Source organism: Microbacterium maritypicum, from assembly GCF_008868125.1.
Classification (GTDB): domain Bacteria; phylum Actinomycetota; class Actinomycetes; order Actinomycetales; family Microbacteriaceae; genus Microbacterium; species Microbacterium maritypicum.
The window spans coordinates 2,153,971-2,210,548 of record NZ_WAAQ01000001.1; the positions used below are offsets into that span (position 1 = coordinate 2,153,971).

Annotated in this window: 51 protein-coding genes and 1 tRNA gene (1 of these 52 cut by a window edge); 22 read left to right on the forward strand and 30 right to left on the reverse strand. The window is 68.1% G+C overall.

Features of this window, described 5'->3' with window-relative positions; translation table 11 throughout:
* Window positions 1-38: 38 nt before the first annotated feature.
* Entirely contained in the window at window positions 39-3,446 is a 3,408-nt protein-coding gene (locus F6W70_RS10440) for a pyruvate carboxylase (protein WP_055867301.1), read from the reverse strand.
* A gap of 93 nt (window positions 3,447-3,539) precedes the next feature.
* On the opposite strand from F6W70_RS10440, the gene F6W70_RS10445 reads away from it, so the two are divergent.
* Window positions 3,540-4,352 (forward strand): ParA family protein, encoded by an 813-nt coding sequence (locus F6W70_RS10445; RefSeq protein WP_028501500.1) that lies wholly within the window; start codon window positions 3,540-3,542, stop codon window positions 4,350-4,352.
* 70 nt (window positions 4,353-4,422) lie between these two features.
* On the opposite strand, the gene F6W70_RS10450 is transcribed toward F6W70_RS10445, so the two are convergent.
* The 3 genes from F6W70_RS10450 to F6W70_RS10460 form a co-directional block, all read right to left on the reverse strand.
* A complete protein-coding gene (locus tag F6W70_RS10450) occupies window positions 4,423-4,968 on the reverse strand; it encodes a MerR family transcriptional regulator (protein ID WP_055867298.1) in 546 nt (181 codons plus the stop codon).
* A gap of 100 nt (window positions 4,969-5,068) precedes the next feature.
* Window positions 5,069-5,755 (reverse strand): transcriptional regulator FtsR, encoded by a 687-nt coding sequence (ftsR, locus tag F6W70_RS10455; RefSeq protein WP_055867295.1) that lies wholly within the window; start codon window positions 5,753-5,755, stop codon window positions 5,069-5,071.
* Entirely contained in the window at window positions 5,755-6,240 is a 486-nt protein-coding gene (locus F6W70_RS10460; RefSeq protein WP_017830205.1) for an FHA domain-containing protein, read from the reverse strand. The genes ftsR and F6W70_RS10460 overlap by 1 nt, the downstream gene beginning before the upstream one ends.
* Window positions 6,241-6,340: 100 nt before the next feature.
* On the opposite strand from F6W70_RS10460, the gene F6W70_RS10465 reads away from it, so the two are divergent.
* The gene (locus F6W70_RS10465; RefSeq protein ID WP_151486556.1) at window positions 6,341-6,988 is read left to right on the forward strand and encodes a copper resistance CopC family protein; all 648 of its coding nucleotides are present in this window, start codon (window positions 6,341-6,343) and stop codon (window positions 6,986-6,988) included.
* A 9-nt stretch (window positions 6,989-6,997) separates the two neighbouring features.
* Complete coding sequence (gene lpdA / locus F6W70_RS10470) at window positions 6,998-8,395, forward strand: dihydrolipoyl dehydrogenase (RefSeq protein ID WP_017830203.1); 1,398 nt, start codon at window positions 6,998-7,000, stop codon at window positions 8,393-8,395.
* Window positions 8,396-8,461: 66 nt separating this feature from the next.
* On the opposite strand, the gene F6W70_RS10475 is transcribed toward lpdA, so the two are convergent.
* The 6 genes from F6W70_RS10475 to F6W70_RS10500 all read right to left on the reverse strand — a co-directional run bounded on the left by F6W70_RS10475 (window position 8,462) and on the right by F6W70_RS10500 (window position 12,854).
* The gene (locus F6W70_RS10475) at window positions 8,462-9,583 is read right to left on the reverse strand and encodes an FAD-dependent oxidoreductase (protein ID WP_151486557.1); all 1,122 of its coding nucleotides are present in this window, start codon (window positions 9,581-9,583) and stop codon (window positions 8,462-8,464) included.
* Window positions 9,570-10,250 carry a methyltransferase domain-containing protein gene (locus F6W70_RS10480; RefSeq protein WP_318278858.1) on the reverse strand — a complete coding sequence of 227 codons (681 nt, stop codon included), beginning with the start codon at window positions 10,248-10,250 and terminating at the stop codon, window positions 9,570-9,572. Before F6W70_RS10480 ends, F6W70_RS10475 begins: the two co-directional genes overlap by 14 nt.
* Window positions 10,251-10,291: 41 nt before the next feature.
* The gene (locus tag F6W70_RS10485) at window positions 10,292-11,452 is read right to left on the reverse strand and encodes a type III polyketide synthase (protein ID WP_235563061.1); all 1,161 of its coding nucleotides are present in this window, start codon (window positions 11,450-11,452) and stop codon (window positions 10,292-10,294) included.
* Between the two features lie 62 nt (window positions 11,453-11,514).
* A complete protein-coding gene (locus F6W70_RS10490) occupies window positions 11,515-12,129 on the reverse strand; it encodes a CYTH domain-containing protein (protein ID WP_055872318.1) in 615 nt (204 codons plus the stop codon).
* Window positions 12,122-12,334 (reverse strand): hypothetical protein, encoded by a 213-nt coding sequence (locus tag F6W70_RS10495; RefSeq protein WP_017830198.1) that lies wholly within the window; start codon window positions 12,332-12,334, stop codon window positions 12,122-12,124. The genes F6W70_RS10490 and F6W70_RS10495 overlap by 8 nt, the downstream gene beginning before the upstream one ends.
* Window positions 12,335-12,383: 49 nt before the next feature.
* Complete coding sequence (locus F6W70_RS10500) at window positions 12,384-12,854, reverse strand: prepilin peptidase (RefSeq protein WP_151486559.1); 471 nt, start codon at window positions 12,852-12,854, stop codon at window positions 12,384-12,386.
* A gap of 126 nt (window positions 12,855-12,980) precedes the next feature.
* Here F6W70_RS10500 and imuA' point away from each other — a divergent pair, with 126 nt between their 5' ends.
* Genes imuA' through F6W70_RS10515 form a run of 3 tightly spaced genes read left to right on the forward strand, consistent with a single transcriptional unit; the run spans window position 12,981 to window position 18,771 of the window.
* The gene (gene imuA', locus F6W70_RS10505) at window positions 12,981-13,769 is read left to right on the forward strand and encodes a DnaE2-dependent mutagenesis accessory factor ImuA' (protein WP_151486560.1); all 789 of its coding nucleotides are present in this window, start codon (window positions 12,981-12,983) and stop codon (window positions 13,767-13,769) included.
* Window positions 13,766-15,304, forward strand: coding sequence for a DNA polymerase Y family protein (locus F6W70_RS10510; protein ID WP_055867266.1), 1,539 nt, complete (start codon window positions 13,766-13,768; stop codon window positions 15,302-15,304). The genes imuA' and F6W70_RS10510 overlap by 4 nt, the downstream gene beginning before the upstream one ends.
* The gene (locus F6W70_RS10515) at window positions 15,304-18,771 is read left to right on the forward strand and encodes an error-prone DNA polymerase (RefSeq protein WP_151486561.1); all 3,468 of its coding nucleotides are present in this window, start codon (window positions 15,304-15,306) and stop codon (window positions 18,769-18,771) included. The genes F6W70_RS10510 and F6W70_RS10515 overlap by 1 nt, the downstream gene beginning before the upstream one ends.
* Before the next feature lie 14 nt (window positions 18,772-18,785).
* Here F6W70_RS10515 and F6W70_RS10520 read toward each other — a convergent pair whose 3' ends face one another.
* The 3 genes from F6W70_RS10520 to F6W70_RS17800 all read right to left on the reverse strand — a co-directional run bounded on the left by F6W70_RS10520 (window position 18,786) and on the right by F6W70_RS17800 (window position 20,555).
* A complete protein-coding gene (locus tag F6W70_RS10520) occupies window positions 18,786-19,169 on the reverse strand; it encodes a hypothetical protein (RefSeq protein WP_055867259.1) in 384 nt (127 codons plus the stop codon).
* Window positions 19,170-19,502: 333 nt separating this feature from the next.
* Entirely contained in the window at window positions 19,503-19,877 is a 375-nt protein-coding gene (locus F6W70_RS10525; protein ID WP_055867256.1) for a DUF2255 family protein, read from the reverse strand.
* Window positions 19,878-19,910: 33 nt separating this feature from the next.
* Window positions 19,911-20,555: a TetR/AcrR family transcriptional regulator C-terminal domain-containing protein gene (locus F6W70_RS17800; RefSeq protein WP_170287878.1), complete on the reverse strand. Its 645-nt coding sequence runs from the start codon at window positions 20,553-20,555 to the stop codon at window positions 19,911-19,913.
* A 186-nt stretch (window positions 20,556-20,741) separates the two neighbouring features.
* Here F6W70_RS17800 and F6W70_RS10535 point away from each other — a divergent pair, with 186 nt between their 5' ends.
* Window positions 20,742-21,977: an MFS transporter gene (locus F6W70_RS10535; protein WP_170287879.1), complete on the forward strand. Its 1,236-nt coding sequence runs from the start codon at window positions 20,742-20,744 to the stop codon at window positions 21,975-21,977.
* Window positions 21,974-23,563 (forward strand): amidohydrolase, encoded by a 1,590-nt coding sequence (locus F6W70_RS10540; protein WP_151486564.1) that lies wholly within the window; start codon window positions 21,974-21,976, stop codon window positions 23,561-23,563. The genes F6W70_RS10535 and F6W70_RS10540 overlap by 4 nt, the downstream gene beginning before the upstream one ends.
* A 32-nt stretch (window positions 23,564-23,595) precedes the next feature.
* On the opposite strand, the gene F6W70_RS10545 is transcribed toward F6W70_RS10540, so the two are convergent.
* Window positions 23,596-24,264, reverse strand: coding sequence for a FadR/GntR family transcriptional regulator (locus F6W70_RS10545; protein WP_151486565.1), 669 nt, complete (start codon window positions 24,262-24,264; stop codon window positions 23,596-23,598).
* Window positions 24,265-24,467: 203 nt separating this feature from the next.
* Here F6W70_RS10545 and F6W70_RS10550 point away from each other — a divergent pair, with 203 nt between their 5' ends.
* A complete protein-coding gene (locus tag F6W70_RS10550) occupies window positions 24,468-26,252 on the forward strand; it encodes a 2-isopropylmalate synthase (RefSeq protein ID WP_151486566.1) in 1,785 nt (594 codons plus the stop codon).
* A 15-nt stretch (window positions 26,253-26,267) separates the two neighbouring features.
* Here the strand turns inward: F6W70_RS10550 and F6W70_RS10555 are convergent, their stop codons facing one another.
* Window positions 26,268-26,768, reverse strand: a complete 501-nt coding sequence (locus F6W70_RS10555) for a hypothetical protein (RefSeq protein ID WP_055867236.1) — start codon at window positions 26,766-26,768, stop codon at window positions 26,268-26,270.
* Between the two features lie 91 nt (window positions 26,769-26,859).
* Window positions 26,860-27,951: an ATP-binding protein gene (locus tag F6W70_RS10560; protein WP_055867232.1), complete on the reverse strand. Its 1,092-nt coding sequence runs from the start codon at window positions 27,949-27,951 to the stop codon at window positions 26,860-26,862.
* A gap of 218 nt (window positions 27,952-28,169) precedes the next feature.
* Between F6W70_RS10560 and F6W70_RS10565 the strand changes: the two genes are divergently transcribed.
* From F6W70_RS10565 to F6W70_RS10585, 5 genes are all read left to right on the forward strand, one after another.
* Window positions 28,170-28,811, forward strand: coding sequence for a response regulator (locus tag F6W70_RS10565; RefSeq protein ID WP_031205981.1), 642 nt, complete (start codon window positions 28,170-28,172; stop codon window positions 28,809-28,811).
* The gene (locus tag F6W70_RS10570; protein ID WP_151486567.1) at window positions 28,808-30,550 is read left to right on the forward strand and encodes a hypothetical protein; all 1,743 of its coding nucleotides are present in this window, start codon (window positions 28,808-28,810) and stop codon (window positions 30,548-30,550) included. The genes F6W70_RS10565 and F6W70_RS10570 overlap by 4 nt, the downstream gene beginning before the upstream one ends.
* A 50-nt stretch (window positions 30,551-30,600) precedes the next feature.
* Window positions 30,601-31,275 carry a GAP family protein gene (locus F6W70_RS10575; RefSeq protein WP_151486568.1) on the forward strand — a complete coding sequence of 225 codons (675 nt, stop codon included), beginning with the start codon at window positions 30,601-30,603 and terminating at the stop codon, window positions 31,273-31,275.
* A 27-nt stretch (window positions 31,276-31,302) separates the two neighbouring features.
* Window positions 31,303-32,892, forward strand: coding sequence for a carboxylesterase/lipase family protein (locus tag F6W70_RS10580; protein WP_151486569.1), 1,590 nt, complete (start codon window positions 31,303-31,305; stop codon window positions 32,890-32,892).
* 387 nt (window positions 32,893-33,279) lie between these two features.
* Complete coding sequence (locus tag F6W70_RS10585) at window positions 33,280-36,012, forward strand: CLIPPER-2 domain-containing protein (RefSeq protein WP_151486570.1); 2,733 nt, start codon at window positions 33,280-33,282, stop codon at window positions 36,010-36,012.
* A 218-nt stretch (window positions 36,013-36,230) separates the two neighbouring features.
* Here the strand turns inward: F6W70_RS10585 and F6W70_RS10590 are convergent, their stop codons facing one another.
* The 8 genes from F6W70_RS10590 to F6W70_RS10625 form a co-directional block, all read right to left on the reverse strand.
* Window positions 36,231-37,004, reverse strand: a complete 774-nt coding sequence (locus tag F6W70_RS10590) for an anti-sigma factor (protein WP_151486571.1) — start codon at window positions 37,002-37,004, stop codon at window positions 36,231-36,233.
* Window positions 36,991-37,548 carry an RNA polymerase sigma factor gene (locus F6W70_RS10595; RefSeq protein ID WP_017830174.1) on the reverse strand — a complete coding sequence of 186 codons (558 nt, stop codon included), beginning with the start codon at window positions 37,546-37,548 and terminating at the stop codon, window positions 36,991-36,993. The genes F6W70_RS10590 and F6W70_RS10595 overlap by 14 nt, the downstream gene beginning before the upstream one ends.
* Window positions 37,549-37,581: 33 nt before the next feature.
* Window positions 37,582-38,061, reverse strand: coding sequence for a class F sortase (locus tag F6W70_RS10600; RefSeq protein WP_241244652.1), 480 nt, complete (start codon window positions 38,059-38,061; stop codon window positions 37,582-37,584).
* A gap of 185 nt (window positions 38,062-38,246) precedes the next feature.
* The gene (locus tag F6W70_RS10605) at window positions 38,247-39,074 is read right to left on the reverse strand and encodes a DUF4397 domain-containing protein (protein WP_151486572.1); all 828 of its coding nucleotides are present in this window, start codon (window positions 39,072-39,074) and stop codon (window positions 38,247-38,249) included.
* A gap of 148 nt (window positions 39,075-39,222) precedes the next feature.
* Window positions 39,223-40,785 carry an SLC13 family permease gene (locus F6W70_RS10610; RefSeq protein WP_151486573.1) on the reverse strand — a complete coding sequence of 521 codons (1,563 nt, stop codon included), beginning with the start codon at window positions 40,783-40,785 and terminating at the stop codon, window positions 39,223-39,225.
* A 26-nt stretch (window positions 40,786-40,811) separates the two neighbouring features.
* Entirely contained in the window at window positions 40,812-42,326 is a 1,515-nt protein-coding gene (locus F6W70_RS10615; protein ID WP_151486574.1) for a leucyl aminopeptidase, read from the reverse strand.
* On the reverse strand, window positions 42,323-44,074 hold the full coding sequence (locus F6W70_RS10620) for an MFS transporter (RefSeq protein ID WP_318278860.1): 1,752 nt from the start codon (window positions 44,072-44,074) through the stop codon (window positions 42,323-42,325). Before F6W70_RS10620 ends, F6W70_RS10615 begins: the two co-directional genes overlap by 4 nt.
* 21 nt (window positions 44,075-44,095) lie before the next feature.
* Window positions 44,096-44,539: an SHOCT domain-containing protein gene (locus F6W70_RS10625; RefSeq protein ID WP_318278861.1), complete on the reverse strand. Its 444-nt coding sequence runs from the start codon at window positions 44,537-44,539 to the stop codon at window positions 44,096-44,098.
* Window positions 44,540-44,735: 196 nt separating this feature from the next.
* On the opposite strand from F6W70_RS10625, the gene F6W70_RS10630 reads away from it, so the two are divergent.
* From F6W70_RS10630 to F6W70_RS10640, 3 genes are read left to right on the forward strand one after another with little or no spacing between them, the layout of a single operon-like run.
* Window positions 44,736-45,791, forward strand: a complete 1,056-nt coding sequence (locus F6W70_RS10630) for an AI-2E family transporter (protein WP_318278862.1) — start codon at window positions 44,736-44,738, stop codon at window positions 45,789-45,791.
* Window positions 45,788-47,233, forward strand: coding sequence for a cardiolipin synthase (cls, locus tag F6W70_RS10635; protein WP_151486577.1), 1,446 nt, complete (start codon window positions 45,788-45,790; stop codon window positions 47,231-47,233). Before F6W70_RS10630 ends, cls begins: the two co-directional genes overlap by 4 nt.
* 10 nt (window positions 47,234-47,243) lie before the next feature.
* Entirely contained in the window at window positions 47,244-47,930 is a 687-nt protein-coding gene (locus tag F6W70_RS10640; RefSeq protein WP_151486578.1) for a GAP family protein, read from the forward strand.
* Between the two features lie 124 nt (window positions 47,931-48,054).
* Here F6W70_RS10640 and F6W70_RS10645 read toward each other — a convergent pair.
* Window positions 48,055-48,131 (reverse strand) — tRNA-Pro (locus F6W70_RS10645).
* Between the two features lie 106 nt (window positions 48,132-48,237).
* On the opposite strand from F6W70_RS10645, the gene F6W70_RS17805 reads away from it, so the two are divergent.
* From F6W70_RS17805 to F6W70_RS10665, 5 genes are all read left to right on the forward strand, one after another.
* Window positions 48,238-48,411: a hypothetical protein gene (locus F6W70_RS17805; RefSeq protein WP_170287880.1), complete on the forward strand. Its 174-nt coding sequence runs from the start codon at window positions 48,238-48,240 to the stop codon at window positions 48,409-48,411.
* 33 nt (window positions 48,412-48,444) lie between these two features.
* Complete coding sequence (locus F6W70_RS10650; RefSeq protein ID WP_055867160.1) at window positions 48,445-48,900, forward strand: hypothetical protein; 456 nt, start codon at window positions 48,445-48,447, stop codon at window positions 48,898-48,900.
* A 50-nt stretch (window positions 48,901-48,950) separates the two neighbouring features.
* On the forward strand, window positions 48,951-49,619 hold the full coding sequence (locus tag F6W70_RS10655; RefSeq protein ID WP_151486579.1) for a lysoplasmalogenase family protein: 669 nt from the start codon (window positions 48,951-48,953) through the stop codon (window positions 49,617-49,619).
* Window positions 49,619-49,990 carry an RNA-binding S4 domain-containing protein gene (locus F6W70_RS10660; protein ID WP_200935119.1) on the forward strand — a complete coding sequence of 124 codons (372 nt, stop codon included), beginning with the start codon at window positions 49,619-49,621 and terminating at the stop codon, window positions 49,988-49,990. Before F6W70_RS10655 ends, F6W70_RS10660 begins: the two co-directional genes overlap by 1 nt.
* 63 nt (window positions 49,991-50,053) lie before the next feature.
* Window positions 50,054-51,472, forward strand: coding sequence for an HNH endonuclease signature motif containing protein (locus F6W70_RS10665; protein ID WP_151486580.1), 1,419 nt, complete (start codon window positions 50,054-50,056; stop codon window positions 51,470-51,472).
* 29 nt (window positions 51,473-51,501) lie between these two features.
* Here the strand turns inward: F6W70_RS10665 and F6W70_RS10670 are convergent, their stop codons facing one another.
* The 5 genes from F6W70_RS10670 to F6W70_RS10690 form a co-directional block, all read right to left on the reverse strand.
* Complete coding sequence (locus F6W70_RS10670) at window positions 51,502-52,407, reverse strand: NUDIX hydrolase (RefSeq protein ID WP_151486581.1); 906 nt, start codon at window positions 52,405-52,407, stop codon at window positions 51,502-51,504.
* Window positions 52,408-52,468: 61 nt separating this feature from the next.
* Window positions 52,469-53,941: a ribosome biogenesis GTPase Der gene (der, locus tag F6W70_RS10675; protein ID WP_229779055.1), complete on the reverse strand. Its 1,473-nt coding sequence runs from the start codon at window positions 53,939-53,941 to the stop codon at window positions 52,469-52,471.
* Between the two features lie 40 nt (window positions 53,942-53,981).
* The gene (gene cmk, locus F6W70_RS10680; protein ID WP_151486582.1) at window positions 53,982-54,701 is read right to left on the reverse strand and encodes a (d)CMP kinase; all 720 of its coding nucleotides are present in this window, start codon (window positions 54,699-54,701) and stop codon (window positions 53,982-53,984) included.
* Window positions 54,694-55,830 carry a prephenate dehydrogenase gene (locus tag F6W70_RS10685; RefSeq protein ID WP_151486583.1) on the reverse strand — a complete coding sequence of 379 codons (1,137 nt, stop codon included), beginning with the start codon at window positions 55,828-55,830 and terminating at the stop codon, window positions 54,694-54,696. Before F6W70_RS10685 ends, cmk begins: the two co-directional genes overlap by 8 nt.
* Window positions 55,827-56,578, reverse strand: the 3' portion of a protein-coding gene (locus F6W70_RS10690; protein WP_151486584.1) for a pseudouridine synthase. 55 nt of this gene lie beyond the right edge of the window; 752 of the gene's 807 nt are visible here — the last part of the coding sequence; the start codon falls outside the window, past its right edge; the stop codon is at window positions 55,827-55,829. Before F6W70_RS10690 ends, F6W70_RS10685 begins: the two co-directional genes overlap by 4 nt.

Sequence of the window (56,578 nt, forward strand, 5' to 3'; positions counted from 1 at the left end):
CGGGTGCACACGAATGCGCGGCCCTCGCCCGCACAAGATTAGTGCGCCGGGCGGATCACGACCAAAAGATCTCCTGCATCCACCTGCTGGGTCTCGGCGATCGCGTGCCGCTCGATGACGCCGTCGACGGGGGCGGTGATGGCCGCCTCCATCTTCATCGCCTCGATGGATGCGACGGGTTCACCGGCCCGGACAGTGGCCCCGACCTCGGCCTTCAGAGTGACGACACCGGAGAACGGAGCGGCCACCTGACCCGGAACGGAGGTGTCGGCCTTCTCGACCTCGAGAGCGTCGACCTTGATCGAGCGGTCGCGGACGAACACCGGACGCAGCTGCCCGTTCAGAGTCGTCATGACGGTGCGCATGCCCTTGTCGTCGGCATCGCCGATGGCTTCGAGCCCGACGTACAGGCGCACACCGCGATCGATCTCGATCTGGTGCTCCTGTCCCGCGACGAGACCGTAGAGGTAGTCACTGGTGTCGAGCACCGAGAGGTCGCCGAACAGTTCCCGACGCTCGGCGAACTCCGCGGTGGGCGCGGGGAACAGCAGCGTGTTGAGGCGTGTCCGCCGCTCGGCGCTGGTTCCGGCGAGTGCTGCTTCGTCGTCTGCCGTGATCGCGGTGAGGCCGGTGCGCACGGAGCGCCCGGCGAGGACCTTGGTGCGGAAAGGCTCCGGCCATCCCCCGGGCAGGTCGCCGAGCTCGCCCGCCATGAAGCCGACGACGGAGTCCGGAACGTCGTACTTCTCGGGGTTCGCCTCGAAGTCGGCAGGGTCGGCCTTCACTGCCGCGAGGTGGAGGGCGAGATCGCCGACGACCTTCGAAGACGGCGTCACCTTGGGCACGCGACCGAGGATGCGGTCGGCCGCGGCGTACATGTCCTCGATGAGTTCGAAGTCGTCGGCGAGGCCGAGCGCCTTCGCCTGCTGCCGCAGGTTCGACAGCTGGCCGCCGGGGATCTCGTGGTGGTAGACGCGCCCGGTGGGGCCGGGAAGACCCGACTCGAACGGCGCGTACTGGCGACGGACCGCCTCCCAGTAGGGCTCGAGATCCGAGACGGCGTCGAGCGAGATCCCGCTGTCGCGCTCGGTGTGCGCGAGCGCGGCGACGAGAGACGACAGCGACGGCTGGCTCGTGGTTCCCGAGAGCGGCGCAGACGCGGCGTCCACGGCATCGACGCCGGCGGCACTGGCTGCGAGGAGCGTCGCGAGCTGACCGCCGGGGGTGTCATGCGTGTGCAGATGGACAGGAAGGTCGAATCGCTCGCGCAGTGCCGTGACCAGCTTGGCGGCGGCGGCGGGACGCAGCAGACCCGCCATGTCCTTGATCGCGATGATGTGCGCGCCCGCGTCGACGATCTGGTCCGCGAGGCCCAGGTAGTAGTCGAGGGTGTAGAGGTCTTCCGCCGGATCCAGCAGATCGCCGGTGTAGCAGAGCGCCACTTCGGCGACGGCGGTCCCCGTGTTGCGGACCGCCTCGATCGCCGGACGCATCTGCTCCACGTCGTTGAGCGCGTCGAAGATGCGGAAGATGTCGACGCCACTGGCAGCGGCCTCCGCGACGAATGCCTCGGTCACAGCCGTGGGGTACGGCGTGTAGCCGACCGTGTTGCGACCGCGCAGCAGCATCTGGATCGCCACGTTGGGCAGCGCCGCACGGAGTTTGTCGAGGCGCTCCCAGGGGTCCTCGCCGAGGAAGCGCAGCGCGACGTCGTAGGTGGCACCGCCCCATGCCTCGACCGAGAGCAGACCGGGAGTGAGCCTCGCCAGGTACGGCGCCGCGGCGACCAGGTCCTTCGTGCGCACACGCGTGGCCAGGAGCGACTGGTGCGCGTCGCGGAACGTGGTGTCGGTCACCGCCAGGGCCGTCTGCGCACGGAGGCTGCGGGCGAAGCCCTCAGGTCCCAGTTCGAGCAGGCGCTGGCGCGAACCCGGCGCCGGCTCGGAAGTCAGGTCGACGGCAGGCAGCTTGGTGACCGCGTCGACGACGCCGGGGTGGACGCCATGCGGCTTGTTCACCGTGACGTCGACCAGCCAGTTGAGGAGCTTCGTCCCGCGGTCCTTGGAGACACGGCCGCGCAGCAGCTCGGGGCGTTCGTCGATGAACGACGTGCTGACATCGCCCGCGATGAAGGCCTCATCTTCCAGGAGCGCCTGCAGGAACGGGATGTTGGTCGAGACGCCGCGGATGCGGAACTCCGCGAGAGCACGACGTGCGCGGGCGACCGCGGCCGGGAAGTCGCGCCCACGGCAGGTGAGCTTGGCCAGCATGGAGTCGAAGTGGGGACTGATCTGGGCCCCCTGGTGGACCGTGCCGCCGTCGAGGCGGATGCCGGCACCGCCGGGGGAACGGTACGTGGTGATCTTGCCGGTGTCGGGGCGGAATCCCTGCGTCGGGTCCTCCGTGGTGATGCGGCACTGCAGTGCGGCGCCGCGCAGATGCAGGTTCTCCTGCTGCAGGCCGAGGTCGGCGAGGCTCTGGCCGGAGGCGATCCGCATCTGGCTCTGCACCAGGTCGACATCGGTCACCTCTTCCGTGACCGTGTGCTCGACCTGGATGCGCGGATTCATCTCGATGAAGACGACCTCGCCGGTGCGCTCCCCCGCCGTCTCAAGCAGGAACTCGACCGTTCCGGCGTTCTCGTAGCCGATGGAGCGGGCGAAGGCGACAGCGTACCCGTGCAGGGCAGTGCGCACGCTGTCGTCGAGGTTCGGCGCCGGAGCGATCTCCACCACCTTCTGGTGGCGTCGCTGCACCGAGCAGTCACGCTCGAAGAGGTGCACGGTCTCGCCGGTCTTGTCGGCGAGGATCTGCACCTCGATGTGCCGAGGGCGAACGACCGCCTGCTCGAGGAACATCCGCGCGTCGCCGAAGGCGCTCGCGGCTTCCCGCATCGCCTCGGCGAGAGCGGGAGCGAGGTCGCCTGCGGTCTCGACCCGACGCATCCCGCGCCCTCCGCCGCCGGCCACGGCCTTGGCGAACAGCGGGAATCCGATGTCCTCGGCCTGCGCCACCAGAGCCTCGACGTCGTCCGATGCCTCGGTGGAGCGGAGGACGGGGACCCCGGCCTCGATCGCGTGACGCTTCGCCTCGACCTTGTTGCCGGCCATCTCGAGAACGTGGGCAGGAGGTCCGATGAACACGATGCCGTTCGCCGCGGCCTTCTCCGCGAGCTCCGGGTTCTCGGAGAGGAACCCGTAACCGGGGTAGATCGCATCCGCACCGGACTCGAGCGCGACGCGGATGATCTCGTCGACGTTCAGGTATGCGCGCACAGGATGCCCGCGCTCGCCGATCTCGTAGGCCTCATCGGCCTTGAGCCGGTGCACGGAGCCGCGGTCTTCATGCGGGAACACCGCGACGGTGCGCGCCCCCACCTCGACCGCCGCACGGAAGGCACGGATCGCGATCTCGCCGCGATTCGCCACAAGGATCTTCTGGAACATGCACACCTCTGGGAGCTCGATGCGCAGCGTTTTCGATGCGCATGGGGCGGGGCTGAGTGTTCCCCCAGCCTAGGGGAAGGTAACGTGGTGTCCGTGCACGTACTCAGCGTCAGCTCTCTCAAGGGAGGCGTCGGCAAGACGACCGTGACACTCGGGCTGGCCTCAGCGGCTTTCGCCCGAGGAGTCCGGACTCTCGTCGTCGACCTCGACCCGCAGTCCGACGTCTCCACCGGGATGGACATCCAGGTGGCCGGACGTCTCAACATCGCCGACGTCCTGGCGAACCCAAAGGAGAAGGTCGTCCGCCAGGCGATCACCTCCAGCGGCTGGGCGAAGGTGCACCCCGGAACGATCGATGTCCTCATCGGCAGCCCCTCCGCAATCAACTTCGACGGTCCGCACCCGAGCGTGCGCGACGTGTGGAAGCTCGAAGAGGCGCTCGCATCCGTCGAGGCCGACTACGACCTCGTGCTCGTCGACTGCGCACCGTCTCTGAACGCGTTGACCCGCACGGCATGGGCGGCGAGTGACCGCGTCATGGTCGTCACCGAGCCCGGCCTGTTCTCCGTCGCCGCGGCCGACCGTGCCCTTCGCGCGATCGAGGAGATCCGCCGCGGCCTCTCCCCTCGTCTGCAGCCTCTCGGCATCGTCGTGAACCGCGTGCGCCCCCAGTCCATCGAGCACCAGTTCCGCATCAAGGAGCTGCGCGACATGTTCGGGCCCCTCGTGCTCTCCCCGCAGCTGCCGGAGCGCACCTCGCTGCAGCAGGCGCAGGGTGCCGCCAAGCCGCTGCACATCTGGCCGGGAGATTCCGCGCAGGAGCTCGCGGCCGACTTCGACCAGCTGCTCGACCGGATCATCCGCACCGGACGCATCGCCGTCCCCGAGAGCGGTCAGCAGAGCTGACCCTCCCGGGCGCACACAGCGAAACGGCCATCCTCTTCGAGGACGGCCGTTTTCTGTATGACGCGAGAGGTCAGGCGGTGCGCTTGGTGCGACGCGCCGACAGTTCGTCGACGGGGTCGGGAGCGGTCGCATCGAAGGCGACGAGCGTCGACTCGACCTCGCGGAGCACCTTGCCGACGGCGATGCCGAACACTCCCTGACCACGGCTGACGAGGTCGATGACCTCGTCGTTCGAGGTGCACAGGTAGACCGAGGCGCCATCGCTCATGAGCGTGGTGCCTGCGAGGTCACGGATGCCGGCGCGGCGGAGCTCGTCCACGGCCGTGCGGATCTGCTGCAGCGAGATGCCGGTGTCGAGAAGGCTCTTCACGAGCTTGAGGACGAGGATGTCCCGGAAGCCGTAGAGCCGCTGCGAACCGGAACCGCTCGCTCCGCGGACAGTGGGCTCCACCAGCTCGGTGCGTGCCCAGTAGTCCAGCTGTCGGTAGGTGATGCCGGCGGCACGAGCAGCGACAGCGCCGCGGTATCCGACCTCATCATCCATCGCGGGAAGACCGTCGGTGAAGAGGAGTTCGGGTACGAACCGCGGGTCGCCTGTGAGCTCATCCGCATTCATCTGAAATCCTCCCTGGAACGGTTATCTTCCACGGTAGAGCAGTGCCTGGGCACCGGCAATCACATCCGTGGGACGGCGAAGGTGTGTCGCAATCAGTTCGTTACGAAAGCACTCGCGAGAGCGCGTCCTTGACGAAGAGCGAGCGCACTTCGTCGATGCGCGAGGCGAGCTCGGGGGCGAGCTCGCTGGCCTTCGCACGGGAGGCGGCGTCGGTCCGGCGCAGCAGCGCGGACATGGCCGATTCGATGAGGGCGACCTCGCGTTCGGCGCCCTGGCGCAGCGAGCGGAGGTGCCGCGGCTCGATGCCGTGACGATCCAGTCCGACGAGACCGCGCAGCAGCGTGACCGTCGCCTCGGGGTAGCTCTCCTGAGCGGTGATGACGCCGGTGCTGATCGCGTCGTTGAGAAGCTGGGGCCCGGCTCCGGCAGCAGCCAGGAGCTCGTCGCGGCGGTAGCGGCGCGGGGTCGGAGCGATAGACGGCGGCGGCACGAGCGCGGTCGCATCCCCGCCGGCGTCGGCTTCATCGAGCTGTTCGCGGATCACGCTCAGCGGCAGGTAGTGGTCGCGCTGCAGCGTGAGCCCGAGACGCAGCCGCTCGATGTCGGAGGCCGAGAACTTGCGGTAGCCGGACTCCGTGCGAGACGGGGTGACGATCCCCTGCACCTCGAGGAAGCGCAGCTTGCTGGAGGTCAGGTCGGGAAACTCCGGGGTGAGCCGTGCGAGCACCTGGCCGATACTCAGCAGGCCCGCGGACGCAGAGCGTTCGCGGGCGGGAGAGGCCGCCATCAGGCGTTCGCCGCCAGGCGGTCGTGCGGAGAGGCGAAGAAGTTCAGTCGGAACTTGCCGACACGGAGTTCGGAACCGTCCACCAGCGCGCTGCGGTCGACGCGCTCACCGTTGACGTACGTGCCGTTGAGCGAACGCTGATCGATGATCTCGAACGTCGACCCGGTGCGAGTGATCTCCGCGTGACGACGCGAGACCGTCACGTCGTCGAAGAAGATGTCGGCCTCGGGGTGACGGCCGACGGTCGTCACGTCGGTGTCGAGAAGGTATCGCGCTCCGGCGAGAGCGCCGGAACGGACCAGCAGAAGCGCCGATCCCGCGGGCAGAGCGGCGATCGCCGTCTGCTCGACGTCGGTGAGTTCCACTCCGAACGGCACGAACGACAGATCGGAATCATGTCCGAACGTCTGCGTAACGTCGTGTCTCTGCTCACCGGAACGGTGGATCGCGGCTTCTCCGGCCGGTCGGCTGTCGCTGTCAGTCACTGTGCCCTCCTGATTGTCCAGACTAACGGATGCCGAGCCGCTCGCGGGAGGCCGCTTTCACACTCAGCGGTCCCATACCGAGGATTCATAGGCTGTACTCGTGAAGACCAAAGCTCTGAGCCGCTCGGCTGCCCCGATCGCCCTCGCCGCGACACTGCTCGCCGCCTTTCTCGTTCTCCTCTCCCCGGTTTCGGCTTCGGCGCACGACGCGCTCGTCTCGTCGTCGCCGGCGGCTGATGAGTCGGTCGATGTCGTGCCCGCCACGCTGACGCTCACCTTCAGCGCGAAACTGATCGGCGGTGAAGGCTCCACCGAGGTGGTCGTGACCGACCCCGACGGCAACCAGGTCACCGACGGCCCGGCGGCCGTCGACGGCGCGATCGTCACCCAGCCGCTGAAGGGATCGGGACCGGCCGGCGCCTACCACGTGATCTGGAAGGTCGTCTCCAGCGACGGGCACCCCACGTCGGGCGAGTACTTCTTCACGGTGACGGTCGGCGACGCAGCGACCACGGATGAACCCACCGCGGCACCGACGACGGCCGCGCCCACCGCGGAGCAGACCGCCGCTCCCGAGGTCACCAGCGCGCCGAGCACGGACGCAGACGACTCCGCCGGCACCTCCGCGGCGATCTGGATCGTCTCGATCGTCGCCGTCCTTGTCGTCGCCGGCGTGGTCGTCTGGATCGTCATGAGCCGCCGTCGCGGCACGGCTCCGACCGATTCCGACCCGTCCTCCGAGCGATAGGCTTAAGGCATGCCACACTACGACGTCGTCATCCTTGGTGCAGGTCCTGGCGGATACGTCGCTGCGGTTCGCAGCGCGCAGCTCGGTCTCTCCACCGCCATCATCGAGGAGAAGTACTGGGGCGGTGTCTGCCTCAACGTCGGCTGCATCCCCTCCAAGGCGCTCCTGAAGAACGCGGAGCTCGCACACACCCTGAACCACAAGGCGGAGTTCTTCGGTATCTCCGGCGAGTTCACGATCGACTTCGGCAAGGCCTTCGACCGCAGCCGTGAGGTCGCAGAGGGCCGTGTCAAGGGCATCCACTTCCTGATGAAGAAGAACAAGGTGACCGAGTACAACGGTCGCGGCACCTTCACCGGTCCCAAGGCGATCTCGGTCGCCAAGGCCGACGGCCAGGTCGAAGAGGTCACCTTCGACAACGTCATCATCGCCACCGGCTCCAAGGTCCGTCTGCTGCCGGGTGTCACGCTCAGCGAGAACGTCGTGACGTACGAAGAGCAGATCATGACCCGTGAGCTGCCCGAGTCGATCGTCATCGTCGGCGCCGGCGCCATCGGCATGGAGTTCGCCTACGTCCTGACGAACTACGGCGTCAAGGTCACGATCATCGAGTTCCTCGACCGTGCGCTGCCCAACGAGGACGCCGATGTGTCGAAGGAGATCACGAAGCAGTACAAGAACTACGGCGTCGACATCCTCACGTCGACCAAGGTCGAGTCGGTCGTCGACAACGGCTCCTCCGTCACCGTCACCTACACCGGCAAGGACGGGCAGCAGAGCTCGATCGAGGCCGGCAAGGTGCTCATGTCGGTCGGATTCGCCCCGAACATCGAGGGCTTCGGCCTCGAGAACACCGGAGTGAAGCTGACCGAGCGCGGCGCCATCGACATCGACGACCACATGCGCACCAATGTCGAGGGCATCTACGCCATCGGCGACGTGACCGCCAAGCTGCAGCTCGCCCACGTGGCCGAGGCTCAGGGCGTCGTCGCTGCCGAGACGATCGGCGGCGCGGAGACCCAGACGCTGGGCGACTACCGCATGATGCCGCGTGCGACGTTCTGCTCTCCGCAGGTCGCGTCGTTCGGTCTCACCGAGCAGCAGGCCAAGGACGAGGGGCGCGAGATCAAGGTCGCCACCTTCCCGTTCATGGCGAACGGCAAGGCGCACGGCCTCGGCGAGCCGGTCGGCTTCGTCAAGCTGATCGCCGACGCAGAGCACCTCGAGCTCATCGGCGCCCACATGATCGGCCCGGACGTGTCGGAGCTCCTGCCCGAGCTGACGCTGGCTCAGAAGTGGGATCTGACGGCATTGGAGCTGGCCCGCAACGTGCACACGCACCCGACGCTGTCGGAGGCGCTGCAGGAGGGCTTCCACGGCCTCGCCGGCCACATGATCAACTTCTGATCTCTTCCTCCCGAAGGCCCGGTCCGCGATACGCGGACCGGGCCTTCGTGCGTCCAGGAACCTGGGTCAGAGACCGCGCATCGTGAGCAGCCCCGCCGTCCACCCGCGCAGCGGCGCGGATCCGAGTGCGCGCATCAGCAGTTCCCTGCCGCGCACGATCGTGGCGGATGCCGGAGCACCCATCGACATGTAGAACGACGAGCGGCGCTGCGCCCGCGCCGCCGATCGGTGCGCCTCTCGCGCGAACGCCGAGAAGTCGGGGGTCCGGCTCGGCAGCACCCGTGCGAGCTCTGCGGCGAGACGGACGGCATCCACCCATCCGAGGTTCATCCCCTGCCCGCCGATCGGGCTGACCTCGTGCGCGGCGTCGCCGAGGAGCACGATCCTCCCCCGATGCAGCCTCGTCGCCGTGTGCTGCGCGGCGACGAACGACGCGGGCTTCAGGTCGGGCGCGAGTTCGAGGTCGATTCCCGTGCGCATCTGGATCGCCGCCCGGAAGTCCTCGATGCTGCCGAGGACACCGCTCCCCGTATCCCGCACCACCCATCGCCGGCGCCCGCCCGGGAGGGGGAACGACTCGACGAGACCCTCCGGTTCGCAGTGCAGCACGGCACGTGCGTCCGGTCTCGCATCGACCGCGTCTGCCATGGCATAGGAGGCGCGTCCCGCGCGGGGGCGCCACCCGGCACCCACCTCGTCGCGGAATCGACTGCGCACGCCGTCCGCGACGACGACGACGCTGGCCGAGATCTCGTGCGGCCCCTCGGCGGAGTCGGCCGTGACCCGCACGGCATCCGCGCTCTGGCAGATGCTGCGCACGGTGCATCCGCAGATCAATGCGTCCGCGGAGAGCGAGTGCAGCCGGGCCCGCAGCAGGGCGTCCGTTCGCGGCTGCGGAAGGATCAGGACCGGGCGATCAGGGGCGAAGGTCAGCGACGCCAGACTCCGTCGACGGCTGCGCACCTCGCCGCCCTCGAGCCGCAGCGCCTCCGCCCGCACCGCGGTGCCGATGCCTGCGGCATCCAACGCTTCGAGCCCCGGGCGGTGGATGCCGATGGCCCTGGTCCGATCGTCGGCGTGCGTCCGGCGTTCGCAGACCGCGACCCGCATCCCGTCCCGCACCAGCAGACAGGCCAGCAGCAGGCCGACCGGCCCCGCGCCGACGATCAGCACGTCATGGTCGGGCATGATCACCCTCCCACCGCAGTTCCAGGCGAGAGGGCACACCCCCGCGGACGGTCCACCCGGCAGGGGCGATCGCGGCGAGCTCGGCGGCTGTGTACGAGCGGCGGATGCTGAGGAGGCCGTCCTCGCGGATGAACGAGTCCGCCAGCAGCGTGGTCGAGATGGTCCAGGTGGCCGCGGCGAACAGCGCGTAGGCGGTGCGGCTGCGTGCGATGTCATGATGCGACACCAGCCCGCCCGGAGTGACGAGCTGCACGGAATCGCTGAGCACGGTCGTGAGTTCGGCGTCATCGAGATGGTGCAGCACGTGATTGGACAGCACCACGTCGTAGGTCTCGCCCGCGGCCACGAGTTCGGTCGTCAGGGCGCGGCGATACCGGATGCCCGCGCCGCCGTCGTGCGCCGACGCCCAGCGGATCGCCCGCTCGTCCGCGTCGAGAGCGGTGATCTCGGAGTCGAGACCGTCCTGACGCAACCGCCAGGCGAGCAGCCGGCAGAGGTCTCCCCCGCCCGCCCCGACGTCGAGGATCCGCAACGGCCGGGAGCGCTGCGCGCGCGGTCGGATGTCGCGTCGGTACAGGGCCCCCGGCCGGGAGACCAGGGCGTTCACGAACCCGAACCGTCCGTAGGTCCGCGCCAGCATCCGTGCGTCGGCGTGCGGATCGTCCATCAGCTCGCGAGCCTCGGCGTCCCGCGTCGTGAGGTCCGGCCTCATGACCCGGGCGAGGCGACGACGGTCATCAGCGCGCTCTCCGCCGTCAGACCGGGACCGAACGCCATCGCGGAGACCCGGTCGCCGTCGCTCGCCCCCTCCACCTCCAGGATGCGCTTGAGGACGAACAGCACGGTCGCACTGGACATGTTGCCGTTCTCCCGCAGCACGTCCCTGGCCGGGCGCAGCTGCGCATCGCTGAGGCGTAGCCGCTCCTGCACCTTGTCGAGGATGCTCCGCCCGCCGGGATGGATGGCCCAGTGCTGGACCGCATCCCCCACGCTGCCGGCCTCGAAGGCCTCGCCGAGGCCCTCCTCGGCGCCGTACAACGGCCGGAGCGCACCGATGATCGTCTCTCCGATGATCTGCGGGACGGCCGTGGAGAGGATCATCTCGAAACCGGTGTCGCCGATCGTCCAGGCCATGTCCTTCTCCCCCTCCGGCGCGATGGCGGTGTGGAAGCGGTCCAGGCGCAACCCGGTCGACGCGGACGGGAGATCGCGCGCGGTGACGATCCCGGCGGCCGCACCGTCGGCGAACAGGGACGACGCGACGATCGTGTCGGGATTCTCCGAGGAACGCAGGTGCAGAGTGCACAGCTCGACGCTCACGACCAGGACCACGGCGTTCTCATCCGCGGCGCAGAACTGACTCGCCGCCCGGAGCGCAGGCATCGAGGCGTAGCAGCCCATGAAGCCGAGGTGGAAACGCTGCACCGCATCGGACAGCCCGAGCGCACGCACGATCTCGTACTCCGGCCCCGGGGCATGGAACCCGGTGCAGGAGACCGTGATGACGTGGGTCACATCGGCCGGCTCGAGGTCGGGGTCGGAGTCGATCGCCCGCCGGGCGGCCTCGACGAAGAGCTTCGTGGCCTCTCGGGCGTAGAAGTCGTTGCGCGCCTTGGTGCCGGGGGCGAGCAGCATCCCCGATCCGCGGTCGAAGAACACGGGGTCTGTCGCTTCGGAATCCAGCGACAGCTCGTCGATCACGGTGTGCCGGGTGTCGATGCCCGAGACGTTGAACGACGTCGTGACGATGCGCTGCGCCAGCCGCCCGAGGCCGGGCTGCTGCGCGAAGACGTCACGCACCTGATCCTGGACGAGAACGGTATCGGGGACGATCGTCTGCAGCGATCGAAGCACAGGCGGTCGGCTCATGGTGCCACTCAAGCACTGCGCACCGCCCGGGGGGAAGGGGTTGCGCGCGACCGCGGTCTGCCCTAGAAGCCGAGCGCCCTGGCGAGCTTGGAGTCGGATGCCGATTCGCGGCCTCCGGCAGCCAGCACCGCCTGCTCCACCGCCGCGAAGAACGCGGTGCGTCCCGCCTCATCAGCCGGCGCCGCGGGCCCCAGCTCCATCTCCCACTCACGCCATTCGCGTTTCACGTTCTGGCGCAGGTCGCTCGCTCGCACCCGGTCGTCGACGAACTCGGCGACGACGCCGTCCGGGCCGGTGAGCAGATAGGCGGTGCGGTCGTTCTCGATGCGGGCGAGTGGGGTGAGCGGTGCGCTCGTCCACTCCGACACGGTCGTGGCGACCGCAGAGGGGAGCGCGTCGCCCTCCCCTAGAGGCCAGCCGAGCTCGAGTCGACCGTCTCCCTGTCGGGGACCTTTCACATGCCAGCCCTCGTCGGGCCCGCCGGTGCGACGACGCAATGCCACGCCGGCGCGCGAGAGCGTGCCGTCAGCGGTGTCGAAGTACTGGGCGTCCAGGGTGCGCAGCACACCGGGGCTGACCGCGTCGACGCCCGGGAGCGCCTCCCATCGCGGCAACGGGGTCTCCGGATCGACGTCGTACTTGCGCTCGACCTCGACCGTGCGGGAGGGCTCAGTCATCGTCGAGCGTGAGGTCCTCGAGAGACTCTTCGAACCAGTAGTCGATCTCCGTGGGGCCGTCGGCGGGGCCGGTGTTCTGCGGCTCGCCGCGGCGGTTGTACACCACCTGCGTCTCGCTGTAGGGAACGATCAGCTTGTCGTCCGCGTCGCCGAGGGGGATGATCTGCCCGTCGAGCGGGCCGCCGTGAAGTCGTGCGAGTGCCATGTGCTCAGGGTAGCGCCGTCGTCGCGGTATCGGTGCGAGGCAGGCGGAATCAACCGAGGACGACACCGAGAAGGGCGCCGGCGATCATCCAGGGACCGAAGGCGATGCGGGTGGAGCCGTTCGCTCTCCGCAGCAGGATGAGCACGAGCGCGTAGAGCGCTCCCAGCACGAAGGCCGCGGCCGCCCCGATCGCGAGTGCCTCCCAGCCGTGCCAGGCCAGCACCAGCCCGATGACGGCGGCGAGCTTCACGTCTCCGCCTCCCATCCCCGCACGGCTGAGCGCCCGCAGCACCGCATAGAAGCTCCCGAGGATCACCATTCCCAGGAGGGCACGAACGAGCGGCGCCCCCTGCCCCGTGGCCAGGGCGTCGACGGCGACGAGCGCGAGCAGGCAGCCGAGCGTCGACAGCACGATCCTGTTCGGGAGGCGATGCGTGCGGGCGTCGATCACGATGAGCCACGCGCCGACGCCGATCAGTGCGGCGTGCACGAGGGCGATGAGGGCGAGCCGGATGTCCATCCCCGCAGGTTAGGAGATCGGCGGACCTCGCTCCGACTCCCTGTGGAGAACCCCTGGCCGATGTCCGATGTACGAACTATCGTCATTCACACGGGTTGTTATATTAGAATATATCTTCGAGAAAGGATGCAGGTGATCGGGCTCGATGCAATCGCCTCGCTCTCTCCGGCGGGCGACTCCCGCGCGGGAGAAGTGCTGCGCCTGCGTCGCGAGATCAACCGGATGCAACGACGGCGCAGCGAACATGCGCTGCTCCCCCTCGACCCCGCCTTCGCCGCGCTCCTTCCGGAGGAGGGACTGCAGACCGGCACCTCCTACACCGTCTCCCCCTCGCCGAGCCTCGTCCTCGCACTGCTCAGCGCCGCATCGCAGAAGGGGCTGTGGTGCGCCGTGGTGGGCATGCCGACCCTCGGCGTCGAAGCCGCCGCCGCTTTCGGCATCGACCTCGCACGCCTGATCCTCGTCCCCACCCCCGGAGACCGCTGGTTGGCGGCGACCTCCGCCCTGGCCGAGGTCGTGCCCCTGATCGTCGTGGCCCCCGGCGCCCGCGCACGAGACGCGGATGTCGCTCGGCTGAGCGCGCGCCTGCGCGACCGCGGGTGCACGCTCCTGGTCACCGAGTCTCCCGTCACCGAACGCTGGCCGCAGAGCGAGGGGACGATACGCCTGCACGATCCGCACTGGCACGGCCTCGGCGCCGGCTGGGGGCTGCTCTCCGACTGCACGGTGACGGTGACGGCGCAGACGCGGCACAGCCCCCGCCCGTCGAGCGTGCGGGTGCAGCTGCCGGGAGGACACGGGGCCGTCGAGGCCGTCGGGGTCGAGCTCGCTGCACTGCCCGCACGACCGGCGGAGTCCGTCGCCTCACGCGAATCCGCACCACTGGAGCTCCTGCGATGGGCGGAAGCCGGATGAGCAGCCCGCTCCGCGTGCTCGTGCTGTGGTTCCCGGATTGGCCGATGCGGGCCGTCCTCGGCAGCGCGCCCCCGCATCCGCCCACCGCCCTGGTGCAGGCCAACACGATCGTCGCCTGCACCGCCTCCGCCAGAGAGCATGGTGTGCGCACCGGTCAGCGCCGCCGGGTCGCGCAGGGCCACCTCTCCTCGCTGCGTGTGCTCTCCCACGACCCCGATCGAGACGAACGCGCCTTCCTGCCGGTGCTGCACCTGATCGAGAAGCACGCCCCCGGGGTCACGCTGCTGCGCCCCGGGCTCGCGATCCTCCGCGCCAGGGGCATCTCCCGCTATCACGGAGGAGAGGCGGAGGCCGCGGAAGCACTCACCGCCGTCCTGACGGAGGCCGGCTTCCCCGAGGTGCGCGTGGGTGTGGCCGATGGCCCGTTCACGGCCGAGATCGCCGCACGGGGCCCCGTGCCCTGCACGGTCGTGCCGCCAGGGGGCTCACGGGAGTTCCTGGCGCCGTACCCCGTGCAGGTGCTGCGCGACGAGCAGGTCACCGGCCTCCTCGTGCGGCTCGGAGTGCGCACTCTCGGCGAGTTCACCGCCCTCGCACCACTCGATGTGCGCGATCGTTTCGGCGAGCACGGTGCGCGCCTGCAGGCACTCGCCGCCGGCGCCGACTCCCGGCCGCTGACACCGCGCCCTCCCGACCCTGAGCTGGTGCGCAGCATCGAGTTCGACTCCCCGCTGGGCGGAACCGATCAGGTGGCGTTCGCTGTGCGTCAGACGGCGGATGCGGTGCTGCTCGCTCTCGGCGACGCCTCGCTCGTCTGCACGGAGGTGCGGATCGACCTGACCGACGACAACGGGGCGGTCTTCTCGCGGTCCTGGCTGCATCCGACCTGCTTCGACGCCTCCGACCTCGTCGACCGGGTGCGCTGGCAGCTGGAGGCGCTGGCCGCGCAGTCCGCGAAGGATCCGGTCGACGAGGCGCGAGCGTTCGGCGGCATCGTGGCGGTGCGCATCGTCCCGGCCGCCGTCGATGATGCCGCGCACCACCAGCCCGGTCTCTTCGGATCCGGCACCGATGAACGCCTGCACCATGCGGTCTCGCGCGTGCAGACCATGCTCGGTCACCAGGGCGTGGTCACAGCCGCTGTGGCGGGCGGCCGCTGGCTCGCCGATCGCCAGGTGCTCACGCCCTGGGGCGAGCGCACGGTACCCCCGCGCGACCCCGGATCCCCATGGCCGGGCAGCCTTCCCGACCCGCTGCCCGCCGAGGTGTTCCTGCCCCCGCGCCCCATCGGGGTGCTCGCCGCGGATGAGAGCACCATCAGCGTCGATGAGCGCGGGGCTCTCTCGGGCGAGCCCGCCCGCATCGACGGGGCCGCCGTGCAGGCCTGGGCCGGCCCCTGGCCGGTGCATGAGAGGCGCTGGACCTCCGGCGGCGGGAAGCGAGGGCATCGCCTCCAGATCATCGACGCCCACGACCGCGCATGGCTGGTCTTCCACACCGGCGAGCGCTGGTGGGCCGAGGGGAGGTATCGCTGATGGGCTGGCACAATCCGCCCCTGTCCTGGAACGACCTGGAGCGCGCCCTCAGTGGCGAGGAGTCACCCCCGTCGCCTCCTCCCGCCGCCGAGCCCCGGGGGCAGCGGACGGATGCAGGGCCGGTGAGCCATCGCCGCAAGCGCACCCCTCCCGTCGCCGTCCCCCGTCCCGAGAGCGCGGTCCCCTATGCCGAGCTGCACGCTCATTCGTCGTACTCGTTCCTCGACGGTGCCTCCTCCCCCGAAGACCTCCTCGCCGAGGCCGATCGCCTCGGACTGACCGCTCTCGCCCTCACCGATCACGACGGCTTCTACGGCGCCGCGCGCTTCGCCGAGGTGGCTGATCTCATGGAGAGCCCGCTGCAGACGGTGTTCGGGGCAGAGCTGTCGCTCGACCTGCCCGCGCCGCAACGAGGCTCCGCCGACCCCGCCGGCGAGCATCTGCTGGTCCTCGCCCGAGGCATGGAGGGCTATCACCGGCTCTCGGGGGCCATCACCGCGGCACAGCTGCGCGGCGGTGAGAAGGGACGCCCGGTGTACGACCTCGACGATCTCGCCGCGCGTGCAGACGGGCACTGGACGATCCTGACCGGATGCCGCAAAGGTGCCGTGCGCCGCGGGCTCGAGGCGGGAGACGCGCGCGCCCCGTTGCGGTCGCTCGTCGATCTGTTCGGGAGCGACCACGTCGTCGTCGAGCTCTTCGACCATGGTGATCCCCTGGACACCCGTCGCAACGACGCCCTCGCCGAGCTCGCCGGTCGGATGCGGCTGCCGATGGTCGCGACCAACAACGTGCATTACGCCACCCCTGCGCAGGCGTCGCTCGCCGAAGCCGTGGCCGCGGTCCGCGCGGTGCGCAGCATGGACGAGCTCGACGGCTGGCTGCCTGCGCACGGGGGCGCGCATCTGCGCAGCGGTGCCGAGATGTCGGCGCGCTTCTCCCGCCACCCCGGAGCGATCTCGTACGGGCTCGAGCTGGCCGCGGCGTCCGCCTTCCCCCTGCGCCTGGCGCGACCGGCACTGCCTCAGCAGAAGGTGCCGGCGGGGCACACACCCATGACGTGGCTGCGCCACCTGGTCTGGGAGGCCGTGCCGTCGAAGTACCCGCGACTGGACGACGACGGTCGCCACCGGATCGCCCGCGAGCTCGACGTGATCGAGGAGAAGGACTTCCCCGGGTACTTCCTCATCGTGCACGGCATCGTCACCGAGGCGCGCAGACGCGGCATCCTCTGCCAGGGGCGGGGGTCGGCTGCGGCGAGCGCGGTCTGCTACCTGCTGGGGATCACCGCGGTCGACCCGATCCTCTACCGCCTGCCGTTCGAGAGGTTCCTCGCGACCACGCGGACCGAGGAGCCCGACATCGACGTCGACTTCGACTCCGATCGCCGCGAGGAGATCATCCAGTGGGTGTATGCCGAGTACGGCAGGGAACGTGCGGCCCAGGTGGCCAACGTCATCCAGTACCGCCCGAAGAACGCGGTGCGCGACATGGCAAGAGCGCTCGGCCACTCCCCCGGTCAGCAGGACGCCTGGTCCCGTCAGGTCGATGGCTGGGGCGCAGGACTGGAACCCGTCGAGGGGCACGACATCCCCGAGAAGGTGCTCGCCTATGCCGGTGAACTGTTGAAGGCCCCCCGGCATCTCGGCATCCACTCCGGCGGCATGGTGCTCACCGCCCGTCCCGTCGGCGAGGTCGTGCCTGTGGAGCACGCCCGTATGGAGAACCGCACGGTCATCCAGTGGGACAAGGACGACTCGGCCTTCATGGGCCTGGTGAAGTTCGATCTGCTGGGGCTCGGGATGCTCGCCGCCCTTCAGCACTGCTTCGATCTGATCCGGGAGAGCACGGGCGAGGAGTGGACGCTCGAGACCATCCCCAAGGAGGAGCCCGCGGTCTACGACATGCTCTGCCGTGCGGATTCGATCGGGGTCTTCCAGGTGGAGTCGCGCGCGCAGATCGGGCTGCTCCCCCGCCTGCAGCCCCGGGCCTTCTACGACCTCGCCATCCAGATCGCCCTCATCCGCCCTGGCCCCATCCAGGGCGGCGCGGTGCATCCGTTCGTACGGCGGAAGATGGCCAAGGATCGCATCGACGAGGAGAACCGGGAACGGGCGACTCGCGGCGAGGCGCCGGTGGAGTTCGCGATCCCCTACCCGCACAGCGATCTGGAGGACATCCTCAAGCGCACGCTGGGCATTCCGATCTTCCAGGAGCAGCTCATCCAGATGGCGACGGCGATCGGCGATTGCACGGCCGATGAGGCCGACCTGCTGCGTCGTGCCATGGGATCCAAACGCGGCCTGGAGAAGATCGAGAAAGTCAGGGACAAGCTGTACGCGGGGATGGCCAGGCGCGGCCTGGTGGATGAGGCCGCCGATCGCATCTACGCGCAGATCCAGGCGTTCTCCAATTTCGGATTCGCCGAATCGCACTCCCTGTCGTTCGCTCTCCTCGTCTACGCCAGCTCCTGGGTGAAGCTGCACTACCCCGCAGCGTTCCTCGCCGGCCTCCTGCGCTCACAGCCGATGGGCTTCTACTCCGCAGCGACCCTCACCGCGGATGCGCGGCGGCATGGGGTCGAGGTCCGACGTCCCGATCTGCACGTCTCGGGGGCGACGGAGACCCTGGAGCCGCTCGTCGACGGCGCCCCGCGAAGGCCGACGGGTCGGGACGGGTGCACCGCCGACCTGCAGCCGCCCGCGCTCCGCTTCGATCGGGATGCGCCGGACGAATCGGCCGCGCACCGCAGGGACGGGAACTCCGCGGTACGGCTGGGGCTCAGCGGCATCCGTGGGATCGGTGTGCCGATGGCGGAGAGGATCGTCGCCGAACGCGACGCGAACGGCCGGTACCGGGATCTGAACGACCTGGTGCGGCGAACGGATGCCACCGCCGCACACGTGGAGGCTCTGGCCACCGCCGGCGCTTTCGACTGTCTGGGCCTGGAGCGTCGCGAGGCCATCTGGCTGGCCGGTGCGGCGGCAGACGACCGCTCCCGGTTCCTGCCGGGGACGACGGTCGCCGTGCAGCCTCCGCTGTTCGCCGACCAGACCAGCTACGAGCGCCTCTCCGCCGACCTGTGGGCGACCGGTGTGTCGACCGACGATCATCCGATGGCGCACTTCCGCGAACAGCTGCGCGCCCGCGGTGTGCTGACGGCAGTCGACCTGCGCGGGCACGAGGTGGGTCGACGCATCGAGGTCGCCGGTCTCGTCACCCATCGTCAGCGACCGGCGACGGCCGCCGGGATCACCTTCGTGAACCTCGAGGACGAGAGCGGCCTGGTGAACATCGTCTGCTCCGCCGGGGTGTGGAACCGCTACCGCCGCGTCGCCAGGGATTCACCGGCGCTCATCATCCGCGGCATCCTGGAGCGATCCACCGAGGGCGTGATCAACGTGCTCGCCGATGGCTTCGAGGACCTGCGCACCGGTCTCACGCACCACTCCAGGGACTTCCGTTGAGAAGGACCCCCGACTCACCAGAAGCGCTCTGACTCCTCCATCGGAGGACGGTCGACTCCACCCCATCTGTCGGCTTCGGCCTTCGCGGCATCGGCAGCCGCGTCGGCTTCGCGCAGAGCGACCTTGGCGCCGGTCGGACCGGGCCCGAGGGGATCGACGAGCAGCGTGGTGTGCGCGCCTGCGTCCCCCATCGTCACGGTGCACCGCAGGACTCGCCCGATCCAGCGGGAGAAGTCGCCGCTCGGGTCTTCTGCACGTCGGTAGCGGATCCCCGTGTCGAGGTCGACGAGGGTGAGGACCACCGGTTCATCGGTGAGCGGATCGGCCTGCTCCGTCACCTCGATGCGGTGTCCGTGAGCGATGGCGACCTGAGCGGAGAGCACGAGCAGTCTGTCCATGAGTCCACCCTAGGCACGCCCGTCAGGAAGACAACAGGGAGTCCACGCGAGTAACATTCGTAGATTTCTTTGTCCCCCGAATGGCGGACAAGGGGATTAAGCGATATTCTGCTCGGGTAGCGGGGGCTACGAGGCTGATGCACTGGGGAATCAGCCGTGAGCGCAGCGAGATCTTCGCCGCCTCCCCTACCGTCCGGGAAGGGCGGTGAGCCCTCTCGACGACACCGTCTGGGGCGGGTCATCGAGAGGGCCATTCTCCCCGGTGGGCCTGTCGGGCCACGACCCGCCGAGCAGAGCCCCGTCGAGCAGAGCCCTGTCGCGCAGAGTTCCGATTCAGTCGAGCGGGATGACCTCGAGCGTGTTGGACCGCACCGGCTCCTGACCCATCTCGGGAGCGTACGGGCTGGGCGTGTACTTGCGGAGATACTCGGCATCGATCGCGGAGTTGATCGCCTCGTCGGTGATCCGCTCGAAGCGGACGTCCTTGGTGACGCCACCCGCCGATACGCGGCCGCGCAGACTGGCGAGAGCCGGGGCGTACCACTTTCCCTCGAGCCCCGTGTAGGAGCGGACGAAGAGTCGCCCGTCGACGGCGACCGCCCAGATCCCGACCGTCTTCGGCGTCGTCCCGTCTTCGAGCTGCGCGGAGAGATCGAACATCTCCGGCTCGGCGATGCGCGCGAGCTCCTCAGTGTTCCAGGTCGTCATGAGTCCTCCTCGGTCGATACGGCAGAGTGCATGCTACGTCAGATCGCGCCCGGCCTGACGATCGACCGCGGGTGGGGCATCGATGAGACGCATGCGCAGCGAATCGAGGAGAAGACCGACGCCGAGTTCGAACGTGCGATCCGACCGGGCGGTCCCCCGTTCCGCGCCGTCGATGAGGCGACCGAGCGTGCGTGTCGGCCCGCCGGGCTGCCAGACCTCGTCGGGAGATGCGAGATCGAGACCGAATCCGATCGCGAAGGCGTCGATCACCGCGATGACCGAGAGCACCTCGTCATCGGCGAATCCTCCGTCGACGAGCACGGAGGCGAGGTCGTCGTATGCGGCGATGACCGCCGGGTGCGTGATCGTCTTGCCCACGAGCAGCGGCACGAGCTGCGGATGATCCGCGTACATCCGACGCTGGGTGCGCAGCACGGTGAGCACGAACTCCTCCCAGTGCTCCCCCTGCCATTGGATGCGGTAGCCCTCCATGAGCTGTCCGCGCATGAGTTCGAGGATCCCCTCCATGCCGTCGACATGGTTGTAGAGCGACGACGGCCGCACCCCGAGCTCGCGAGCGATGGCGTTGACCCCGAACGGCTCGCCTGCTCTGGCCAGCGCGAGGCCCGCGGAGCCGATGATCTCCGGGGAAAGAAGCGGTGAGGAGGGCCTCGGCATCGGAAGCTCGCTTTCTCCGGATGACCGGATCGTGAAATTCGGGGTTCCGCGGAAACCCTCTCCTGTGCATAATAATGAACACCATTCGTTTACGAACACCATTCGTTTACGACGTCGTGCCCCATCCGATGCACGTCCGCCGACTTCCCCTCCGCGCACAATGCCGTGCCGACTCCCTGGAGCCCCATGACAACTCTCGATCTCCGCACGCGAATCCCCCTCCGATTCCCGACAGCGACGGCGACCTTCGCCGTCGGAATCGCGGGATACCTCGGCGTCAACCTGTCGCCCTACATGATCACCGCCGCGCAGACGGGGCTGGGCCTCGACATCCTCGCCGCCAGCTGGCTCGTCACCGCGACGCTCCTGCTCACGGCGGTGACGGGCTTGGCGATCGCCCCCCTGTGCGCCGGCGTGCATCGCCGGGCCGTCGCACGCGCGGGCCTCGGTCTCGCCGTGGTGGGCTTCACGATCGCGGCCCTCGTGCCCGCCGCCATGCTTCCGGGACTCCTCCTCGGCGGGGCCGGAGCCGGTGGCGCGGTCGCCGCGTCCGGCGCGGCGCTCGCCGCCTTCCGCAACCCGGACAGGGTCGCCGGCTTCAACGGGCTCGCGAACCGCGGCATCATCACGGTGGTACTCGCCGTGATCCCCCTGATCGGCCTCGCTCCGATCGATGTCTTCGGCGCCCTCGCGCTGTTCAACCTGATCGGACTCGTCGCCTCGGCGTGGCTCCCCGCCGCGCCGGTCGTCGCTCCGCAGGCGGGAGCGGCCGTCGCCGAGGCGATGCCGATCGAGATCCCCCCGACCGGGACGATCCGCACCTCTCCCGCCCGTTCGCGCACCGTCACCCTCGCCGGCTTCGGGCTCCTTCTCGTGTTCGCACTCTGGGCGGCCAGCGAGGATTCGCTCTGGGCGATGGCAGGCATCATGGGCGCGGAGCAGGCCGGTTTGACACCCGAGGGACTCGGCATCGCGCTCAGCGGCGCCACGGCCGGCGGACTGCTCGGCTCACTGCTGCTGATGATCGTCGGAGCGCGCTTCGGGCGTGCCGTCCCCCTCGTGATCCTGCTGATCGCCGGCGGCGCACTCAAGATCGTGGAAGGGTTCGTGACCGACCCCACCACCTTCATCGTGGTGTTCATCGTCTGGAACTCCGTGTACGCGATCGCGTTCATGTACTTCGTGTCGACATCGGCGGCGCTCGACGCCGACGGCCGCTGGTCGGGCCCTCTGCTCGCCGTCTACCTCGTCGGTTCGGCACTCACTCCCGTCATCGGCGCCGCGCTCGTCGGCGCTCTCGGATACCAGGGCTTCGCGATCGCTCTCGGCGTCGCGAGTTTCGTCCTGGCCGTGCCCGCCGGGGCGATCGCCCTCGTATCGACGCGTCTGGAACGCATAACCGCACAGGAGATCGACGCATGACCCGCACCCTTTACCGCAACGGCCGCATCTTCACCGGCGACGAGTCGCGCTGGGCGGACTCCCTCGTCGTCGACGGCGAGGAGTTCATCCACGTCGGCACCGAGGACTCCGCGCCGCCCGCCGACGCCGCGGTCGACCTGGGAGGTCGTATCGTCCTTCCCGGCTTCACCGACGCGCACACCCACCTGCTCATGATGGGCGAGGCGCTCGGACAGGTCGGACTCACCGATGCGCACTCGCTCGAAGAGATCCAGCACCGACTGCTCGCCGCGCGACGCACAGCGCCCGGCGTGCTGCGCGGACGCGGCTGGCTGTTCGACGCGATCCCCGGGGGTGAGCCGACCGCGGCCATGATCGATGAGGTCGTCGCCGACATCCCGGTCTACCTCGATGCGAACGACTACCACTCCTGCTGGGTGAACACGGCGGCCCTCGCCGAGCTGGGGATCACACGCGACACCCCCGACCCGATCGGTGGACGCATCGCGCGCGACGCGCTCGGCGAGCCGACGGGGATGCTGTACGAGACGGCCGCGCAGCTGCACGCGTGGGCTCATCGTGACGCGACCACGACCGATGCCCAGCGGGACGCGGCGGTCGAGCGGGTCGTGTCCGCCTATCTCGCCGCCGGTGTGACCGGCGCTGTGGACATGGCCTTCGACGAGCTCGGGCTCGCCGCGCTCGGTCGAGCGGCCGAGCGCGATCGGCTCCCGCTGCGCATCGCCGCGCACTGGTTCGTCGCGAACACCGGAGACGACGCCGCGAACCTCGCACAGGTCAGACAGGCATCAGCCCACGCTTCGGGAACGACGGCGGGGGTACGGGTGCTCGGGATCAAGCTCGTGCTCGACGGCACGATCGACGCGTGCACGGCGGCCATGGGCGCCCCCTATGCCGATGGCACCAACGCCGAGCCGATCTGGCCCGCCGAACGACTGCTGCCGGTCGTCGCGGCGGCCGATGCCGCGGGACTGCAGATCGCGATGCACGCGATCGGCGACGCGGCGAGCGCGCTCGCCCTCGATGCGATCGAGCATGCCATCTCCGTGAACGGCGAGCGCGCGCGCCGTCACCGGATCGAGCACCTCGAGTTCGCGGCGGCAGGGACGGCGGAGCGGATGGCGCGGCTGGGGGTGACGGCATCCATGCAACCCGTGCACGCCGACCCCGCGATCTTCGCCAACTGGGCGGCACAGGTCGGCGACGAGCGCGCTGACCGCGCCTTCGCCTGGTCGGAATACGAGGAAGCCGGTGCGCTCCTCGCCTTCTCGACCGATGCACCGACAGCGCCGCACGAGGCCCTCGCCAACATGTACGTCGCGGCCACCCGTGCCTCGGCTCTGGCTCCGGGTACACCGGCGGTTCACCCGGAACAGGCCCTCCCGCTCGAGCGAGCCATCGCGCACGCCACTCGGGATGCGGCGGCGTCGATCGGCGATGGGAGCTGGCGCGGTCGCATCGCGGTCGGCCACGCGGCAGACTTCGCCGTTCTCGACGTCGACCCGTTCGCGGCGGATCCGGCGACCCTGCTCACGACGCGAGTGGTCCGGACCGTGATCGCGGGCCGGACGGTGCACGAGGCCTAGTGCTCGGCAGCCCCTCACACTCCGGCGGCGCGTTACGCCAGCGCGTCACGCAGGGCGAGGAGATGAGCGCGGCTGCGCGCTGATGCGGCTGATTCATCACGGTCGGCGATCGCTTCCACCTGCTCGGCATGGGCGTCGTGGTCGGCATCGTCGCCGAACTCGCGACGGAGGCGGAGCATCTCGATCATGGACTCGCGCAGCCGGGGGGTGAAGCTGTCGAACAGATCGAGGAGTACCGGGTTGTGCGAGGCGGCGACGATCGTCCGATGAAACGCGGTGTCGGCATCGACATGGCTTTCGATGTCGGACCGCTGCGCTCCACGATCGGCGAGGGCGCGACGGATGCCGTGCAGGTCTGCGGGGGTACGTCGCACGGCGGCGAGCGCCGCGGCTTCGGTCTCGATCGCGATACGCGCCTCGATCACGGCGGCGATGCCGGCCTTGCGCAGAACTGCGTCCCAGTCTTCCGGGGCGTCGAGCGCCGTCACGAACACGCCAGCACCCTGTCGCGAGGCCAGCACCCCGCGCCCGGCGAGCTGGCGGATCGCCTCGCGCACGGTGGAGCGGCCGACGCCGAGCTGCGGGGCGAGCGTCGTCTCGCCAGGGAGCTTCTCTCCCAATGCCCATTCCCCGGCGCGGACGCGCTCCAGCAGAAGCTCCGCAGCCTGGTCCGCCAAGGGTGCACGTCTGACCTGTGCCATGCGTCGACTCCGCTCTCTCCACCTCAGATCATCTCATCCGACTAAATTTGTCTACTTGTCTGAGGAGTTGTGTTACAGTCTAGCCATGTTCTCGTCAGAGCACCTTCTTCTTCGCCGCCACGGCGGGGCGTAGCCGGACCGGCTCCCCGTCGTGGGGTCGAACGTGTGCCGGTCGCAACTCCCGACGAAGGACCCGCACCGCCATGACCACGACATCGTTCCCCCGCATCTGCACCCCCACGGGCTCCGTTCCCCTCCAGGCTCCCTCCTGGAACCGGCAACGGCACTCCTCGATGCCGTCGCACCGCTATCGCGACGTCCACTCCCGGGTGGAGGTGCCCCAGACCGAGCGGGACTGGCCCGCGAATCGGCTGACCGCAGCTCCCCTGTGGGTGCCAGTCGATCTGCGCGACGGCAACCAGGCGCTCGCCGAGCCGATGGACCCTGCACGCAAGCGTCGCTTCTTCGAGCTGATGGTGACGATGGGCTACAAGGAGATCGAAGTCGGATACCCCTCGGCATCGCAGACCGACTACGACTTCGTCCGGCTGATCGCCGAGGGCGACATCGCCCCCGATGACGTCACGGTCGTGGTGTTCACTCCCGCGCGCCGGGACCTCATCGAACGCACCGTCGCGTCCATCCAGGGCATCGCCAATCCCGTCGTGATCCACATGTACACCGCGACCGCACCGACCTGGCGCAGCGTAGTGCTCGGCCGCGAGCGCGAAGACCTGAAGCAGCTGATCCTGGCAGGCGGACGCGATGTGTGGGAGCTCGCCGGAGACATGCCGAACGTGCGATTCGAGTTCTCCCCCGAGGTGTTCAACCTGACCGAGCCCGACTACGTGATCGAGATCTGCGACGCGATGACCGACCTCTGGCACGCCACGCCGGAGCGTCCGGTGATCCTCAACCTCCCGGCGACGGTCGAGGTCGCCACCCCGAATGTGTACGCCGACCAGATCGAGTACATGCACAAGAACCTCGCGCGCCGCGATGCCGTGATCCTCTCGGTGCACCCCCACAACGACCGCGGCACCGGCATCGCGTGCGCCGAGCTCGCGGTGCTGGCCGGAGCACAGCGGGTCGAAGGCTGCATCTTCGGCAACGGCGAGCGCACCGGCAACGTCGACATCGCCACTCTGGCCCTGAACCTGCATGCGCAGGGTGTGGATCCGATGATCGACTTCTCCGACATCGACGAGATCCGCCGCACGGTGGAGCACTGCAACCGGATCGAGGTGCATGCCCGTCACCCGTACGTCGGCGATCTGGTGCACACGGCGTTCAGCGGCACCCACCAGGACGCGATCAAGAAGGGCTTCGCCGAACACCGCACCCGCGCGGCAGCCGAGGGACGCGAGGAGAGCGAGATCGAGTGGCGGGTCCCCTACCTGCCGATCGACCCCGCCGACATCGGCCGTGACTACGACGCGGTGATCCGCGTGAACTCGCAGTCGGGCAAGGGCGGCATCGCCTACCTGTTGGAGACCGAGTTCGGGATCGAACTGCCTCGTCGGCTGCAGATCGACTTCGCCCGACATGTGCAGCAGCACACGGACACGACCGGCACGGAGGTCACGGCGACAGAACTGTGGAGAGTGTTCGAAGAGGCCTACCTCCGCGCTGATGTCGACGCCGGCATCGCGATCACCTCGTACGATACCGCCGAAACCGACGGGGATTCCCGCACGCGGATCACCCTGCGCATCGACGGGCGCGAGCACACGACCACTCATCGGGGCGGCGGTCCGGTCGAGGCGCTCACCGCGGCGCTCGACGCTCAGAGCATCTGGATCGACGTCGTCAGCCTGCACCAGACCAGCGTGGGATCCGGCGCCGACAGCGAGGCGCTGACCCTCCTCGAACACCGCACTGCCGACGGTGGCGCCTGGTCGGCGGGACGGGACCGGTCGGTCCTCTCCTCGACTTTGTCCGCGGTGATCGCGGCCGCCAACCGCATCAGGGCGGACCAGACGGCCTGACGCGTCGCGCCCGGCTCAGTGCACGAGGGCCTTGAGGACCACGAACACGAGCCCGAAAGACGCCGTGCCCAGCGCGCCGAGAATGCGCGTGAGGAAGGGGCTGCCCCGACGGAGGAAGGCCACGTAGCCGAGGAAGGCGAGGATGACGACGCCCGACCAGAGGGCGAGATCGTTCGCGAGCCCATCGGGCATGGCGCGGGTCGTGCCGGCCAGGAGGAACACCGCCGGCACCGTGGCGGAGCTGAGCATGCCCAGGGAGTGCTTCACCGAGGCCGCGAACGCCGCGCGCACGCCCACGGTCTCGCCCTGTTCGCGCTCGTCCCGATCGCTGACCCTGGCCACGGTGCCGGCATAGACATGTGCGCCCCAGAACACCAGCACGGTGACGGCGACGGTCACGAGCACCACCAGTGATGTCTCCCCGTGCGCCGAGGACACCGCCACCAGACCGCTCACGAGAATCGTGCCGTAGACGGCCGCCTCCGTGCCGAATCCCGACCGCAGTGCCTGATGCACCCGGAGGATCCCGTCGTCCGCAGCCGTTCTCCGCCTGTCCGTCACCGCCGTCCCTCCCGATCCTCGGCGCCGTCGCCGCATCCGAGTCCCCTCATCCCTCGACGCGCAGCGGGACCTTCACGTCGCCTCCTGCCTCCTCGGTGATCCGCTCCCCCATCTGCACGAAGGTCGGGGCCGCGATGAAGCCCCCGGCGAACAGGGCCTGCCCCTGCACGAAGTCCGCCGACCTGCGGATGGCGTCCTCAGAGGCGAAGCCGAAGACCTCGGCCAGCTCGGCGAGGTCCCGCGGTGCGTTGACGCGCATCAGCGCGAGGTTGTCGCACTGCGAGAGCACATTGGGGTGGATCTTCGTCGGTCGCTGCGTGGAGAGCAGCAACCAGAGCCCGAACTTGCGTCCCTCGGCGGCGATCTGCACGAGTTGCTCGGTGAGAGCGCGCTCGACTGCCGTCTCCGGGTTCGGCGAGCACAGGTTGTGAGCCTCATCGATGACGATCAGGACGGGTCGACGCTCCTCCCGATGCGCCCAGAGGTGCTCGAGCACGGCGAGGGCGGCGACTTTCGGCTCCGCGGGGTGTTCGAATCCGCCGAGATCGAGCACGGTCGCCCGCGGGCGCTCTTCGATCACGTCGACGACCGATCCTGCACCGCGCGACCACAGTGCCCACTCCAGCACCTGCAGGTTCTCCATCCGGTTCGCGAGCCGCACCCGTGCGGGGTCTCCCGATGCGCGCAGCCCCGGGAGCATGTTCCGTCCGTCGAAGGTACGAGCGTCTCGCTCCTCGTGCAGAAGGGCGTTGTACTCCTCCGCATCCGCGATCGGGTCCATCTGCAGAACGGCCGCTTTCGACGCCGGGGCGAGATCGACGTAGCGCACGTGCAGACGCTCGCCCTCGCCGGCACCGGAGCGGAAGACGCGGATGTCGAGTTCCGCCATCCGGTCCGCATCCACCACGCCTGCAGAAGCACGCGTCTCCGGCAGGCGTGTGAAGTCGCCGTTCGGGTCGAGGATGAGCATCGGCAGCTCGGTGTGCAGCAGGAGCTGCTCGAGCACGACACCGAGCGCATAGGTCTTGCCGCTGCCGCTCTGCCCGACCCAGAAGGTGTGCCGGTTGAAGCGTCGGGCATCGAGATCGACCGACGCGTCGGGGTCCTCGAGCGCCGCTCCGATGGTGAGGTTCGTCATCACTCCGATAGGCCTTTCACTGTCGTCATCGTTCTGCCCGGCCGAGGCGCCTCCTCCTCCGAGGCCGGTGGACGACATCATCCTCGGTCGCGCTCGTGCGCACCAGTGCGAACATGCGACGCCGCGGATTCCCGCAGGGCGGCCGCACGCCCGGAAACCGACCGGTTTCTCGCATTTCGACCATGATCGGCGCGCCCGCGCTCCACTACAGTGACAACGTGGGCGCGGAGTGGAGACGACGGGTGCTCGTCGTCGAGGATCAGGGCGCCCTGCGCATGCTGGTGTGCGACCTGCTCGAGCGCCACGGCTTCCAGACCGCCGCAGCCTCCGATGCCGCAGAGGCGACACGGCTGTTCACCGAATTCGACCCGGACGCGCTACTGACCGACATCGACCTGGGCTCCCGCCCGTCCGGAGCCGACCTGGCCGCCATGCTGGTCGAGCTCGCACCGCACATCGCGGTCGTCTTCCTCAGCAGCTACCCGCGCGCCGCCGCGGGGGCCACGGCGATGGGCATCGAGCACGCCGTGTTCGTCGCGAAGCAGGACCTCGACTCACCAGAGACTCTCCTCTCCGCGTTGGAGCGCGCCCTGTCGACGCATCCGACGCCGGCACCTCCCGAAGCCGACTCGGTCGACGCCCTCGGCGCCCTCACTCGGCATCAGCTGGAGATCCTCGCGATGATCGCCCGCGGATGGTCGAATGAGCGCATCGCCGTCGAGACCGGCGGCACGGTGCGTGCGGTCGAACGGTCCATCAGCCGACTGTTCGCGCGGCTCGAGGTGACACGCGATCCCACCGTGAACGCGCGCGTGGCGGCGGCGGGGCTGTATCTCGCCGCATTCGGTCCCGCTCGATGAGGAATCTCCTCCGCGCCGCCGGTCGCGCGGTCGGCAGCGGCCGCTTCCTCACCCCCTGGTCGATCGCCGCCTCGCTCCCGCTCTCGTTGACCGTCATGGCCCCGACAGGAGACGGCGTCGATCCGCTGAACGCGCTCGCGGCGACGGGCGCGACCTGGCTCTGCTTCGGCGCCGCACTCGCCGTCGTCGCCGTGCTGGAACGGTGGAGCCGCACGAGGCGGGCGCGCACCGCCATCGTGATCGCCGGGATCATCGTCTGCGCGGCACTGCGTCCTGTTGTGCAGGACGGCTGGCTCCACCTCAGCGGCCTTCCCACCCCGCCGACAGATCAGCTGCCGTTCCGCATCGCGACGAACATCGTCGTCTGGGCGGTCGTGCTGAGCATCCTCGCCGTGCTCGAATCCTCGCTCCGATCGCTGCGTCGAGCGAACGCCCTGCTGCGATCCGTCGCCCAGGAGCTCGCTCGGGCGAAAGACGAAGCGCAGGTGTTCGCCACCGACGCCGGCCACCTCGTCGACCGGGCGCGAGCGACTCTCGATGCGGCGATCGTCGATCTGGAACCGACATCCGCAGGCGTCCGCCGTCTCGGCGGCGAGCAGATCCGCGAATGGAGCCACCGCCTCGCCGAGCTCTCCGCGGCGAAGGGTACGGCAGGCCCGCGCAGCGCCGACGACGCTCTCTCCGACGACGGTGTCCCCCTCGCCCGACCCGCACGGCGACGCCTCCCGTTCCGTGGGCCGCCACCGGGCACGGTCACCCTCGTCTACGCGGCGTGCCTGTTACCCTACGCGGCACGGACGCAGACACCGCTCGACCTGCTCATCGGGATCGCCGCGCTCGCCGCGGGGGGCGTGCTGGCCGATCTGCTGCCCCGTCACCGCACGATCACCCGAATCCCCCACGGAGCCTCCTGGCTCTTCGCGCTCCTCTCCCTCGCCGTCGGCGTCGCGCTCGCGGCCCTCGCGGTCGCGCAAGGGGTGACACCGCTCCTGGCTGCCGTGTCCGCGATCGCGTACGTCGGTTTCGCGCTCGCCGCCGCGTCGTGCGCCGGCGTCCTGCACAGCCTCCGCCGTGAGCAGCACCGACTCTCCAGCGCTGTCTCCGCCGCCCAGGACCTCGCCCGTGCCGGTACACGCCCCACTCGCGAAGGCCTCCGCGCCGCTGCCGATCTTCTGCACGCCGAGGCCCAGGGAGCCTGCTTCGTGTTCGCGCTCGCTCACCCGACACCCACCCTGGACGAGGTGCAGCTCCTGCAGGACGACCTCGCCGCGGTGGTGGGACGCCTGCCCGATGCCTTCACCGCGGCACCCGGTCCCTCAGCCCACGTCTCTCTGACCGCGCTGTTCGACACCTGGGCGCACGTCATCGACCTTCGCCTCGACATCGACGAGGCGGCCCGCTCGGCGCTGCAGCATGCGCCGTGGGTGGCGAGAGACTGCTACGACGTCATCGCCGAGGGGCTCCTGAACTCCGCCAAACACGCGAGCGAGCGACGGGCGGCGGTGTCCCTCCACCGCGTCACGACCGGCGCCGGGCCCCGGCTTCGTGTTCGCGTCTCCTCGGCCGGTGCGGCAGCTCCCGGGGCACGACTTCGAGCCTCTTCCCGGATGCAGGAACTCGGCGCCCGCCTCATCCGCATCCCCGACGGAGTCACCCTCGAGGCCTCCTTCGCCCTCTCCTCCGTTCCGGCTGTCGTGTCAGCCGAACATCGCGTTCAGACGCGCACCCCGCAGCCGTAACGTCGTCTTCGCCCCGCTCCGCAGGGCACACGAAGACGAACGGATGCGAAGTGAACCAGCTGCACGATCTCCTCCCACTGGCGGTGGGCATGCTCATCTCGCCGCTGCCCATCGTGGCCATCGTGGCGATCATCCTCGCTCCGCGCGGACGCACGGCGGCACCCGCCTATGCGTCGGTGTTCATCGGCGTCTCCCTCGTGTTCATCGTCGTCGGTGCCCTCACCTCCGCCGGCTCCTCCTCGGCCTCCCCGTCCGGTACCGCGAAGACCGTGTCGTTCATCCTCGCGATCGTGCTCACGCTCGGTTTCGCGGCCCTCGCCATCGCGAGCTGGCTCTCGCGTCCGCGCCACGGGCAAGCGCCGAAGGCCCCGGCCTGGCTCGCGGCTCTCGACTCCGTCACCCCGGCCAAGGCAGCGGCTCTGGGCCTGATCATGGCGGTCACCAACACGAAGAACATCCCGCTCGCGCTGAAGGGCGGTGCCCTGATCGGTGAAGCGCATCTCCCGCTGCTCGCGGCAGGAGGGCTGTGCCTCGCACTGGTCGTCGTCGGTTCGCTGCCGCTCATCGTCGCGGCCAGCGTCGCGACCAGCGGTTCAGCAGCCGCCACGAAGGCACTCGAACGGGTGAAGACCGAGATGATCGCCCACAACGCGATCATCATGACGGTGCTGTTCGCGATCCTCGCCGCGAACGAAGCCGCCCAGGTCATCCGTCATCTGATCTGAACCCCGACCATGTCAGGAGCAGCGCACATGTCAGACGAGTCCCTCCCCCTCGACGACACGCAGGTGGTCACGGCTCCGGCCGGAGCCTTCCGCGGCACGGCAACCGGCGCCGTGCGCTCGTGGCGCGGAATCCGCTACGCTCAAGCGCCCGTCGGCCGGCTGCGCTGGCGTGATCCCGTCGCTGCGCCGGCTGCCGCGGGCGAGGTCGATGCCACCGCGTACGGCAACGTGTGCCCGCAGAAGCCCAACCCCGCAGTGCCCCTGGGCGATGATGCGGTGATGGACGAGGACTGCCTCGTGCTGAACGTATGGGCGCCGTCGGAGCCACGCGAGACCCCGCTGCCGGTGATGGTGTGGCTGCACGGAGGTGCCTACACCTTCGGATCGTCGAGCCAGCCGCTGTTCGATGCGACCTCGTTCGTGACGCGCGGCGAAGTCGTGGTCGTGACGGTCAACTACCGACTCGGCGCTTTCGGTTTTCTGGATCTCGCCGGGCTCCTGCCCGAAGGGGGTTTCGATCGCAACCTGGCCGTGAAGGACGCGCTGCTCGCGTTGCGCTGGGTGCAGGCGAACATCTCCGCGTTCGGGGGCGACGCAGGCAGGGTCACGGTGTTCGGGGAGTCCGCGGGAGGGGGGCTCGTGACGACGCTGCTGGCGACGCCTTCTGCTGAAGGCCTGTTCACGCGCGCGATCGCGCAGTCCTCCCCCGCCTCGAGCATGTACGGCACCGAGCGAGCACGTGACGTCGCCGCCCGGTTCGTGCATGAGTTGGGCATCGATTCGACGGATGCTGCGGCAGTCGCGGGGGCACTGCGCGCGGCATCCGTCGATGACATCGTGGCGGCGAGCATGAGCGTGTACGCGGCCGTGCCGGACGAGGCCCCGGGAACCCTCGCCTTCGCGCCCGTCATCGACGGCGAGCTGATTCCGGAGACGCCGGTCACGGTCCTGCGCGAGGGACGCGGGATCCGGGTTCCTCTCCTGATCGGGACGAACAAGGACGAGGCGTCGCTGTTCAAGTTCATGAAGTCACCTCTCATCCCGATCACCGACGATCGCATCAGGCAGATGTTCACCGACATGGCCGAGGACAATCCGACGATCACCCTCCCCGCCGTCGCCCAGGTGCAGACGGCGTATGAGAACGTGCGGCAGCGCGCCGTCGGTCTCGGCATCGCCCGCGACATCGGCTTCCGCATGCCCACTCTGTGGATCGCGGAAGGACACAGCACGGTCGCCGATGTGTGGCTGTACCGGTTCGATCACGCCGCACCTTTCCTGCGGTTGCTCGGCCTCGGGGCGACGCACGCGACCGAGCTGCCGTACCTATGGGGCAACCTCTCGAGCGGACCGAAGGATCCGACGTTCCGGTTGGGCGGTCGACGAGCAGCCGAGGAGATCTCGGTGCGGATGCAGGAGCGCTGGACGGCCTTCGCTCACGGACGCAGCCCTGATTCCCCGACGGCGAAGGACGCGCCTGCGTGGGCCCCCTATTCCCCAGGCGAAACGGACAGCAGCCGACAGACTCTCGTGATCGAGCGGCAGGACACCCTCGTCGCCGACCTCGATGCACCTTTGCGAGCAGCCTGGGGCGACGAGGTGCTCGACTTCCGCTGAGCGCGCTCAGGACACGAGCCGTGGCAGCAGTCCTCTTTCTTTCTTCACCGCGCGTCAGTATGGTGACCGCATAGCCGTTGAGTCATCGCGGCCAACGGGCCTGCGGAGTCCCCCAACTTAGCGGGCCCGGGCGGTCCCTCTAGGTCTCCCCAGGGCCAGAGAGGGACCGCCGCCGCCTCGTTCTCGCACATCGGTCCGGAGCGACTGAAATGCGGCTCACAGCAGCGCGACGACGGCCCCGCGCCGGTCTTGCCGGCACGAGAATCACCCCTTGCCGCGCCACAGTCGATCGATATACTGGCGCAAAACGGGTGCGAGATCATCTCTCGCCCGCGCCAGGGGGATCGGCGGCGGAGCTGAGGTTCCGCCCCGGCCAGGGGAGGAAAAATGAACAACGATCGTCGCGCCCTCGCTGCGCACACCGGCGAGTCTCCAGGAAAGCGCCGAGCGGCCGTCATCGCTGTGCTCGCGATGATCTTCGCGATGCTGACCACGATCAACGTCATCGGGTCCCCGCAGGCCGCTCAGGCCGCGGCGGTATGCACGCCAGGGAACATCTACGCCAACACCGGTGGCGCCGTCAACGAGCTCAACAAGTACTCGACGACCGGTGACCTCGTGTCGAGCGTCCCGCTTGCGCGCTCCTACACAGACATCGCGTTCCTGGGCGATGGTGTCACGCTTTATGGCATCGCTCCGGGAACCCCGACGGTCCTGTACACGATCAATCCCGACACCGGAGCCGAGATCGCATCGGTTCCCGTCACCGGCTTGCCCGCCACTGCCTACTTCGCGAATGCCTTGAGTGCACTGCCGGACGGGTCTCTTCTCGTCGGTGCCGCACCGAATGGGGAAACCGGCCGCATGATCTTCGAGATCAACCCGACGACGGGTGTCGCCACACCGTTCCAGGCCATGTTCCCGACGGGCTTCGGTTCAGCCGGCGACTTCCTCTCCCTCGCGGATGGAGACATCCTCGCTGTCGGTTCCACTGGGTCCGGAGGTTCGCTGTTCCGCATCGCCCCCGACTTCTCGGTGACTGAAGTCGGCACCGTGCCACAGTCGTTCGGTGCCGCCCAGAGCGGCGGCAACATCTACCTCGCCGGCTCCAACGGTGACGTGTATGAGATCGCCTCCGTACCCGTCGTGCCCTCCACCTCGCCTGTGCCGCTCACCACGATCGCGGCGACGGGACTGCCGTTCTTCGGTGCGACCTCACCCCAGGACAGCGGATTGTGCTCGGAGCTCACCCTGGTGAAGTCGGTCGACCCGGCGGATGCAGCAACCTATGAGGTCGGCCAGGAGCTGACGTACTCGTTCGTCGTGACCAACACGGGAAACACCACGCTCACGAACATCTCGGTCACGGAAGGCGCGTTCACGGGTTCGGGCCAGCTGGGACCGATCACCCCGGCATCCGTCCCCTCGCTGGCGCCGGGAGCGGTGACGACGTTCACCGCGACCTACACGCTGACTCAGGCGGATGTCGACCGCGGAACCACCAGCAACACCGCGACCGCGACCGGTGTCCCGCCCACGGGCCCCCCGATCGAGTCCCCGCCCTCCACGGTCGAGGTCCCCTCGATCCCCGCGCCGGGACTGTCCCTGGTGAAGTCTGCTGACCGCAACAGCGTCTCGGCCGCCGGTCAGACACTGACGTATTCCTTCTTGGTGACGAACACGGGCAACAGAACCCTCACCGACGTCACCGTCGAAGAAGGCGCGTTCACCGGTTCCGGCGCCCTCGGGGCGATCACCCCGGCGTCCGTCGCCACTCTCGCACCGGGAGCATCCACGACGTTCACCGCGACCTACACGCTGACCCAGGCCGACATCGACCGCGGAACCACCAGCAACACCGCGACCGCGACCGGTGTCCCGCCCACGGGCCCCCCGATCGAGTCCCCGCCCTCCACGGTCGAGATCCCCTCGATCCCCGCCCCCGGACTCTCCCTCGTGAAGTCCGTGACCCCGTCGGATGAGGCGTCCTACGAAGTCGGTCAGGAACTGACCTACTCGTTCCTGGTCACCAACACCGGAAACACCACCCTCACCGACGTCACCGTCGAAGAAGGCGCGTTCACCGGTTCCGGCACCCTCGGGGCGATCACCCCGGCGTCCGTCGCCACTCTCGCACCGGGAGCATCCACGACGTTCACCGCGACCTACACGCTGACCCAGGCCGACATCGACCGCGGAACCACGAGCAACACCGCGACCGCGACCGGCGTCCCGCCCACGGGCCCCCCGATCGAGTCCCCGCCCTCCACGGTCGAGATCCCCTCGATCCCCGCCCCCGGACTCTCCCTCGTGAAGTCCGTGACCCCGTCGGATGAGGCGTCCTACGAAGTCGGTCAGGAACTGACCTACTCGTTCCTGGTCACCAACACCGGAAACACCACCCTCACCGACGTCACCGTCGAAGAAGGCGCGTTCACCGGTTCCGGCACCCTCGGGGCGATCACCCCGGCGTCCGTCGCCACTCTCGCACCGGGAGCATCCACGACGTTCACCGCGACCTACACGCTGACCCAGGCCGACATCGACCGCGGAACCACGAGCAACACCGCGACCGCGACCGGCGTCCCGCCCACGGGCCCCCCGATCGAGTCCCCGCCCTCCACGGTCGAGATCCCCTCGATCCCCGCCCCCGGACTCTCCCTCGTGAAGTCCGTCGACCGCCCCAGCGTGTCCACTGTCGGTCAGACCATCACCTATTCGTTCTTGGTGACCAACACCGGCAACACGACGCTCACCGGCGTCACGGTCAAGGAAGGCGCGTTCACCGGTTCCGGTCAGCTGGGACCGATCACGCCGGCGTCCGTAGCCACTCTGGCCCCGGGAGCGTCGACCACGTTCACCGCGACCTACGTCGTCACGCGCGCTGATCTGCAGTCCGGAAGCCTGTCGAACACGGCGACGGCCACCGGCGTCCCGCCCACGGGCCCGCCGATCGAATCGCCGCCCTCCACGGTCAAGGTTCCCGCGGCTCCTCCGTTCCCCGGGCTGGCGACCACGGGATCGGAGCCCCTGTGGGCTGCGCTTCTTGCAGCCGCCTTCCTCCTCGTGCTCGGAGGAGCGCTCAAGGTGAGGTCGGGATCGAGATTCTCCCGATCGTGAGTGAGGGCAGGATCCTCTAGCAGAAGGGAGGGAGTGGGAGTCGATCCCACTCCCTCCCTTCTTTGCTGTTCATGAGAGGTCGCAGCTGCGAATCGGCATCGTCTGCTGCCGCTCCCCCGCACCCCCAGCGACCGACGACCTCTGGGCTGTCGGAAGAGGCGTGCACAACGCATCGACAAGCCCGCTCCGCCCATGGCGTCGGGCAGATGATCCAGCGCTCAGGCGAAGTCGAGCTCACCGCGCACGATCGAATCACCGGAGTGCGCCGGATCACCGTCGACCGGCTCGAACGAGATGTCGACGACGCGGTACTCGTCGAGGTCGACGCCGTCCGGCACGAGGAATGTCCCTGACGCGTTCTCGAGCACACCGAGACTGATCAGGGCCTCACCGTCGGCACGGATCAACCACACCTCGCGGTAGTCGCCGTCGAGTCCCTCGTCTCCTTCGAGAGTCACGGTGAGGGTGCGTCGTCCGTCGCCGTCGTCGTCGACTTCGGCTTGCCCTGTCGCCTGCGGGTGGTCGGGGAAGGCTGCGAGCTCGGCGGACGCGATCACCGCAGACGACGGCGTGAGCGTGCGCGTGATCCAGATGCCGGCGCCGATCGCGGCGACGAGTGCCATCGAAGCCGCGAGCACCCAGATGGTCGACCGCGAGCGACGCGTGCGTCCGGCACGCGGAGGTGTCGGCGCAGCGACACGCATCGGGTGCTCATGCGCCTCGGAGACTTCGGGTGCGCCCGAAGACGCCGGATCCGAAGCCAGCGCTGGACTCAGACGGAGCTCCTCGTGAATCCTCGACCACACATCCGTGGAGGGACTCTCCAGCTCCCCCTCTACGACGCTGGATCGAGCCACGAGTGCCACGCGCGACATCTCGGCCACCTCAGCGGCACAGGCATCGCATTCGGTCAGGTGCTGCGTGTCTGCGTCGGAGTCGACCGGTTCACCCATCGCGATCAGAGCGATCGTCTCGTCATCAAGATGCGACATGGTTCACCTCCAATCGATCACGCATTCGGGCAAGACTTCGGCGGATGTGACTCTTCACCGTGCCGAGCGGCATCCCCATTCTCCGGGAGATCTCGTCATGCGTGAGGTCATCGTAGAAGGCCAATCGCATCACGGCCTGAGCGTCCGGTGCGAGCTGCTGCAGCTCGCTCGAGAGCAGAAGCGTCTCCGAGAGATCGATGGCATCCGAGACGAGTGCGTCCGGCGGGGTGAGGCGTTCCATCTCGGCCTGCAGCTGCTGCACCTTGGCCCTCGCTTCGAAGGTGTCGGCGATGCGCCGTCGGGCGATCGTGATCAACCAGGTCGAGAGGCGCGCCTTCGACGAGTCATAACCCGCGCGCGAGTTCCACGCCGAGACGAAAGTGCGCTGCGTCACGTCCTCCGCATCGCCTCGATCGCCGAGCGATCGCAGCGCGAGCGTGAAGACGACCGGAGACCATCGCCGGTACAGCTCAGCGAGGGCTTGTTCATCGCCCGCGACGAAGCGTCGATCGAGCGCCGCTTCGGCTTCGGTGGTCTCATCCACCCGGAGTCTCCTCTCCATGGTGATCACCCCGACTCACTGCGGGACGGCCACGGCCACCACGTTATCGCGGTAATGGCCGGTGGTGCTGTCGAAAGGGCCACCGCAGGTGACGATCACCAGGGCGGACGATCCACCTCGGGCGAAGAGTTCATCGGAGGGCAACGCGGACTTCTCGTAGTAGGTCAGCGACTGGATCACGAAGTCGCGAGTCGTCCCGTCCGCCGCGGTGACGCTGACGGTCTCGCCTGCGGGCACGTCCCGCAGGCGAGCGAGCGGTCCGATCGGATAGTCGATCGCGTCGACGTGCGCTGCGATCAGGATCCGGCCACTCGTGCTCGTGGCATCCGCCCCGTACCGGTACCACCCGGCCACGGCCGGGTCGACGGGAAGCTCCATCTGTCCCGACTCCTCCACCCCGACATCCGTCACCGGCATGTCGACGTCGAGAGATGGGATGGCAAGACGCGTGGGGGCGACGGGTGCGACCGGGGCGGGGAGGGAGCCCGGTCGCACCTCCACGTCTCGCGTGGGTGTGGGAGGGACGGGGGTCGGAGTCGTGGGGGTCGGCTCCGACGACGGAGGGGAGCCATCACCCGCCCCTCCCGGTGTGCATGCCACGAGGCACGCCGCGGCGACCACTGCACCCAACGCCGCGATGGCGCGGTGCCGACCGGGGATCCGCGACGTGCCTGCGGGCATCAGCGCACCGACTGGCGCCGACGCACGACCAGGCCTGCGCCCACCGCGGCCGCGATGGCCATCGCGATGACGCCGACCGAGAGGATCGTCGTCACCGACGCGTCCTGCTGTGCGAGATAGCCGGCGGTACCCGAGGGCACACCGTCGGGGTTCGTGTGCAGCCCGCCGATCGTCTGCGCCGCGATGGCGAGGTTTCCGTCTTCGGCGCTGCCCCAGGCATAGAGGATCGTGTTGACGCCCTCCTGGATGGCGACGTCGGTCGGGCCGATGACAGGGTCGGTCGTTCCGGCCAGAGCCACGGCCGCCGACACCGTTCCCGCGGCGAGGTCGAGCTTCGCCTCATTGGGATTGGCGAGGTTCTGGATGACGGGCGATCCGCCCGCCAGGATGTCGACAGCGGGTGCCGCCGCCGTGTGACGGACAGTGAGCCGGCCCTGACCCGGTGCCGTCTGAGAGATGTCGTTCGTGAACAGGTTGAGGCCTGGATCTCCCGCCGCCGTCAGGTGTGCGACGGCCGTGTAGTTCGCGCCGCCCTCGAGGGTGAGAGTGGCCGGACCGAGGATCGGGGCGCTCGCGTCGGCGGCATCAGGAGCGGTGAGAGCGACCTCGTAGTCACCGGCAGGCAATGCGAGCGGGCCTGCCAGGTCTCCCGGGGCGAAGTTGTCGAGGGTCAGCTCGCCGTTCACATACACGTCGACCGGCGTGTCAGGGATCGCGTGGAGCACGGAGAGCTGAGCCTCCTGGGCCGTAGCGGCGCCGGCCGGCAATGCCAGGCCGAGAGCGGTGATCATTCCGACGGCGAGGCCGGCGGCGACTGTCTTGCGCATCTGTTCCTCCTGAACGCGGACCGCCCTGCGCGGCCCTTCATAGGAGTTGTTCTCCGAGAAGTCGGAGTTTGGATGCACCTGGATCGGGATTATTTCGAATCAGGGGTCTGCTCGGGCGGGAGATGCGCGCGCCCCGCCCTCGTCGGGGTCAGAAATGCCAGATGAGCGGCACGTAGAGCACGGCGACGGCGATGAACAGGAGCGCGAGCGGGAGTCCGAGCTTCCAGTAGTCCCCGAATCGGTAACCGCCGGGCTCGAAGACCATGAGATTCGCGGGTGTGGCGATCGGCGTGAGGAAAGATGCGGCGCCGGCAACCGTGAGCGCCATCATGAACGGCTGCACGGACAGGTCAAGCGCTGACGCCAAGGACACCGCGATGGGGGCGACGATGAGCACAGTGGCCGTGTTGCTGATCATCTGACCGAGGACCACGGTGAGGACGACGAGTGCGAACAGTGCGACCTGCGGGCCCGCATCCCCGATGAGGGTGAGCAGCCAGCGCGCGACGAGATCTGCGGTTCCGGTCTCGATGAAGGCGGTCGACAGCGGAATCATCCCCGCGATCAGGACGACGGTGGTCCATGAGATGGAGTGATACGCCTGTGGGACGCTCACCGTGCGGCTGAGCACGAGCGCGGATGCCGCGAGGAGTGCTGCGACCGCCGGCGGGACGATACCTGTCGCGAGAAGCAGGACCATCAGAGCGAGGATGACGATCGCGCGCTTGGCTCCTCTGCCCAGAGGTATCGCTCTGCGCAACTGCGCGGGCGCATCGACGACCAGCACATCGGAGCTCGCGGTCTGCTTCGTGAGGTCGTCCCACGTGCCGCGAAGCAGGAGCACGTCTCCCATCGCGACGCTGAATTCTCCGCTTTTCAGCTGGTCCTCGCCGCGCCGGGCGGCGAGGAGGACCAGGTCCCCGCTGGGGGTCGCCATGCCCGGGCTGAGCTTCTGCCCGATCAGGGGCGACCGCGGCGGAACGAGCACTTCGGTGATCCCGTTCGCAGGGCCAAGGATCGCAGACGTCTCGATGGTCAGAGCGTATTGCTGCCGGAGGATCCGTGCGTGACGGACCAGGTCCGTCGGCATCAGAGCGCCGTTCCTCTCCGGCAGGAGCTTCTTCCCGAAGAGCACGAGGATGATGACGACCCCGAGGAGGAGCGGTATGCCGACCAGCGCGAACTCGAAAAAGCCGAAGGCTCGTCCGCCGTTCTCCGCCGCGATCTCCGACACGATGATGTTCACCGGTGTCCCCGTGAGCAGGAGCAGCGAGCCCGCATGAGCGGCGAACGCGAGGGGCAGGAGCAACTGCGAGGTCGCGATGCGCGCACGGGATGCCACCACCACGACGAGCGGCAGGAGCGCCGCGACCGCGCCGTTCACGCTGATGAGCGCCGTGACGCCGGCCACGAGGAGGCTGATCACGACGAGCAGGACGGTGCGCCGTGTTCCGGCTCGGGCGATGACCTGCTGGCCGGCCCACGCCGTCACCCCTGTCGCGTCGAGCGACTCACTCACCACGAACAGCGCAGCGATGAACAGCACTGTCGGGTCACCGAACCCCGACAACGCCTGCGGCAGAGTCAAAACTCCCGTGAAGTAAAGAGACAGCGACACCCCGATGGCGACGATTCCCAGAGGCACACGATTGCTGACGAACGCGACGATCGCGAACGCCAGGATCATCAAGGTCGCGACGATGGGATCCATGGTCAGTGTCAGGGTCAGGGTCTGGCTCAGGAGGGGATGCTGAATCGTTTGGCGGCTTCCAGGATCAGCCGTGCCCCGAATCCCGTCGCACCCGACGAACGCCACGAGTCATCCTTCTCGGATTGCATCGTTCCGGCGATATCGAGGTGCGCCCACGGTGTCTCTCCGACGAAGTGGGCGAGAAAGAGGGCGGCGGTGGTGGCTCCGGCGAACGGTCCGCCGAGGTTGGAGATGTCGGCGATATCCGAATCCAGCTGCCTGCGATACTTCGTCTCCAGAGGGAGCTCCCACAGGGGTTCATCGGTTGCGGCTGCCGCGTCGAGGGCGAGTCGCGCCATCCACCTCTCGTTCGCGAAGACCGGGGCGGTCGCACCGCCGAGCGCCACGAGGGCGGCACCGGTGAGCGTGGCGATATCGATGATGGCGTCGACCTCGTCTTCGTTCGCGAGGACGAGGGCGTCCATCATCACCAGGCGCCCTTCCGCGTCCGTGTTCTTCACCTCCACCGTCGTGCCGCCGCGGGCGGTGAGGACGTCACCGAGTTTGTAGGAGGTTCCCGAGGGCATGTTGTCGGTCGCCATCAGCCACCCGGTGACCTGTGCGCCTACACCGGCATCCCGGAGGCCTGTGAAGGCACCGAGCACCGCCGCCGCCCCACCCATGTCCATCTTCATCAGCAGATGCATCGGGTCGGAGGGCTTCAGGCTGATTCCTCCGGAGTCGTACATGATGCCTTTTCCGACCAGGCCCAAGTGGCCGGTAGCGCGTCCTTCGGGCCGGTACTGCAGCTTGATCATGCGGGGCTCCTCGGCAGACCCCTGGTTGACTCCCAGGAGACCACCACAGCCGAGTCCGATGAGATCTGCCTTGTCGAACAGCTCGACGCTGAAGCCGAACTCCTCCCCGAGCGCGACGGCAATGTCGCCGAGGTTCGTCGCCGTGAGGTGGCCGGGAGGGGTGTTCGCGAGGTCGCGAGCAACGATCGTGGCACGCACCGCGATCGTTGCGGCGGACGCTGCACGCTGGATCGCTTCCTTGACCCCTCCGTCGATCGTTACGTCGAACGAGTGCAGCGGGACGTGCGTTGACGTGGTCTTCAACGCCGTGTACTTGTAGCGGCCGAGTACCGCGCCTTCGAAGAGCGCCCGCGCAGCCGTTTCGGCGTCGACTTCTGTGGCGCCGAGCTCGAGGACGAGGTCACCGTGCGTGGAAGCGGCTCGAACGAACGCCGCCGCGATGTCACGGAGATTCGTTTCCGTCTGCTCCTCCGATGCGCCCGCACCGACGGCGATGAGCGCGGGCCCCTCGGCGGTTGGGATGGTGAGCGTCTGACCGACCTTCGACTCGAACCCGGCGCGCGCGAGCGCGTCTCGGTCCAGGCCGAGAGCCGCCGGGACATCGCCGTCGACGGTGATGACGTACCCGACAGCATCAGCAGCGCCATGGTCGCTGCTGCTACCGAGTGCGACCTCGGCGAGAGCGTCGAGACCTGGAAGAGGGGGGAACGTCTCAGGGATCAGCGCGTTCGCGTTCGGGCTCATGCCAGTTTCTCCTCAGCAGCAGGGTTGAGAGGGACGCTCTCGTCGATGTTGTCGGGATCATCCGGCTCGAGCTGGTCGGGAAGCTCGCCGCGGATACGTCCAGGCATCCGGGTGGCCGGAACAATGGCCAACAGCGCAAGTCCCGCAAGTCCCAGGAGGGAGATCTTCAGCGACAGCAGTCGTGCGTCTTCGTTGATCGAGATAGCCGCCGTCGTCTCCTCCTCGCTGGCACTGGTGCCCGCGAGGACTTCCTCGAGCTGGGAGTTGGTCAGGAAGTCAGCGTCGTTGATGTTCACTTCGCTGATGAGTTGGTCGGAGATCTCGGGATGCTGCTCGGCGGACATCTGCAATGTGGATGCGAGGATTCCGACCGCGAACGCGCTGGCCACGGCGATACCCACCGACCCGCTCAGGTTGTGAACGAGACCACGCCACGCTCCGACATCGCCGGCGAGCTGCTTCGGCGCAGCGGAGAGGAGCGTGTTGAAGACGAGCGCGACGATGGACCCTTGGCCGATGCCGAGGAGAACCAGGCCGACGACGATGAAGAACTGACCCCATTCACCTCGCACGGTGAATGCGATGAGGGTGAGCGCGGCCGCGACGACAACGAACCCGATGGATCCGATGACACGCGGCGGGGCGATCTTGTACAGGTATGCGACGAACGTCGAAGCGAGGAAGATGGAGATCGTGTAGGGGATGATGGAGAAAGACGTCTGAATTCCGCTGAGGCCCTGCACGACCTGCATGTAGAGCGGGATGAGGAAGTTCGCGGCCGTGCCGACGAACAGCATCGTCGCCATACACGCGGTGATGGCAAGCTCGCTTCCGGACGCGAGAACGCGCAGGTCGAAGATGCGGGATTTTTGCTCTCGTTGGCGCTTCGAGACCCAGAGGAAGAAGAGCTGGCCGCCGATGAGGCCGATGATGATGAGCAGCGGTGCTGGGGAAACACCGAGGATGTCGAACGGCGCCTGCGGAGTTGCGAACCACACGCCCCAGGCGTTCAAGCCGGAGAAGCCGAAGCTGAGAAGAATGATCGATACGGCAGCGAGAATCGCGCCGGTCCAGTCGATGGCGAGGTGTGGCTGAGCGGGCACCTTCTTGAGCCGGAAGCTGAGAAGCAGATTGATGGCTCCGAGCGCGACCATGAGTCCGAACGACCACCGCCATCCGATGGTCTCCGCGAACCACCCGGCGAGCAGGAGGGCCATGACGCCCGCGAGAGGGATCGCCGCCGCAAGGAACCCGATGGCTTTCGCCTGCTTGTCGCCGTCGTAGTTCGTGGCGATGAACACGGTCAGCGCAGGAGCGATGAGTGCGATGACGGCGCCGGAGGACGCCTGGGCGATGAAAAGCATGGCCGGGCTCAGGCTGAGCGCGACTCCTGCCATAGCTGTGGCGTGCACCGCGACGGCGATCTGGAACACCTTGCGCGTTCCGAAGCGGGCGCCGATCTTCGCTCCGAGGAGGATGAACGCGGCCATCGCGAAGGTGCCTGCAGTGATGGCTGTGCCGACAGACGTCGCCGGAGTGTTCAGATCCGTAGTGATGCCCGCCATAGAGACGGTAAGTGCATTCACGGCGAACGACGCCTGCACCTGGGTGAGGACCACCACGATAAGGGGCAACCAGGAGGCGTTTCTCGACGCTACGTTCGTCGGGGCGACTGTCGACATGGAGTTCTCATCCGGTTGGGGCCAGTGGGCGATCTGTTGAGAGGGATGAGAGGACCCACCGTGCATGTCGCCGGTGGGTCCTCGTGGCTATGAGGTCAGGGCCTTCGCCTTCAGGCCCTCGTACTCCGCCTGGCTGATGGCACCGGCATCTAGCAGGTTCTTCGCCTTCGCGATCTCGTCGGCCGGGCTCGGCGCAGCTCCCTGACCTGCCAGGCCCTTGACGTACTCGGCCTGCGCATCTCGAAGCGCCTGCGCCTGCGCCTGGCTCCGCTCGCCCATGCTGCGACCGCGCGCGATGAGGTAGATCAGCGCAGTGATGAGCGGGAAGAACAACAGGGCGACGACCCAAATGGCCTTCAGCCAGCCGTTGAGCTTATGGTCGCGGAACAGGTCGCCGATGATGGCGAACAGCACGAAGAGATAACTGACAAAGATGAAGATGGTGAGGAACCACCAGATCAGATCCCAGAAGGACCCCCAGAATCCTTGATACTCATACATGATGGGGGTTGCTGTTTCAAAGAATCTCACGGCAGCGCCTTTCAAAGAGTGACGAGGACAGCTCAATCTACCGCCACGCACCCTCTTTCTGAACAACGTTTCGGTGTACTTTGAATCCCATCTGGGGAGCCGTTCGACACCCCCGCTCGGCAAACCTCTCGTCCCGGAATTCCGCGGGTCTCGTCGCTCTTCCTCTGTTCCCGCTTCCTCAGACAGGCACGTAATGATGGCGCGTTTCAATCTGCTCTCCGCCGGCCCCTTTCGATTCGGGTTCGTGGCGACCCTGGGCGTGCTACTCGCCCTGCTGCTCGGTGCGGCTGTCGCCTCGCTGAGCACGGCCCTCACCTTGATCTTCGTGGCGTTCTTCATCTGCCTCGGCCTCTACCCGACGGTCCGGCGGTTGGAGACATGGAAGCTGTCCCGTGCAGGCGCGGTGCTCGTCGTCATCGCAGCGTTCTCAGTCGTCGTAGCGCTTCTGCTTTTCCTCGTCGTACCGATAGTCGTCGAGCAGTCCGCTCAGCTGCTCCGCTACCTCCCGCAGGCGTTCGATGATCTGGAAGGCCAGGCATGGTTCATCGATCTGAACAGCACGTTCGGCGGTATCCTCACTCCTGCTGTCGCGTGGATCATCGACACGGTCGAGAACCCGACAACATGGGTTGTCGTCGGCGGCGGCGCGCTCCGGTTCGGCGCCGGCGTCCTCAACGGGCTCTTCGGCGCGATGTTCGTCATCGCGTTGACCATCTACTTCGTCGCGGGTCTCGAGCCGATGAAAGCGAGCCTCTACAGTCTCGTTCCCGCCTCCCGCCGGGTCCGCGTCATGGAGCTGGGCGAGACGATCATGGACTCCGTAGGCAAGTACCTCGGCGGGATGGTCACACTCGCCGCGATGAACTCCATCTTCACGCTGATCCTGCTCACCGTTGCCGGCGTCCCTTTCGCGCCTGTTCTCGCAGCGCTCGCATTCCCGATCACACTGATCCCTCTCGTCGGCAGTGTCATCAATCTCATCGTCGTCACGTTCGTGTCCCTTTTCGCCGGTCCTCAGACGGCGCTGTTCGTCGGGCTGGTGATGCTTGTCTACGTACAGCTGGAGGCGTACATCCTCACCCCCCGCATCGTCGGAAAGGCCATCAGCATTCCCGGATCGCTCGTCCTGATCGGTGCGATGGTCGGCGGCACGCTGCTGGGCCTCCTCGGCGCGCTCATCGCCTGTCCTACGACGGCATCGATCCTTCTGATCATCAAGAAGGTCGTCGTCCCCCGTCAGAACCTCGCATGACCGGGATCGAGTTCGGCGCGCTTGCCCTGATCGCCGCGCACGTGGTCCTCGGTTTCATCGCAACCGTTCTCGTCTCGGCGAACCGGCGACCTTCTGCCGCCATCGCCTGGGTGCTGACCATCATCTTCATCCCGTTCCTCGGAGCCATCGCCTTCCTCCTCGTCGGGCGGAGTCGTCTTCCCGCACACCGGCGAACACAGCAACGCATGATGAATACGATGCTGCTCACCCAGACCTCCCCCGCGGCACTACCCCCGGACCCGTCTTCGGAGCCGGAGTGGATCGCCTCCATCACCAAGATGAATGAAGCCCTCGGTGCACTGCCCAACGTCGGAGGGAACACCGCCGAGCTCATAGAGGGGTATACCGAGTCGTTCGACGCGATGATCCGAGCCATAGACGTCGCGCAACACCGCGTGCACGTCGAGTTCTACATCGCCGTGCTCGACGACATGACTCGCCCCTTCTTCGACGCCCTCGCGCGAGCATCGGCTCGCGGTGTCGAGGTAAGAGTCCTCTCCGACCATCTGTCCGGTTTCCTCTACCCGCACCGGACTTCAACGCAGGCGTTCCTGCGCGACGCCGGAGTCTCGTGGCACGCCATGCTGCCTCTGCGACCGCTACGAGGCCAATGGCAGCGACCCGACCTTCGCAACCACCGCAAGATCGTCGTCGTCGACGGCGCGGTCGCCTTCACAGGGTCGCAGAATCTGATCGACGAGACGTATTTGAAAGCAAAGAACATCGCCCGGGGGTTGCACTGGGTGGAGTTGATGGTTCGAATCTCGGGGCCTGGTGCCCGCGAACTCGATGCCGTGTTCATCACCGATTGGGCCGCGGAGAGCGGAGAAGTGCTCCCCTTCCTCGATATCGACAGCACAGCGCCCGGGAACATCGCCGTCCAGACGGTGCCGAGCGGTCCGAGCTTCGACAACGACAACAACCTGAAGCTGTTCGCCGCGCTCATCCACAAGGCGGAGCGCCGAATCAGTATCACCAGCCCCTACTTCGTCCCGGACGAGTCCATTCAGCTCGCTCTGCTGACGGCGGCGGCACGCGATGTGTCCGTCGAGCTGTTCGTCTCGGAGATCGGCGACCAGAAGCTCGTGCATCACGCGCAACGCTCGTACTATCAGGCGCTACTCAAAGCCGGCGTGCGGATCTACCTGTACCAGCCACCTGCAGTGCTGCATTCCAAGCACTTCTCGGTCGACGACGACGTCGTGGTCCTCGGCTCAAGCAACATGGACATCCGATCCTTCAGCCTCAACGCCGAAGTCTCCCTCCTCCTCCATTCTCGAGAGTTCGCCAAACGGGTACACGGTGTCGAAGATCGCTACCGTGCGTCGAGCCGGGAGCTGACGCTGGTCGAGTGGGAACAGCGTCCCTGGGGCGAAAAGACCTGGGACAACCTTGCCCGGCTGACCTCATCCTTGCAATGAGATCGAGCTGATGACCCCCCTCGTGCTCGCAGAGATCATCGGACTGGCTATCGTCGTCGCGGCGAACCCCGTACCCGTCATCAGTCTGCTCTCCCTCGTCGTGCGTCCCGAGGGCCTACACATGGCGATGTCCTTCGCGGCCGGGTGGGCTGGGGCAGTTCTTCTCTCGCTCACGCTCCTGACCTTCGGTACGACTGCGCTGTTCCCCAGCACGTCGGCGCTCACGGAGCGGCACACAACCGGTGTCGTACTGCCCCTCATCATCGGAATCGCACTCGTCGTGCTGGGCCTGGCCTTCGTCCGCCGCCCGCCGCCCGCCGCGGACGCGCCCCCCTCGCGGATCTCGAGGCTGTTCAGCACACTCACCCCGTCAAGAGCTGTGCTCGTCGGCGCGGGGTTGGCAGTGGTGAAACCCAAAACGCTCGTCGCCCTCGTCGCAGCATCCACGGTTATCGGGGCAGAAGGAACGGGACCTACTCAGACCCTTATCCTCCTGGCGGTGTTCACCGCAGTCGGGTCCGCGACAGTCATCACGCCCATTGTGCTGCGTGCCACAGGCGGTCCGAAGATGGTCAACGGTCTACAACGAACTCAGCAGCAGATCTCACGCTACTTCTCGCGAGCACTGGGAGCGCTTCTGCTCATCATCGGCATCGTTCTGGCGGCGTCGAGCATGGTCACATCCTTGTCAGCGTGAGGCCGTGATCAACTCAAGATGCGGGCTTCTCGCTCCGCGAACTCGCGCGATGGCCTCACCTGTGCGGGCCTATACGACAGAGGCTCGGAACCTCGCGACTTCCGCGTGATTCCGAGCCTCTCTGTGGTCGGGCTGACAGGATTTGAACCTGCGACCCCTTGACCCCCAGTCAAGTGCGCTACCAAGCTGCGCCACAGCCCGTTGTTCTGCACTCTCGCGCAGGCAACTCCACTATCTTAGCCGCATCCTCGGCCCCTCCGCGAACCGAGGCGTTACGAGTGTCGGATGCCCGACGTAGCGTCGCGGCATGGCGACGATCACGACCACGCGAGGGGATGACGTGCAGCATGCGCTCACCGACGGCGGCGTGGCCAGTCGCCAGTGCCTCCGGCCGGTGCTGAGCGACCGGGGCTGGAACACGACCGCCGGCACAGAGCTGAAGCCGGGTCGCACTCTCGTCGTCCTCGGTCTCGCCGCATGATCGTGACCATCGAGAAGCCGCTAGCGTGAAGGCATGAGCGACGAGACTTCGACCATCGACGATCCAGAGCTCGGCACGTTCGCGCGCGCCCGTTCGGAGCTCACGGACGGCACGGTCCTGACGCACGATTGGTTCGTCGGCACGATCTCCGTCGAGGGCACCGAGCTCGAACTCATGCTCGAGGGCACGACGTCCGACGAGGTCGCCCCGCTCCTCCCCCGACTGCGCGACACGGTGAAGCGACTGCCCATCATGAAGCGGATCGCGACCGATGCGGTCGTCACGAACTTCAGCACGGGCGCCCCCGAAGCCCACGAGCTCGACGACGCCGCGTCCGACCTCACCATCGAAGCGATCGAGGCGGCCGCAGACGGCACCGTCGTCCTGCACCTCATCGACAGCTGCGGCGAGCACTTCCCCGAGGGATACTGGCCCGCCGTGCATCTCGGCGTGGACGACGGCGTCGTTCAGGTCACCGTCGAATCGTGAACAGCGCGGCCCCCGAGAGCCCGTCACGGGCGTCATCCTACGATGGGGGGATGCAGCGTCGCGCCCCGTCCCTCTCACTCACGTGGGCCTTCCTCCCGTTCGTCGTGATCTCGATCGTCCACGTCGTCCTGCTGGCCACGGACAACCCGTTCGCCGCACCCACGAAGCTGCTCCTGATGCCGATGCTCGCCATTCCGGTGCTGGTCGTCGCGCGACATCTCACTCCGCGTATCACGATGTTCCTGTTGCTCGCGGCGTTGCTGTTCTCCTGGCTCGGCGACGGTGCAGGGGCGTTCTTCCCCGCCGGTCCCGAGCTGCCCCTGATGCTGCTGTTCTTCGGCATCGCGCACGTGGCATACATCCTCCTGTTCATGCGACACCTGTCGACGCGTCGGATGCCCTGGTGGGCTCTCGCATACGCCGCCTGGTGGGTCGCGATGATCGCTGTCCTCGGTCCGCACACCGGCGGCCTGCTCGTGGCGGTCGCCCTCTACGGACTCGTCCTCGGCAGCACCGCAGCCTTCTCGGCGCGCTGCCATCCCCTCGTCGCGGTCGGCGGGGCCTTCTTCCTCGCGAGCGACACGATCCTCGCCTTCCGCCTCTTCCTCCCCGATTCCCTACCGTCGTGGAGCAGCCCCGCGGTGATGCTCACCTACGTGATCGGTCAGGGCCTGATCATCGCGGGCGCACTCGTATCCCTGCGGAGGACGAGTTCCTGATGGATGCCGCACGTGTGGACAGCTGGCTCTGGGCGATCCGTGTCTACAAGACCCGCTCGGCCGCGACGACAGCATGCCGCGCAGGGCATGTAAGGGTGAACGGCGACAAGGTGAAGGCGGCGCAGCAGATTCGTGTGGGCGACGAGTTGCGCATCCGCATCGCGGGATTCGATCGGATCCTCATCGTTCGTCAGCTCCTCGTCAAGCGCGTCGGAGCGCCGGTGGCGGCGCTCGCCTACGAAGACCGCACGCCCGAGCGCGAGCCTCAAGCCGCCCTGGGCCTTCGTGATCGTGGGGCCGGGCGTCCGACGAAGCGAGAGCGTCGCGACATCGACAAGCTTCGTGGACGCAACGACGACCGCCTGACCTGATATCTCGGCATTCATGCCCCCTCTCGCCTTCCTTCATTCGAACCTATGTTCTAAAATGAGGGTATGGCAAACACGACCGATCTCGACCTCGAACTCGAGGAGCGACGTCGCGTCCTGGATGCCTGGGTCGCGACGAGGCGTCGAATCGCCGCGCTCGAGGCGGAAGCCGCAGAGCTGCTGACCGAGCAGATCGCCCTGCAAGATGCCGAAGTAACCGTGAGCCCCTTCCATCGAGAGGCGATCTACCGTTCCATGATCGCGGAGTTCTCCGCCGCCGGCCACGTGTCGAAAGGCTCGGTGGAGTTCGCCTTCGCCGATGCCCAGGCGCTGCACACCTCTCTCCCCGCCGTCCGCGCCGCGTTCTCGAAAGGCGCCGTGAGCGCCGGGCACGTGCGCGAGATCGCCAGGGCGAGCGCGATCGTCGCCGAAGCCGTCCGCAACAAGAAGGTCGACGCCGCGGTCATGAGCCTGTTCGAGACGGCGGTGCTTGTGGTCGCCGAACAGGACACGGCAGCGCGCACGAAGGCTCATGCGCGCCAGATCGCAGCCGCGCTCGTCGGCGAGACCGTCGTGCAGAGGCACCGACGTGCTGCGGAAGAGCGCTGCGTCACGGTGAAGTCCCTCGACGACGGGCTGGCCCTGCTCACCGCAGTGCTCCCCGAGTGGATCGCCACCGCGATCTCCGACAGGCTGAACCGTATGACGCGCGAGGTCGTGCGCGCTCGAAGCGACCGCGATATCGTGCCGCTGTCCTGGTGGTTCGAGGAAGTCGACGGCATCAGCCCCGAAGATCTCTCGCTCGACGACCCCGCGTTCGACCTGCTCGACGACGGGGTGATCCCGAGCACCGGGGGCGACACGTTCGCCACCGATCCCGAGGTCGACCACTTCCCCACCGACACTCGAACGTGGGCGCAGACGGAAGCCGACCTCTTCACGGATCTCCTCCTCACCGCAGACCCCAGCGTCGCGCACGGCGACGGCCTCGACGGCATCCAGGCCCGTATCCAGGTCACCGTCGCGGCGACCACGCTCGCCGGCGCCGACGACAAGATTGCGGAACTCGAGGGACACGGCCCACTTCACCCCGACATCGCCCGCGATCTCGCGGGTCGCAACACCGGCTGGAGCCGCCTGTTCCTCGACCCGACAGGCATGGTGGTCGAGACCGACACCTACACGCCGACCGAGGGGATGCGACGGTTCCTCCGTGCGCGCGACCAGCATTGCCGGTTCCCCGGGTGTCGCATGCCGGTGCACCGCTGCGAGATCGACCACAATCACGATCACGCGAAGGGCGGGAAGACCAGAATCGACAACCTCGGTCACTTCTGCCGTGGCCACCACACGCTCAAGCATCCGGACATGCCCGACCCGCATCGTTGGACCGCCCAGCAGGAGAAAGACGGCAGCGTCACGTGGCACAGCCCCCTGGGTCGCGACTACGTCGACCCACCACCCCGACGCGTGATGTTCGTCTGAATCAGATGCTCACAGAGCGGGAGACGAAGTCAGCCGTGCGCCGCGAGATTTTCGAGAAGCCATCCTGCGGATCGGACCTGACCGGCACCGGCGCGCTCCACTCGTTCGCGGAGTTCCCGGTCGCTTGTCACCGCGATGACCGTCTCCGCACCGGCGACGCGGCGCTCGACCTCGGCGACGATCGCGTCGTCGCCCGCGGCCTCCGCCCGGATGATGGCGACTGCGCTCGCATCGTCATCGATTCCTCGGGCCTGCCCTTCGACCACCATCGACACCTCGGGGAACCACTCGTCACCCCCGAGCTCCAGGTCGTCCGCAGAGACCGCCAGTCCCTCCAGCCGAGCCCTCAGACGAGCCGCCACCCCTGCGCGATCCTTCCACCAGCCGTCAGGAACGGATCCGACGACATTCGCGGCATCCACGACGACGGCCGGACGCACGGTGAGCAGCGCCCTCAACGCCGACCACGACGCTCCGAAGCCGGGGTGCAACGGTCGAGAATCGACCTGATCGACCGGCACCCATTCCAAGGCGACGCTCTCCGGGTCGCTGATCACCGGCTCGAAAGGAACCCGCACGTCGGCGACGACGGTCGTGTACGCCCAGATCCCCAGGTCGAGAACGCTCGTGAACCGGGCTCGCACCGCCCCGTCCGGGACGCCTGCCTCTTCCTGAGCTTCGCGGATGGCTCCGGCGATCGCGCTCTCCCCCTCGTGCAGCGCGCCTCCCGGCAGCCCCCAGGTGCCCCCGAAGTGGCTCCACGAGACGCGATGCTGCAGCAGGATCCCCCGGGCAGGGTCGTAGGTGAGAAGACCGGCGGCGCCGAAGCGCCCCCAGTACTTCTCCCCCGACTCCGCGATCACCCAGGCATCGCCGGGATTCCGCGGCCCCTCAGGGCGACGCGGTTCACCGGAGGCAGGAGGTACGACAGTCACCCCCTCAGCCTTTCACAGCATCGGGGTCACGGCACCACGGCGCGACACGCGCCGGAACAGATCAGCGCTGACGCTTCTCGCGCACCCGCATGTTGATCACGATCGGCGTGCCCTCGAACGAATAGAGCTCGCGCAGACGCCGCTGGATGAATCGGCGGTATCCCGGGTCGAGGAACCCCGTCGTGAACAGCACGAACGTCGGCGGACGCGTCGACGCCTGGGTGCCGAACAGGATGCGCGGCTGCTTTCCACCACGCAGCGGGTGCGGGTGCTCGGCCACGAGTTCCGCCAGGAAGGCGTTGAACTTGCCCGTGGGGATACGACGATCCCAGTTCTCCAGCGCCGTCTCCAGCGCCGGCACGAGCTTGTCGAGGTGACGACCGGTCTTCGCCGAGATGTTCACGCGCGGGGCCCAGGCGACGTGCGCCAGGTCCTGCTCGATCTCACGCTCGAGGTAGCGACGGCGGTCGGCGTTCTCGAGGTCGTCGTCGTTCAGACGATCCCACTTGTTGAACGCGAGCACGAGCGCGCGGCCCGACTCGAGCACGAGGTCGATGATGCGCACATCCTGCTCGCTGATCGTCTCGGAGACGTCGAGCACGACGACCGCGACCTCGGCCTTCTCCAGCGCGGCAGAAGTGCGCAGTGAGGCGTAGAAGTCCGCGCCCTGGGCCATGTGCACGCGGCGGCGGATGCCGGCGGTGTCGACCAGTCGCCACATCTTCCCGCCGAGCTCCACGACCTCATCCACAGGGTCGCGGGTGGTGCCGGCCAGGTCGTTCACGACCACGCGCTCCTCGCCGGCCGCCTTGTTCAGCAGCGACGACTTGCCCACGTTCGGGCGACCGAGGATCGCCACTCGACGCGGCCCCCCGATCTCCTGCTTCGCGACGGCCGAGACCTCGGGAAGCTTCTTCAGCACGGCGTCCAGCAGGTCGGCGACGCCACGTCCGTGGATGGCGGACACGGGGTGGGGCTCACCGAGGCCCAGGCTCCACAGGGCCGCGGTCTCCGGCTCCTGGCGGGCATCGTCGATCTTGTTGGCGACGAGGAACACCGGCTTGCCGCTCTTGCGCAGCAGCTTCACGACGTGCTCGTCTGTCGACGTCGCACCCACCATCGCGTCGACCACGAACAGCACCATGTCGGCGAGGTCGATCGCGACCTCGGCCTGCATCGCGACGGAGCGGTCGATGCCGCGGGCGTCAGGCTCCCATCCGCCGGTGTCGACGAGCGAGAAGCGACGATCGGCCCACTCGGCCTTGTACGTCACGCGGTCGCGGGTCACGCCCGGGGTGTCCTCGACGACGGCCTCGCGGCGGCCGAGGATGCGGTTCACGAGCGCGGACTTGCCCACGTTCGGTCGTCCGACGATCGCCACCACGGGCAGCGCCGGGCTGTAGTGGATGCCGTCCTCGCCGAGCGTGATGCCCGCGAGGAGTTCCGCATCCTCGTCGTCCAGCTCGTAGTCGGAGAGCCCGGCGCGAAGTGTCTCCGCGCGCTGCTCGGCGAGATGCTCGTCGAGCTGGTCCATCTTCTCGGCGAGCTGGTCGGGGCCGCCTTCGTATTCGTCGTCAGCCACGGTGTGCTCCTTGGATTCGTTCGATCACCGTGAGGACGGCATCGATGGTCTGGGGGAAATCGAGTTCCGTCGAATCGACGACCTCGACGCCTTCTGCGGCGTTGAGGAAGTCGACGACGGCGCTGTCTGAGGCATCGCGCTTGTGCAGCGCCGCGGCGACAGCAGCCGCGTTCTCGCCGGCGAGTTCGCCGGCACGTCGGGCGGCCCGTACCTCGGGGGCCGCGGTGAGAAGGATCCGCACCGGGGCGTCGGGGGCGACAACGGTCGTGATGTCCCGCCCTTCGACCACGACGGCGGGGTACGACGACTCGGCGACGAGTCGCCGGAACATCTCGTTGACCTGTGCCCGCACCTCGGGCACGCGCGCCACGCCGCTCACGGCCCCGGAGACCCGCGGGTCGCGGATCGCCTCGGTGACATCGACGTCGCCGACGAGCACCGTCCGCTCGTCGGGGTCGAGCCCGAGCGTGAGCGGGAACGCGGATGCCGCGGCGCGAACAGTCTCGGGATCCTCGGTGTCGGCACCCTGATCGAGTACATGCCAGGCCAGCGCGCGGTAGGCGGCGCCGGTGTCGAGGTAGCCGAAGCCGAGCGTGCGGGCGACGGCCTTCGACACACTGGACTTGCCGGAGCCGGCCGGACCGTCGATCGCGATGAACTTGTGGGCGTCGGTCACGTGCGCCTCCGCGGCAGAGGTCGAGATGTCAGTCATTGGTGCTCCCTGCGATGCGCCAGCCGCGCTCCTGCAGTCCGGTGATCGCACCGTGCAGCGCTGCCGGATCGACGCTGATCTCAGCGAGACCGAACTGCGCGCCGGGGGAGTGCTCGAGACGGAGATCCTCGACGTTGACGCCGAGCTCGCCGAGCTCGCCGAACAGCCTTCCGAGCTGCCCGGCGGTGTCGTCGACCATGACGACGAGCGATTCGAAGCGCTGGTTCTGTCCGTGCTTGCCGGGAAGACGTTCGACGCCGTCGTTGCCCTGACGGATCGTCTCGGCCACGATGCGGCGGGCGCCAGGAGCCCCGGGCTGGCGAAGGGCGTCGGAGATCTCCCCGAGGTCGGACGCGAGCGCGTCGAGGATCTCGACCACCGGTGCGGCGTTCGCCCCGAGGATCTGCACCCAGAGTTCAGGGGCGGATGCCGCGATCCGCGTCGTGTCGCGGACGCCCTGGCCCGCGAGACGGAGCGCCCCCTCCTCTGCTTCGGCGAGGCGACCCGCAAGCAGACTCGCCACGACCTGGGGCACGTGCGAGGTCAGTGCGACCGAACGGTCGTGCTCCTCCGGAGTCATCTCGAGCGGCATCGCTCCCACATCGAGCGCCAGAGCCTCGACGAGGGCGAGGTCGGAAGCCTTGGTCTCCTCGTCACGGCACACCACCCACGGCCGACCGATGAAGAGGTCTGCGCGGGCCGAGATCGCCCCACCGCGCTCACGACCGGCGAGCGGGTGCGAGCCGATGTAGCGGGCGAGGTCGACGCCGCGGGCCCGGAGCGTGCGGAACGGCTCGAGCTTCACGCTGGCGACGTCGGTGACGACGGCGTGCGGGAACTGTTCGAGCTCTACCTGGATCACGTCGGCCGTGACATCGGGCGGGACGGCGACCACGATCAGGGATGGTGAGTCGTCCTCCGCAGGGAGGCGGCCTGCACCGTAGTCGACGGCGAGGCGGAGCTGTGCGGGCGAGGCATCGGTCAGCACGACGTCGACGCCCTTCGTGCGGAGCGCATGCCCGATGCTCGCGCCGAGGAGTCCGGCGCCGACGATGCGGACGGTGCCGGAGAGGCGCGGCGCGACAAAGCCCGCTCTCCGCCCCGTGGGCGCACTCGTCGTATCGGTCATTCGTTCTCCTGCTCGCCTGGCGCCTCGGCGACACCGGAATCACGGCGCGACAGGGTCAAAAGCGCGCCGAGTTCGATTTTACTCAGTTCCCGCGTCTTCCCGGCCGGGAGGGTTCCCAGGTGGAGCGGACCGAACTGGCGACGCACGAGCTCTGTGACGGGGTGGCCGACCGCGGCGAGCATCCGACGCACGATCCGGTTGCGACCGGAATGCAGCGTCAGCTCCACCAGGCTCGACCCGCGAGACGTGTCCAGCAGCCGCGCCTTGTCCGCCGCGATCGGACCGTCTTCGAGCTCGATGCCCTTGGTGAGCTTCGAGATCGTCTGCGGCAGCACGGTGCCCTCGACCTTCGCGATGTACACCTTGGTCACGCCGAAGGAGGGGTGCGCCAGCACGTGCGCGAGGGCGCCGTCATTGGTGAGGATCAGCAGTCCGCTGGTCTCGGCATCGAGGCGGCCGACGTTGTACAGACGCTCCTCGTAGTCGGCGGTGAAGCGACGGAGGTCGGGACGGCCGCTCTCGTCCTTCATGCTGCTGACGACGCCGGTGGGCTTGTTGAGCATGACGTAGCGCTTCGAGACGTCGAGCTGCACGGCGGTGCCGTCGACATCGACGAGGTCGTTCTCCGGGTCGATCCGCCTGCCGAGCTCGGCGACGACGATGCCGTTGACGCGGATGCGCCCCTCGGTGATGTACTGCTCGACGACGCGTCGCGAGGCCACCCCCGCGCCGGCGAGGACCTTCTGCA

What these genes read in the sequence shown, in the direction of transcription:
- F6W70_RS10440 (WP_055867301.1), bottom strand. Translation starts at nt 3,446, where the DNA reads ATGTTCCAGAAGATCCTTGTGGCGAATCGCGGCGAGATCGCGATCCGT.
- F6W70_RS10450 (WP_055867298.1), bottom strand. Translation starts at nt 4,968, where the DNA reads ATGAATGCGGATGAGCTCACAGGCGACCCGCGGTTCGTACCCGAACTC.
- ftsR (WP_055867295.1), bottom strand. Translation starts at nt 5,755, where the DNA reads ATGGCGGCCTCTCCCGCCCGCGAACGCTCTGCGTCCGCGGGCCTGCTG.
- lpdA (WP_017830203.1), top strand. Translation starts at nt 6,998, where the DNA reads ATGCCACACTACGACGTCGTCATCCTTGGTGCAGGTCCTGGCGGATAC.
- F6W70_RS10475 (WP_151486557.1), bottom strand. Translation starts at nt 9,583, where the DNA reads ATGCCCGACCATGACGTGCTGATCGTCGGCGCGGGGCCGGTCGGCCTG.
- F6W70_RS10480 (WP_318278858.1), bottom strand. Translation starts at nt 10,250, where the DNA reads ATGGACGATCCGCACGCCGACGCACGGATGCTGGCGCGGACCTACGGA.
- F6W70_RS10485 (WP_235563061.1), bottom strand. Translation starts at nt 11,452, where the DNA reads ATGAGCCGACCGCCTGTGCTTCGATCGCTGCAGACGATCGTCCCCGAT.
- F6W70_RS10490 (WP_055872318.1), bottom strand. Translation starts at nt 12,129, where the DNA reads ATGACTGAGCCCTCCCGCACGGTCGAGGTCGAGCGCAAGTACGACGTC.
- F6W70_RS10495 (WP_017830198.1), bottom strand. Translation starts at nt 12,334, where the DNA reads ATGGCACTCGCACGACTTCACGGCGGCCCGCTCGACGGGCAGATCATC.
- F6W70_RS10500 (WP_151486559.1), bottom strand. Translation starts at nt 12,854, where the DNA reads ATGGACATCCGGCTCGCCCTCATCGCCCTCGTGCACGCCGCACTGATC.
- imuA' (WP_151486560.1), top strand. Translation starts at nt 12,981, where the DNA reads ATGCAGGTGATCGGGCTCGATGCAATCGCCTCGCTCTCTCCGGCGGGC.
- F6W70_RS10510 (WP_055867266.1), top strand. Translation starts at nt 13,766, where the DNA reads ATGAGCAGCCCGCTCCGCGTGCTCGTGCTGTGGTTCCCGGATTGGCCG.
- F6W70_RS10515 (WP_151486561.1), top strand. Translation starts at nt 15,304, where the DNA reads ATGGGCTGGCACAATCCGCCCCTGTCCTGGAACGACCTGGAGCGCGCC.
- F6W70_RS10520 (WP_055867259.1), bottom strand. Translation starts at nt 19,169, where the DNA reads ATGGACAGACTGCTCGTGCTCTCCGCTCAGGTCGCCATCGCTCACGGA.
- F6W70_RS10525 (WP_055867256.1), bottom strand. Translation starts at nt 19,877, where the DNA reads ATGACGACCTGGAACACTGAGGAGCTCGCGCGCATCGCCGAGCCGGAG.
- F6W70_RS17800 (WP_170287878.1), bottom strand. Translation starts at nt 20,555, where the DNA reads ATGCCGAGGCCCTCCTCACCGCTTCTTTCCCCGGAGATCATCGGCTCC.
- F6W70_RS10535 (WP_170287879.1), top strand. Translation starts at nt 20,742, where the DNA reads ATGACAACTCTCGATCTCCGCACGCGAATCCCCCTCCGATTCCCGACA.
- F6W70_RS10540 (WP_151486564.1), top strand. Translation starts at nt 21,974, where the DNA reads ATGACCCGCACCCTTTACCGCAACGGCCGCATCTTCACCGGCGACGAG.
- F6W70_RS10545 (WP_151486565.1), bottom strand. Translation starts at nt 24,264, where the DNA reads ATGGCACAGGTCAGACGTGCACCCTTGGCGGACCAGGCTGCGGAGCTT.
- F6W70_RS10550 (WP_151486566.1), top strand. Translation starts at nt 24,468, where the DNA reads ATGACCACGACATCGTTCCCCCGCATCTGCACCCCCACGGGCTCCGTT.
- F6W70_RS10560 (WP_055867232.1), bottom strand. Translation starts at nt 27,951, where the DNA reads ATGACGAACCTCACCATCGGAGCGGCGCTCGAGGACCCCGACGCGTCG.
- F6W70_RS10570 (WP_151486567.1), top strand. Translation starts at nt 28,808, where the DNA reads ATGAGGAATCTCCTCCGCGCCGCCGGTCGCGCGGTCGGCAGCGGCCGC.
- F6W70_RS10580 (WP_151486569.1), top strand. Translation starts at nt 31,303, where the DNA reads ATGTCAGACGAGTCCCTCCCCCTCGACGACACGCAGGTGGTCACGGCT.
- F6W70_RS10585 (WP_151486570.1), top strand. Translation starts at nt 33,280, where the DNA reads ATGAACAACGATCGTCGCGCCCTCGCTGCGCACACCGGCGAGTCTCCA.
- F6W70_RS10590 (WP_151486571.1), bottom strand. Translation starts at nt 37,004, where the DNA reads ATGTCGCATCTTGATGACGAGACGATCGCTCTGATCGCGATGGGTGAA.
- F6W70_RS10605 (WP_151486572.1), bottom strand. Translation starts at nt 39,074, where the DNA reads ATGCGCAAGACAGTCGCCGCCGGCCTCGCCGTCGGAATGATCACCGCT.
- F6W70_RS10610 (WP_151486573.1), bottom strand. Translation starts at nt 40,785, where the DNA reads ATGGATCCCATCGTCGCGACCTTGATGATCCTGGCGTTCGCGATCGTC.
- F6W70_RS10615 (WP_151486574.1), bottom strand. Translation starts at nt 42,326, where the DNA reads ATGAGCCCGAACGCGAACGCGCTGATCCCTGAGACGTTCCCCCCTCTT.
- F6W70_RS10620 (WP_318278860.1), bottom strand. Translation starts at nt 44,074, where the DNA reads ATGCACGGTGGGTCCTCTCATCCCTCTCAACAGATCGCCCACTGGCCC.
- F6W70_RS10630 (WP_318278862.1), top strand. Translation starts at nt 44,736, where the DNA reads ATGGCGCGTTTCAATCTGCTCTCCGCCGGCCCCTTTCGATTCGGGTTC.
- cls (WP_151486577.1), top strand. Translation starts at nt 45,788, where the DNA reads ATGACCGGGATCGAGTTCGGCGCGCTTGCCCTGATCGCCGCGCACGTG.
- F6W70_RS10640 (WP_151486578.1), top strand. Translation starts at nt 47,244, where the DNA reads ATGACCCCCCTCGTGCTCGCAGAGATCATCGGACTGGCTATCGTCGTC.
- F6W70_RS17805 (WP_170287880.1), top strand. Translation starts at nt 48,238, where the DNA reads ATGGCGACGATCACGACCACGCGAGGGGATGACGTGCAGCATGCGCTC.
- F6W70_RS10650 (WP_055867160.1), top strand. Translation starts at nt 48,445, where the DNA reads ATGAGCGACGAGACTTCGACCATCGACGATCCAGAGCTCGGCACGTTC.
- F6W70_RS10655 (WP_151486579.1), top strand. Translation starts at nt 48,951, where the DNA reads ATGCAGCGTCGCGCCCCGTCCCTCTCACTCACGTGGGCCTTCCTCCCG.
- F6W70_RS10660 (WP_200935119.1), top strand. Translation starts at nt 49,619, where the DNA reads ATGGATGCCGCACGTGTGGACAGCTGGCTCTGGGCGATCCGTGTCTAC.
- F6W70_RS10665 (WP_151486580.1), top strand. Translation starts at nt 50,054, where the DNA reads ATGGCAAACACGACCGATCTCGACCTCGAACTCGAGGAGCGACGTCGC.
- der (WP_229779055.1), bottom strand. Translation starts at nt 53,941, where the DNA reads ATGGACCAGCTCGACGAGCATCTCGCCGAGCAGCGCGCGGAGACACTT.
- cmk (WP_151486582.1), bottom strand. Translation starts at nt 54,701, where the DNA reads ATGACTGACATCTCGACCTCTGCCGCGGAGGCGCACGTGACCGACGCC.
- F6W70_RS10685 (WP_151486583.1), bottom strand. Translation starts at nt 55,830, where the DNA reads ATGACCGATACGACGAGTGCGCCCACGGGGCGGAGAGCGGGCTTTGTC.